General features: G+C 65.0%; 51 protein-coding genes (2 of these 51 only partly in view). 19 read left to right on the forward strand and 32 right to left on the reverse strand.

Features of this window, described 5'->3' with window-relative positions; translation table 11 throughout:
- Window positions 1-420, forward strand: the 3' portion of a protein-coding gene (locus CXY77_RS16315; RefSeq protein ID WP_092340377.1) for a flavodoxin domain-containing protein. 141 nt of this gene lie to the left of the window's left edge; 420 of the gene's 561 nt are visible here — the last part of the coding sequence; its start codon lies off the left edge, out of view; it ends in the stop codon at window positions 418-420.
- 126 nt (window positions 421-546) lie between these two features.
- A complete protein-coding gene (locus CXY77_RS16320; RefSeq protein WP_092340378.1) occupies window positions 547-1,410 on the forward strand; it encodes a universal stress protein in 864 nt (287 codons plus the stop codon).
- A gap of 164 nt (window positions 1,411-1,574) precedes the next feature.
- On the opposite strand, the gene CXY77_RS16325 is transcribed toward CXY77_RS16320, so the two are convergent.
- The gene (locus CXY77_RS16325) at window positions 1,575-1,931 is read right to left on the reverse strand and encodes a VOC family protein (RefSeq protein ID WP_104130500.1); all 357 of its coding nucleotides are present in this window, start codon (window positions 1,929-1,931) and stop codon (window positions 1,575-1,577) included.
- A gap of 563 nt (window positions 1,932-2,494) precedes the next feature.
- Between CXY77_RS16325 and CXY77_RS16330 the strand changes: the two genes are divergently transcribed.
- Both CXY77_RS16330 and CXY77_RS20745 read left to right on the forward strand, forming a co-directional pair.
- Entirely contained in the window at window positions 2,495-3,142 is a 648-nt protein-coding gene (locus tag CXY77_RS16330) for a hypothetical protein (RefSeq protein WP_199181934.1), read from the forward strand.
- A gap of 41 nt (window positions 3,143-3,183) precedes the next feature.
- Window positions 3,184-4,353 (forward strand): hypothetical protein, encoded by a 1,170-nt coding sequence (locus CXY77_RS20745; RefSeq protein ID WP_233197481.1) that lies wholly within the window; start codon window positions 3,184-3,186, stop codon window positions 4,351-4,353.
- Between the two features lie 5 nt (window positions 4,354-4,358).
- Here CXY77_RS20745 and CXY77_RS16340 read toward each other — a convergent pair whose 3' ends face one another.
- Window positions 4,359-5,117: an NUDIX hydrolase gene (locus tag CXY77_RS16340; RefSeq protein ID WP_092340380.1), complete on the reverse strand. Its 759-nt coding sequence runs from the start codon at window positions 5,115-5,117 to the stop codon at window positions 4,359-4,361.
- Window positions 5,118-5,269: 152 nt separating this feature from the next.
- Between CXY77_RS16340 and CXY77_RS16345 the strand changes: the two genes are divergently transcribed.
- From CXY77_RS16345 to CXY77_RS16370, 6 genes are all read left to right on the forward strand, one after another.
- Window positions 5,270-6,325, forward strand: coding sequence for a 2,3-butanediol dehydrogenase (locus CXY77_RS16345; RefSeq protein WP_092340381.1), 1,056 nt, complete (start codon window positions 5,270-5,272; stop codon window positions 6,323-6,325).
- 64 nt (window positions 6,326-6,389) lie between these two features.
- Window positions 6,390-7,154 carry an MBL fold metallo-hydrolase gene (locus CXY77_RS16350; RefSeq protein WP_092340382.1) on the forward strand — a complete coding sequence of 255 codons (765 nt, stop codon included), beginning with the start codon at window positions 6,390-6,392 and terminating at the stop codon, window positions 7,152-7,154.
- Window positions 7,155-7,764: 610 nt separating this feature from the next.
- A complete protein-coding gene (locus tag CXY77_RS16355; RefSeq protein ID WP_104088982.1) occupies window positions 7,765-8,718 on the forward strand; it encodes a hypothetical protein in 954 nt (317 codons plus the stop codon).
- Window positions 8,719-10,293: a hypothetical protein gene (locus tag CXY77_RS16360; RefSeq protein WP_233197462.1), complete on the forward strand. Its 1,575-nt coding sequence runs from the start codon at window positions 8,719-8,721 to the stop codon at window positions 10,291-10,293.
- Complete coding sequence (locus CXY77_RS16365) at window positions 10,250-10,981, forward strand: ABC transporter ATP-binding protein (protein WP_092340384.1); 732 nt, start codon at window positions 10,250-10,252, stop codon at window positions 10,979-10,981. The genes CXY77_RS16360 and CXY77_RS16365 overlap by 44 nt, the downstream gene beginning before the upstream one ends.
- A complete protein-coding gene (locus CXY77_RS16370; RefSeq protein WP_233197464.1) occupies window positions 10,978-12,333 on the forward strand; it encodes an ABC transporter permease in 1,356 nt (451 codons plus the stop codon). Before CXY77_RS16365 ends, CXY77_RS16370 begins: the two co-directional genes overlap by 4 nt.
- A 52-nt stretch (window positions 12,334-12,385) precedes the next feature.
- On the opposite strand, the gene CXY77_RS16375 is transcribed toward CXY77_RS16370, so the two are convergent.
- The 15 genes from CXY77_RS16375 to galT all read right to left on the reverse strand — a co-directional run bounded on the left by CXY77_RS16375 (window position 12,386) and on the right by galT (window position 31,168).
- Window positions 12,386-13,708 carry a class I SAM-dependent methyltransferase gene (locus tag CXY77_RS16375; RefSeq protein WP_104130501.1) on the reverse strand — a complete coding sequence of 441 codons (1,323 nt, stop codon included), beginning with the start codon at window positions 13,706-13,708 and terminating at the stop codon, window positions 12,386-12,388.
- Window positions 13,705-15,084 (reverse strand): FAD-binding oxidoreductase, encoded by a 1,380-nt coding sequence (locus CXY77_RS16380; RefSeq protein ID WP_104088979.1) that lies wholly within the window; start codon window positions 15,082-15,084, stop codon window positions 13,705-13,707. Before CXY77_RS16380 ends, CXY77_RS16375 begins: the two co-directional genes overlap by 4 nt.
- Before the next feature lie 105 nt (window positions 15,085-15,189).
- Window positions 15,190-16,167, reverse strand: coding sequence for a class 1b ribonucleoside-diphosphate reductase subunit beta (gene nrdF / locus CXY77_RS16385; protein WP_092340387.1), 978 nt, complete (start codon window positions 16,165-16,167; stop codon window positions 15,190-15,192).
- Between the two features lie 37 nt (window positions 16,168-16,204).
- Entirely contained in the window at window positions 16,205-18,310 is a 2,106-nt protein-coding gene (gene nrdE, locus CXY77_RS16390; protein ID WP_104089188.1) for a class 1b ribonucleoside-diphosphate reductase subunit alpha, read from the reverse strand.
- A gap of 29 nt (window positions 18,311-18,339) precedes the next feature.
- Window positions 18,340-18,744 carry a class Ib ribonucleoside-diphosphate reductase assembly flavoprotein NrdI gene (gene nrdI, locus CXY77_RS16395; RefSeq protein ID WP_092340388.1) on the reverse strand — a complete coding sequence of 135 codons (405 nt, stop codon included), beginning with the start codon at window positions 18,742-18,744 and terminating at the stop codon, window positions 18,340-18,342.
- Window positions 18,745-18,800: 56 nt separating this feature from the next.
- Entirely contained in the window at window positions 18,801-19,034 is a 234-nt protein-coding gene (gene nrdH / locus CXY77_RS16400) for a glutaredoxin-like protein NrdH (protein WP_035880942.1), read from the reverse strand.
- A gap of 432 nt (window positions 19,035-19,466) precedes the next feature.
- On the reverse strand, window positions 19,467-20,648 hold the full coding sequence (gene mmsB, locus CXY77_RS16405) for a multiple monosaccharide ABC transporter permease (RefSeq protein ID WP_092340389.1): 1,182 nt from the start codon (window positions 20,646-20,648) through the stop codon (window positions 19,467-19,469).
- Entirely contained in the window at window positions 20,648-22,204 is a 1,557-nt protein-coding gene (gene mmsA / locus CXY77_RS16410) for a multiple monosaccharide ABC transporter ATP-binding protein (RefSeq protein ID WP_369831309.1), read from the reverse strand. Before mmsA ends, mmsB begins: the two co-directional genes overlap by 1 nt.
- A 59-nt stretch (window positions 22,205-22,263) precedes the next feature.
- Window positions 22,264-23,388 carry a multiple monosaccharide ABC transporter substrate-binding protein gene (chvE, locus tag CXY77_RS16415; protein WP_092340391.1) on the reverse strand — a complete coding sequence of 375 codons (1,125 nt, stop codon included), beginning with the start codon at window positions 23,386-23,388 and terminating at the stop codon, window positions 22,264-22,266.
- A gap of 80 nt (window positions 23,389-23,468) precedes the next feature.
- Window positions 23,469-24,986: an L-arabinose isomerase gene (gene araA / locus CXY77_RS16420; protein WP_092340392.1), complete on the reverse strand. Its 1,518-nt coding sequence runs from the start codon at window positions 24,984-24,986 to the stop codon at window positions 23,469-23,471.
- Complete coding sequence (locus tag CXY77_RS16425; protein ID WP_092340393.1) at window positions 24,986-25,696, reverse strand: L-ribulose-5-phosphate 4-epimerase; 711 nt, start codon at window positions 25,694-25,696, stop codon at window positions 24,986-24,988. The genes araA and CXY77_RS16425 overlap by 1 nt, the downstream gene beginning before the upstream one ends.
- Window positions 25,693-27,381, reverse strand: coding sequence for a ribulokinase (gene araB / locus CXY77_RS16430; protein WP_092340394.1), 1,689 nt, complete (start codon window positions 27,379-27,381; stop codon window positions 25,693-25,695). Before araB ends, CXY77_RS16425 begins: the two co-directional genes overlap by 4 nt.
- A 269-nt stretch (window positions 27,382-27,650) precedes the next feature.
- Window positions 27,651-28,676, reverse strand: coding sequence for a LacI family DNA-binding transcriptional regulator (locus tag CXY77_RS16435; protein WP_104088976.1), 1,026 nt, complete (start codon window positions 28,674-28,676; stop codon window positions 27,651-27,653).
- Window positions 28,677-28,809: 133 nt separating this feature from the next.
- Entirely contained in the window at window positions 28,810-29,970 is a 1,161-nt protein-coding gene (gene galK / locus CXY77_RS16440; protein ID WP_092340396.1) for a galactokinase, read from the reverse strand.
- Window positions 29,963-31,168 carry a galactose-1-phosphate uridylyltransferase gene (galT, locus tag CXY77_RS16445; RefSeq protein ID WP_092340397.1) on the reverse strand — a complete coding sequence of 402 codons (1,206 nt, stop codon included), beginning with the start codon at window positions 31,166-31,168 and terminating at the stop codon, window positions 29,963-29,965. The genes galK and galT overlap by 8 nt, the downstream gene beginning before the upstream one ends.
- 86 nt (window positions 31,169-31,254) lie before the next feature.
- Here galT and CXY77_RS16450 point away from each other — a divergent pair, with 86 nt between their 5' ends.
- On the forward strand, window positions 31,255-32,121 hold the full coding sequence (locus CXY77_RS16450; protein ID WP_092340398.1) for a DeoR/GlpR family DNA-binding transcription regulator: 867 nt from the start codon (window positions 31,255-31,257) through the stop codon (window positions 32,119-32,121).
- Between the two features lie 158 nt (window positions 32,122-32,279).
- Window positions 32,280-33,098, forward strand: coding sequence for a shikimate 5-dehydrogenase (locus CXY77_RS16455; RefSeq protein ID WP_104088974.1), 819 nt, complete (start codon window positions 32,280-32,282; stop codon window positions 33,096-33,098).
- A 48-nt stretch (window positions 33,099-33,146) separates the two neighbouring features.
- Here CXY77_RS16455 and CXY77_RS16460 read toward each other — a convergent pair whose 3' ends face one another.
- Together CXY77_RS16460 and CXY77_RS16465 are read right to left on the reverse strand one after the other, a co-directional pair.
- Window positions 33,147-34,286: a cystathionine gamma-synthase gene (locus CXY77_RS16460; RefSeq protein ID WP_104088973.1), complete on the reverse strand. Its 1,140-nt coding sequence runs from the start codon at window positions 34,284-34,286 to the stop codon at window positions 33,147-33,149.
- 20 nt (window positions 34,287-34,306) lie between these two features.
- Window positions 34,307-35,671 carry a cystathionine beta-synthase gene (locus tag CXY77_RS16465; protein WP_104088971.1) on the reverse strand — a complete coding sequence of 455 codons (1,365 nt, stop codon included), beginning with the start codon at window positions 35,669-35,671 and terminating at the stop codon, window positions 34,307-34,309.
- Window positions 35,672-35,941: 270 nt separating this feature from the next.
- Here CXY77_RS16465 and CXY77_RS16470 point away from each other — a divergent pair, with 270 nt between their 5' ends.
- Window positions 35,942-36,622 (forward strand): DUF3105 domain-containing protein, encoded by a 681-nt coding sequence (locus CXY77_RS16470; RefSeq protein WP_092340402.1) that lies wholly within the window; start codon window positions 35,942-35,944, stop codon window positions 36,620-36,622.
- A 13-nt stretch (window positions 36,623-36,635) separates the two neighbouring features.
- Entirely contained in the window at window positions 36,636-37,340 is a 705-nt protein-coding gene (locus CXY77_RS16475; RefSeq protein ID WP_233197465.1) for a DUF305 domain-containing protein, read from the forward strand.
- Between the two features lie 94 nt (window positions 37,341-37,434).
- Here the strand turns inward: CXY77_RS16475 and CXY77_RS16480 are convergent, their stop codons facing one another.
- The 4 genes from CXY77_RS16480 to CXY77_RS16495 all read right to left on the reverse strand — a co-directional run bounded on the left by CXY77_RS16480 (window position 37,435) and on the right by CXY77_RS16495 (window position 43,009).
- Entirely contained in the window at window positions 37,435-39,342 is a 1,908-nt protein-coding gene (locus CXY77_RS16480) for an ABC transporter ATP-binding protein (protein WP_369827285.1), read from the reverse strand.
- A 91-nt stretch (window positions 39,343-39,433) separates the two neighbouring features.
- Window positions 39,434-40,408: a carbohydrate ABC transporter permease gene (locus CXY77_RS16485; protein ID WP_092340405.1), complete on the reverse strand. Its 975-nt coding sequence runs from the start codon at window positions 40,406-40,408 to the stop codon at window positions 39,434-39,436.
- Window positions 40,405-41,538 (reverse strand): carbohydrate ABC transporter permease, encoded by a 1,134-nt coding sequence (locus tag CXY77_RS16490; RefSeq protein WP_104088966.1) that lies wholly within the window; start codon window positions 41,536-41,538, stop codon window positions 40,405-40,407. The genes CXY77_RS16485 and CXY77_RS16490 overlap by 4 nt, the downstream gene beginning before the upstream one ends.
- A 151-nt stretch (window positions 41,539-41,689) precedes the next feature.
- A complete protein-coding gene (locus CXY77_RS16495; RefSeq protein ID WP_104130503.1) occupies window positions 41,690-43,009 on the reverse strand; it encodes an ABC transporter substrate-binding protein in 1,320 nt (439 codons plus the stop codon).
- Window positions 43,010-43,318: 309 nt separating this feature from the next.
- Between CXY77_RS16495 and CXY77_RS16500 the strand changes: the two genes are divergently transcribed.
- On the forward strand, window positions 43,319-44,401 hold the full coding sequence (locus tag CXY77_RS16500) for a LacI family DNA-binding transcriptional regulator (RefSeq protein WP_092340407.1): 1,083 nt from the start codon (window positions 43,319-43,321) through the stop codon (window positions 44,399-44,401).
- A 33-nt stretch (window positions 44,402-44,434) separates the two neighbouring features.
- Here CXY77_RS16500 and CXY77_RS16505 read toward each other — a convergent pair whose 3' ends face one another.
- The 5 genes from CXY77_RS16505 to rplJ form a co-directional block, all read right to left on the reverse strand.
- A complete protein-coding gene (locus tag CXY77_RS16505) occupies window positions 44,435-45,295 on the reverse strand; it encodes a carbohydrate ABC transporter permease (RefSeq protein WP_276326798.1) in 861 nt (286 codons plus the stop codon).
- 17 nt (window positions 45,296-45,312) lie between these two features.
- Window positions 45,313-46,686, reverse strand: a complete 1,374-nt coding sequence (locus CXY77_RS16510; RefSeq protein WP_233197467.1) for an ABC transporter permease subunit — start codon at window positions 46,684-46,686, stop codon at window positions 45,313-45,315.
- 29 nt (window positions 46,687-46,715) lie between these two features.
- On the reverse strand, window positions 46,716-48,023 hold the full coding sequence (locus tag CXY77_RS16515) for an ABC transporter substrate-binding protein (protein WP_104130504.1): 1,308 nt from the start codon (window positions 48,021-48,023) through the stop codon (window positions 46,716-46,718).
- Between the two features lie 276 nt (window positions 48,024-48,299).
- Window positions 48,300-48,683, reverse strand: coding sequence for a 50S ribosomal protein L7/L12 (rplL, locus tag CXY77_RS16520; RefSeq protein WP_092340409.1), 384 nt, complete (start codon window positions 48,681-48,683; stop codon window positions 48,300-48,302).
- 52 nt (window positions 48,684-48,735) lie between these two features.
- Window positions 48,736-49,251, reverse strand: a complete 516-nt coding sequence (gene rplJ / locus CXY77_RS16525; RefSeq protein ID WP_092340410.1) for a 50S ribosomal protein L10 — start codon at window positions 49,249-49,251, stop codon at window positions 48,736-48,738.
- Between the two features lie 330 nt (window positions 49,252-49,581).
- Here rplJ and CXY77_RS16530 point away from each other — a divergent pair, with 330 nt between their 5' ends.
- On the forward strand, window positions 49,582-51,318 hold the full coding sequence (locus CXY77_RS16530) for an MDR family MFS transporter (RefSeq protein ID WP_233197468.1): 1,737 nt from the start codon (window positions 49,582-49,584) through the stop codon (window positions 51,316-51,318).
- Complete coding sequence (locus tag CXY77_RS16535) at window positions 51,311-51,772, forward strand: MarR family winged helix-turn-helix transcriptional regulator (protein ID WP_104088964.1); 462 nt, start codon at window positions 51,311-51,313, stop codon at window positions 51,770-51,772. The genes CXY77_RS16530 and CXY77_RS16535 overlap by 8 nt, the downstream gene beginning before the upstream one ends.
- A gap of 181 nt (window positions 51,773-51,953) precedes the next feature.
- Here the strand turns inward: CXY77_RS16535 and CXY77_RS16540 are convergent, their stop codons facing one another.
- The 3 genes from CXY77_RS16540 to CXY77_RS16550 all read right to left on the reverse strand — a co-directional run bounded on the left by CXY77_RS16540 (window position 51,954) and on the right by CXY77_RS16550 (window position 55,413).
- Window positions 51,954-53,486 (reverse strand): HAMP domain-containing sensor histidine kinase, encoded by a 1,533-nt coding sequence (locus tag CXY77_RS16540; protein WP_233197469.1) that lies wholly within the window; start codon window positions 53,484-53,486, stop codon window positions 51,954-51,956.
- On the reverse strand, window positions 53,486-54,232 hold the full coding sequence (locus tag CXY77_RS16545; protein WP_092340412.1) for a response regulator transcription factor: 747 nt from the start codon (window positions 54,230-54,232) through the stop codon (window positions 53,486-53,488). The genes CXY77_RS16540 and CXY77_RS16545 overlap by 1 nt, the downstream gene beginning before the upstream one ends.
- A gap of 68 nt (window positions 54,233-54,300) precedes the next feature.
- Complete coding sequence (locus CXY77_RS16550; protein ID WP_104130505.1) at window positions 54,301-55,413, reverse strand: hypothetical protein; 1,113 nt, start codon at window positions 55,411-55,413, stop codon at window positions 54,301-54,303.
- 178 nt (window positions 55,414-55,591) lie between these two features.
- Here CXY77_RS16550 and CXY77_RS16555 point away from each other — a divergent pair, with 178 nt between their 5' ends.
- Both CXY77_RS16555 and CXY77_RS16560 read left to right on the forward strand, forming a co-directional pair.
- A complete protein-coding gene (locus CXY77_RS16555; protein WP_369831310.1) occupies window positions 55,592-56,248 on the forward strand; it encodes a YqaJ viral recombinase family protein in 657 nt (218 codons plus the stop codon).
- A gap of 124 nt (window positions 56,249-56,372) precedes the next feature.
- Complete coding sequence (locus CXY77_RS16560; RefSeq protein WP_233197470.1) at window positions 56,373-57,350, forward strand: NADP-dependent oxidoreductase; 978 nt, start codon at window positions 56,373-56,375, stop codon at window positions 57,348-57,350.
- 42 nt (window positions 57,351-57,392) lie between these two features.
- On the opposite strand, the gene CXY77_RS16565 is transcribed toward CXY77_RS16560, so the two are convergent.
- Window positions 57,393-57,671 carry the end of an LPXTG cell wall anchor domain-containing protein gene (locus CXY77_RS16565; protein WP_104130506.1) on the reverse strand. Its footprint extends 531 nt past the window's final position, so only the last 279 of its 810 coding nucleotides appear in the window; its start codon lies beyond the right edge, outside the window — the gene reads right to left on this strand; its stop codon occupies window positions 57,393-57,395.

Consider the following 57,671-nt stretch of genomic DNA (forward strand, 5'->3'; position numbering starts at 1 on the left):
CTGCTCGTGGTCGGCGGCCCCACCCACGTGCACGGCATGAGCCGACCGAGCACCCGTCAGGGCGCGATCGACGCCGCCATCACGCCCCAGCACACCCTGCACCTCGAAGCGGATGCCGCCGGCTCCGGCGTGCGCGAATGGCTCGCGTCCCTGAACGGGCTGGCCTGCCGCGCTGCGGCGTTCGACACCCGGCAGGAGGGCCCGATCCTGCTGACCGGGCACGCCGCCAAGAGCATCAGCAAGAACCTGCTCGCCGCCGGCGCCGACGTCATCGCCGACGCGACGAGTTTTCTGGTGAACAAGAGCATTGCGCTGGTGCCGGGCGAGGTGCGGCGCGCCGAGGCGTGGGGCACCATGTTGCGGGAGCGGTCGGCGCCGGGCCCCCAGCATCCGTTTACGGGCGCAATCACCACCGCCTGAATCACTCGGGATGTGACTTAAGGCCCTACTCGGGGGTGCCGCCGATGGCTAACGTGAAGAACACTCGTTGGTGACGCTCACACGACATTCCCGCTCGTGGCCCGCCCCCGAAGAAGGGATTTTCTCATGACACACACGCTCACACGGAGCCAGACGGTCGTCGCCTGGGACGGGTCGGAACCCGCCAGGGCAGCCCTCGATTGGTCGCTCGCCCGCAACAACGACGGCGAACTCAACCTGGTGCGCATCCTCGATCGCACCGTGTCATCGGCTGATTACTTCACCGAGGAATCCGCCACGGTGCGCGCCCGGGAGGTGCTCAAGGACGACGCCGACCGGGTGAGCGCAAAATTCCCGGATCTCACCGTGCATGCCGATCTGCGCTCCGGCGACCCGATCACCGAACTGCGTGCCCTGAGCGGAGCCGATACCCTTGTCGTGGTCGGAACGCACCGCCGCCGCGGGTCGACCCTGCGCTACGAATGGTCGATGGGGGCCAGGCTGGCCGGTTCGGCCAACGGACCGATCGCGATCATCCCGGAGGGTGACAACAAACCTCACTCGGGCATCGTTGTCGGCGTCGACGGTTCGGCCGCGTCGAATGCCGCCGTGGACTTCGCCGCCGAGGAGGCCGACCGCACCGGTCAAGAACTGTACGCGATCCACGCCTGGCAGGAACCGCTGGTCTGGCGCGACACGACCGAACCCGACGCCTGGTTCCTCCAGACGCTCGAGACCTCCCATCGGCGCATCCTCGACGAATCGCTGCTGGCCGTGGCTCGCCGCTTTCCGTCGCTCGTTATTCGGGCCTCACTGGTGCGGGGAGCCCCGCAATCGGCGCTGCTCGATGCGGCCCGTGGGGCTGCGCTGCTCGTCGTCGGTGATCACGGGCAGAAGGGCATCTCGAAACTGCTGCTCGGGTCGGTGAGCCACTCGATCGTGCTCAACATCCAGTCGCCCATGGTGGTCATCCCCGCGCCGTCCGCGTGAGCGGTCGCCGGGTTCTCCGGCTCGCTGCGCTGGACTTGCGCCGGTGCGCGGGAGTTGTGGCCTGGCCGGTACTCCCGCGCGTCGCGCCGCGCTGGACTTGCGCCAGTGCGCCCCAGTTGCGCCTCGCGCGCAGCGGCGCAGCTCCCGCGTAGGCAGAAACAGGGCTAATAGACCTCGCGAAAGTGCCCGATGAAGGTGATCGTGTTGCCCTCCGGGTCGACGATGGTGGAGAGCTGCACGCCCTTGTTCGCCTGCACGATCTCGCCCGGTTCCAGCCCGCGACCGTGCAGTTCGGCGAGGTGCGCCGGCAGGTCATCGACGGCGAAATTGAGCAGACCGGTGCCGGCGCGGGTCTCATCGTGAGTGAGCTGCAGCCATCCGTTGTCGGTCATCCGCCATTCCACGAGCAGACCGGCCATGGGAGCATTGTCGGCCCGGCGGCCGAGGAGTCGTTCGTACCAGCGGTGTGCGGCCTCAAAATCGGCCACCGGAACGACGGCGAGAAGATGATTGATGGTCATGGGGCCTCCTCGGTTCACGCTTGGTGTCGCCACCGTACCCCGACCGGCCGCGCATGGCCCGGGTCGCGTCGGTCGGAGCCGCCGGGCGAGCTCGCGGCACTCGTTGGAGATGGCGGCACCCGTAGGAGTGAGTGCCCGGTTCTCTGAGGAGTGCCACGACGAGCGGATGCCCGGCTCCCGCAGGTGCCACAAGCTTGCCGAGCCCGGTTAGGGTTTTGATATGAGCTCCTTAGCGCTGCCCCGCCGTTCCCTGCGCATTCTGGCGACCGGAGTGGCCCTCGTCGGGCTCGCGGCGACGCTCATCGCCAGCCCGGCCCCGCCAGCCACAGCCGCCGCTCCCGCTTCCACAGTCGCCCCAGCCGCCGCGGCCACCGCCCCGGACGCCTCCGACNCCAGCCGCCGCGGCCACCGCCCCGGACGCCTCCGACCCCACACCGATCGACCCCGCCACCTTCGACCCCGGCCTCATCATCAGCGACTACAACTTCTTCAACCCGGACGCCCTCCCCGAGAGCGGCATCCAGGATTTTCTCGAGGCTCGCTCCTGCCGGCCGAGCGACGGCGTGCCGTGCCTCTGGGAGTACCGCGAGACGACGACCAGCCAGCCAGCCAAGGGCGACGGGCACTGCCTGCCGTACACCGGCGCTGAGAACGAATCGGCCGCCCGCATCATCGCGAAGATCGCGGCGGCCTGCACGATCAGCCCAGAGGTCTTGCTGGTGCTGCTGCAGAAGGAGCAGTCGCTGCTGACCCGGCCCAGCGCATCCGGTTATCTGCGCGCCACCGGCTACGGCTGCCCGGACACCGCGGACTGCGACGCCCAGTACTTCGGCTTCTTCAACCAGGTCTACAACGCGGCCTGGCAGTTTCGGCAGTACACCCAGGAGCCCGACCGGGCGTTCCAGATCGGCAGCGTCGACGTGGGCTTCAACCCCAACGCCGAGTGCGGCGCCTCCACCGTCGCCATCAAAAATCAGGCCACCGCCAATCTCTACAACTACACGCCGTACCAGCCCAACCCGGTCGCCCTCGCGAAGGCCGGCGACGAGGGCGACGGATGCTCGACCTACGGCAACCTCAATTTCTGGCTGTTCTACAACGCCTGGTTCGGAGTCTCCACCCTCGAACCGTTCTCAGTGCTGTTCGACGACTGCCTCAACTATGTCGGCGGCCAGGGCTGCCGTGTTCCGACGCTGATCCCCACACCGTGAGTCAGTTCGCGCGCGGTCCAAGCCTGCGGCGATTGGCGCAAGTGACCTGCCTCGCCGTTGTCCTCGCGTCGATCGTTGCAGCAGCGCCCTCGGCGTCGGCAGCCGACGATTACCCCACCTGGGCCGAGGTTGACGCCGCCCGGTCGAGCGAGACCGCCACGGCCGCCGAGGTGAAACGGATCGAGTCCGCGCTCGATGGCCTGCAGGCGCGCGCGGCCGCTCTCGGCGATACGGCCGTGACCGAGACCGCGCTCGCTGCGGTGGCTCAGGCTGAGCTCGAGAAGGCGACCACCCAGCAAACGGTGCTGACGGCCCGAGCGGATGCGGCATCCGCTCGGGCTGATGCGAGCGGTGAGCGCCTCGGCGTGCTCGGCGCCCAGCTCTACCGTTCCGGCGGCAGCAGCCTCGCCGTGGGCGCCCTCTTCGATGGCGGGAAGGCCAACGACCTGCTCTTTCAGCTCGGCGCCATGTCCCGGCTCACGGAGCAGGCGGGCCTGATCACCGAGCAGGCCGATACCGAGCGCAACGCGGCGGCAGCCCTCACCGCTCAGGCCGACATGAAGACACGGGAGCGCGATCGCCTGCACGACGAGACCCTGTCAGCTCTGGCGGCTACCGAGACGGCGCAGCAGTCAGCGGATGCCGAAGTTGCCCGCAAGCAGGCGTCCAGCGATGTTCTCTATGCCCAGCTGGCCTCCCTCAAGAACACGTCCGCGGAGGTGGAACGGCAGTACCGCACCGGCGTGACCGCGCAGCACGACTACGAAGAGCAACAGCGGCAGGCCGCAGAAAACGCCGGAGCCGGGGATGCGGGCGAGCAACCGACCGTTCCCAGTGTCCCGACCAGCCCGGTCGTTCCGGTCGTTCCGGTCGTTCCGGTCGTTCCCCCGACCGGCGGTACCGTCGACCGCCCCGGCGCCCAGCGCATTGCTGCGGCCCAGGTGGCAGCCAGGGGCTGGGGCGACGCCGAGCTGACCTGCCTGGTCTCCCTGTGGCAGCGCGAGTCCGGCTGGCGAGTGAACGCCTACAACGCCAGCAGCGGCGCGTACGGAATTCCGCAGTCCCTGCCCGGAAGCAAGATGGCTTCGGCCGGCGATGACTGGCAGACCAACCCGGCCACTCAGATCAGCTGGGGCCTCGGCTACATCGCCTCACGCTACGGCACGCCCTGCGGCGCCTGGGAGCACTCCGAGACCAACAACTGGTACTGAGAAGGTCACTCCCGAACGCTGTACACCCACGGTACCTGGCCGATTTCGAGACGGTGCCGCCCGCCATCCCGCTCAGCGAGCGCGTCATCGGCGTACGCGACGTCCCCCGCCCAGAACAGCGCCGGCCCGCGCTCGCTCGCACCAAGCCGGGTTTCGTAGTGCGCCAGTCCGCGCCGCCCGGCACTGGCCACGATTTCGGCCACCGTCCCGTACCCCTGCAGCCCGTGCAGGGTCACCCAGGTCGGCGCGACCAGGGTCATCACAGCGGATGCGTGCCGCTGAAGCGCCGCTTCCGGCCGCAGCCAGGCGTAGTCGATGACTTCGTCTTCGGCGAGCGCGATGGAACCGGGCGGTGCCGTCGTGACGTAGAACCAGGTGCGCAGCCGCTTCGGGGCGCTCGACGGCGGAACCCACAGCGCCGTCGCCACGAGAGAGTCTGGCTCGACCTCGAGCCCGGTCTCCTCTCGCACCTCGCGCACGGCCGCCCGACGGGCGGCGAGTTGCTCGACGGTCTCGGCCCAAGCCGCCGAGCGGCGGTCGGGAGCCTGCACGGCGCGGCTGGCGCTGCCGGCCGGCGCTGCGGCATCCGCTTGCCGTCGATCGCCCGGGTCGACGCCGCCGCCCGGAAACACCCACGCCCCAGCGAAAGACCCGCGGTGACGGGGGCGTTCGAGCAGCAGCACTTCCGGCCCGGCGGAGCTGTCACGCAACAGAACGACGGTCGCCGCGACCCCCAGGGGCACTGGTTCGGTATCGTGCGTCATCGCCGGTCCTTTGGTGTCAGGTCGTGCAGTGTGATCCACCCTAACGCCCGGTATCGGAACGACCCGGCCAGTAGGCTGAAAGTGAGCCGAAGCGTATCGCCGGTGCCACGAGGGTACCGTCGCTGTTTCGGTGCAAGGAGTAGTGAAGCATCATGAAGGCAGCTCGTTTTCACGGCCCGGCAGACATTCGCATCGAGGACATTCCCGCACCCGAACTTCGACCGGGAGCCGTCGCCATCGACGTCGCCTGGTGCGGAATCTGCGGAACCGACCTGCACGAGTACCTCGAAGGGCCGATCTTCATTCCGGCCGAGGGACACCCCCACCCGCTCTCGCACGAAGAAGAACCGGTCACGCTCGGGCACGAGTTCTCCGGCACCGTCACCGCGCTCGGCGAGGGTGTGACCGACCTCGCCGTCGGCGACAACGTCGTGGTCGAACCCTATTTCGTCTGCAACGAGTGTGCTCCCTGCCTGGCTGGCAACTACCACCTCTGCACGAAGATGGGCTTCATCGGCCTGGCCGGCGGAGGCGGCGGACTCAGCGAGAAGGTCGTCGTCGACCGCCGCTGGGTGCACGCGATCGGCGATATCCCGCTCGACGAAGCCGCGCTCATCGAACCGCTGTCCGTTGCCCACCACGCTTTCGTGCGCAGTGGAGCCAAGGCCGGCGATGTCGCCCTCATCGGCGGGGCCGGCCCGATCGGCCTGCTCGTCGCCGCAGTGCTCAAGGCCGAGGGCCTGACCGTGATCATGTCCGAGCTCAGCGAGGCTCGCAAGGAGAAGGCGCGGGTCACCGGGGTGGCCGACCACGTGCTCGATCCCAGCAAGGAAGACGTCGTCGCCCGGGTGCGCGAACTCACCGGCGGCAACGGAGCTGACGTCTGCTTCGAGTGCACCAGCGTGAACGTTGTGCTGGGCCAGTTGTTCGACGCGGTTCGGCCCGCCGGCGTCATCGTGAACGTGTCGATCTGGGGCAAGCCGGCCAGCATCGACATGCAGAAGCTCGTGCTCAAGGAGATCGACCTGCGCGGAACGATCGCGTACGTGCGCGATCACCCGGCCACGATCAAGCTCGTGCAGGACGGCCGGGTCAAGCTGGCTCCCTTCATCACCGGGCGCATAGCCCTCGATGACCTGATCACACAGGGCTTCGACACGCTGATCAACCACAACGAGACCGCGGTCAAGATCATCGTGCACCCGTAATCCGGGTTAACCGGCGGCGCCTCCAGTCGGGGACGCCGCCGATCGCGGCAGTAGGCTGCTTTCTATGCCCGCCATCCTGCGCACGAGCCCGCTCACCCGCAGTCTGCTCGCGCCGAACGCCGGGCCGATGACGCTCGACGGCACCAACAGTTATCTCATCGGAGCACCCGACTCGAGCGGCATCGTCGTAGTCGACCCGGGGCCGCTCGACGAGGGCCACCTCGCGGTCCTCGCCGCGGCCGGCCGGGTGGAACTCGTGCTGATCACGCACCGGCACGCCGACCACACCGCGGCGAGCGTTCGTTTCGCCGAGCTCACCGGAGCCCCGGTGCGGGCGTTCGATGCGGCCTTCTGCGTGAATGGTGACCCACTCAGCGACGGGGAGCTGCTCGCGGTCGCCAGCACCAGCATCCGCGTTCTCGCCACCCCCGGCCACACCGACGACTCGGTCTGCCTATACCTGCCGGGCGACGGCGAAGCCGGCTCTATACTCACCGGCGACACCATTCTCGGCCGCGGTACGTCCATCATCGACGACAGCCTCGCCGACTACCTGGCCTCGCTCGAGACCCTGCGCGCGCTCGGGTCTGCCACCGTTCTGCCCGCGCACGGCCCCGTATTGCCCGACCTAGCGGCCATCTGCACGGTCTACCTGGCGCACCGCCACGAGCGTCTCGATCAGGTGCGGGCCGCGCTTGGCGAACTCGGTTCCACAGCGACGGTGGCACAGGTCACCGATCTCGTTTACGTCCAAACGGATGCCGCGGTGCGGTTCGCAGCCGAGGCCTCCGTCACAGCGCAGCTGGCCTACCTGCGCGCCGAGCGCTGACTGAGCTCGCGAGCCTACTGGTCGGGCTTTTTGTTGTCAGTAGTCCGAGCCGCACGTGCCCGGGCCTCGAGGGTCCGGGCCGTCAGGGCGCGCGCCCGCGCAGCGGCAGTGTCCGCTGCAGCGCTAAATCGGGCATTTCTGCCCCCTGAGCTGGCTGCGCGGGCAACCTTGTTGCTCTGTTTGGGGTTTTGGGCCATGGTGCATTCTCCAATCACGTGAAAACGGGAGATGACTCCTGGTTGAACCCTATCCGCCCGACGCCGACGGCGCCTATGTGACGTTCGTCGGCGCCTCGCTCATCCCTCCACGTCATAACTCCTGCAATCTGTCTCGTTGGTTTTCAGTTCTCCCGTCATTACGCGGGTCTAATCGTCAAGGTCCAGAAATTGCAGGAGTTATGCGGGAAGCCTCAGACGTCCCCCGCAATCTGCCGCTTCGAGGCGTTAGCCAGGGCCGCCTTGCATCCGAAACAGACCGAACGGTATGGTTACTGTAGCGCTGCAACTTGGCGTTCACCCCTATTCGCCGTCGCGATGCGCTAGCTTATGGGGAGATCGGGGGCGGCGATCGATACCCGGCGCAGCCCAGACCATGCTCAAAGGGGAACTTCATGCGCCATCGCTCACTACTCACGACCATCGCCGCCGCCGCTCTGCTGTCGTTGACGCTCGCGGGCTGCAGCGCCGAGAAGGCCGCCGAGAAGCTCGACCCGGCCGAAGGCCCTCTGCAGAAGTACATGTCGGGAATCTACGAAGGCTTCGACGAAGACTCGGCGATCGCGGGGCAGAACGAGCAGGAAGAACTCGTAGCTGCCTGCATGTCCGACGAGGGCTTCGACTACTCTCCCGTCGACGCCTCGCAGTACAGCGGCATGATGACCGACACCGACGAATACGGAACCGAGAAATGGGTAGCCGAAAACGGCTACGGCATGAGCCAGTCCCCGGAGCAGATCGCCGAGCAGGAGGCGCAGAGCGCGGAATTCGTCGACCCGAACCAGGACTACCTGGCGTCGCTGTCCGAGAGCGAGCAAACCGCGTACAGCGAAGCACTCTACGGTCCGCAGCCCACCGAAGAGGAGCTCGCCGACGGCTCCTACGTCGACAGCTACGAGATGGCGGGCTGCTACGGCTCCGCCAGTCAGGAAGTCAACGGCGACCAGCCATCGCAGGAAGAACACGCGGCGGTCTACGACGCGATGAGCCTCATGTATGAAGACCTGCAGGCGTCCCCCGCGATCGTGAAGCTCGACGCCGAATGGGCGGCCTGCATGGCCGATGCCGGGTATGCGACCTTCGCGAAGAAGGCGGACGCCCAGGAGTCGATCATGAATGAGCAAAACGCGCTCTACGAAGACCAGACGGGCGCTGCCCCCGACGAGACGATCCTCGCTGATCTGCGAGAGAAGGAACTCGCACTGGCCATGGCCGACTTCACCTGCGCGGAAGACCTTGGCTACACCGAAGCGACGACCAAGGTACAGTTCGAGTTGGAAGAGCAGTTCATCACCGATCACAAGTCCGAGCTCGACGCGCTCATCGCGGACTACGAGCAAGGCAAGTAGGTGTCGCGCCTGTTCTGGCGACGAGCAGCTACAGAGCAAGACGCGACCGAGGTGATCGACGCGATCGACCCCGGCACCTCGCCGGCCCGGTCGCGCAGCCAGGGCTGGCGACGCCTGTTCGCCGGTAACCGGGTGATCTGGGTCATGGCCACGGTGGCCATCATCGCGCTCGTGGCCGGCCTCGGGCTCGGCCAGTTGATCGTCTCACCCGGGCAGGCGGCAGCGGATGCCGATGCTCCCGCCGGCGGTCTCATCACCGTGCCCATCGAAAACCGCACACTGGCCAACGACGTCACCATGCGCGGCGACGCGACCTATGCCGATTCGGTGGAGGTCAGCATTGAAACCGGCGAACTCGCCGGCGCGCCGATCGTCACCGGGCAGGTTCCGGAGGTCGCCGCCATATTCGATACCGCGTCGATCGCGCTCGAGGTCACCGGGCGCCCAGTGATCGTCTTGCCGGGCGACCTGCCGGTCTATCGCACCCTGCGGGTCGGCGTTTCCGGCCCCGACGTTCTGCAGTTCAAGCAGGGTTTGAACGCGGCCGGAATCGATGCCGGCGCGCTCGACTCCGACATGTTCGACGCGAAGACGGCGAGCGCGGTCACTGCCCTCTACGCCAAGGTCGGCTATCCGGCACCTACCGGCGGCGCCGACGTCGCGAGCGCGGTGAGCAGTGCCGAAGCCGGGGTGACGAGCGCGCAGGCATCCGTTGACAGTGCCAACGGCGCGCTGACCATCGTGCAGGGCACGAGCGCGAACGTTGACGTGGTCGAACAGGGCAACCTGGTGCGCAGCGCTCAGCGCGCCCTCGCCGACCTGCAGGCCGCGGGCACTCCGACCCAGATAGCGGATGCCGAGGACGCCGTCACCCTCGCCCTCGCACGGCAGGCCCAGGCCCTCGCTCCCCGCGACGCGAGCGCCGAGAAGGCCGCCGTCACCGCGGCCAAGGCCGAGTTGACCCGCGCCGGCGAAACCCTGAGCGACGCCCGTGACGGCGCGCTCGCCTACCTGCCGGCCGGCGAAGTGCTCTACCTGCCCGGCCTGCCCCGCCGCGTCGACGAGATTAGCGTGAAACGCGGATCGAGCATCACCGGACCGGTCATGCGCGTCTCCGGCGCGACCTTGGTCATCTCCGGCTCGGCCACGGCGAGCGACGCCGCACTGCTCGAAGTCGGCGCCCCGGCCATGCTCGCCATGCCCGACGGCGACCAGCCCGCCACGATCAGCTCGATCCTGCCGGCCGAACCGGCCAGCGGCGAGACGGCTAGCGGCCGGTTCACCGTGCTGTTCGCGCCCGACGCGCTCACCGACGAACAGATCCAGGCCGTGCAGGGCAGCAACGTGCGCGTGCGCATCCCGGTCAGCTCGACCGAGGGCGAAGTGCTCGCCGTTCCGCTCGCCGCGCTGACCGCCGGGCCTGGCGGTGAATCCCGGGTCGAGTTCGACCCCGGCGACAACGCCGAGACCGTGCTGGTCGAGGTGACGACCGGGCTCGCCGCCGAAGGGTTCGTCGAGATCACCGCCGTCGATGGCTCACTCACGGCCGGCGACCTCGTCGTGGTGGGCCGGTGATGGGCCGGTGCTGACAGCCCCGGTCGTCGAACTGGTCAACGTCACGCGGTCGTTCCCCGGTCCGCCCGAGGTGCAGGCGCTCAAATCGGTCAACCTGCGGGTGGAGCGCGGCGACTACCTGTCGATCGTCGGCCCCAGCGGCTCGGGTAAGTCGACCATGCTCAACCTGCTCGGCCTGCTCGACCGGCCGAGCGTGGGCGAATACCACCTCGACGGCCGGGACACGAGCCTGCTCGACGAGAAGCAGCGCGCCATCGTGCGCGGCGGCACCATCGGCTTCGTCTTTCAGGCCTTTCACCTGCTGCCGCACCGCACCGTGCTCGACAACGTGCTGCTCGCCACCCTGTACAGCGGCGTGCCGCGCGCCGAACGCGAGGACCGCGCCCGCGCCGCCCTTGACCGGGTGAAGCTCAACCACCGCCTCGACTTTCTGCCCGGCCCCCTCTCCGGCGGTGAACGCCAGCGCGTGGCGGTGGCCCGCGCCGTCGTCGCCTCGCCCGAGCTATTGCTCGCCGACGAACCCACCGGAAACCTCGACGAGACCACCGGCGGCGAGGTCATGGATCTCTTCGAGGAACTGCACGCCGACGGCCTCACCCTCATCGTCATCACCCACGACCAGGCGGTGAGCGATCGGGCCGAGCGGCGCGTGCGCATCACCGACGGTCGCCTGAGCGAGTTGTCGTGACGTTTTCCTTCAAGCGGATGCTGCGCCGCCGTTCCCGCGCCGCCGCCGTCCCCGAGACTGTCTCGGGGGACGATCTGACGGCATCCACTGAACTGGCACCTGGCGCCGCCAGCATCGTTCCGGTCATTCGCCGTGCCGACCGGTTCTCGGTTCAGGACCTGCTGGTGGAGGCGAGCTACGGCGTCGGGGCACGTCCCAGCCGACTCATCATGACAACCCTCGGAACCGTGCTCGGCATCGCCTCGCTCGTCGTCACGATCGGGTTCGCGCAGACCGGCGCCGGGCAGATTTCCAGCCAGTTCGACGCCGTTTCGGCGACCCAGGTCATGATCGAACCGGCCACGACCCGCAACTCGAGCGGCGCCGAGCAGGCCACCAGTCGGCTGCCGTGGGATGCCCCGGAGCGGCTCGATCGCCTGGCGGGGGTGGAACGCGCGGGTCTCGTGGCCGATATCGACGTGGCCGGCCAGCTCATCACATCTGTTCCGGTGAACGATCCCTCGGCCGCGCAGACTCTGAGTCCCGCCGTCATCGCCACCTCGCCGGGCCTGCTCGCGGCAGTGCGCGGCAACATCGTCACCGGGCGCTACTTCGATGCCGGCCATGACGAGCGTGCCGATCGGGTGGTCGTGCTCGGCGCGCGGGCGGCCGAGACGCTCGGCATAAACCGGGTCGACTCGCAGCCGTCGATCTTCATCGGCGACGTTCCGTACACCGTCATCGGCATCATCGACGGCGTCGAACGCCGCGCCAACCTGCTCGACGCTGTGATTCTGCCGATGGGCACCGCCCGCGCCGACTTCGCCCTGACCGCTCCGGCCGAACTGCACGTGCAGATCGCTGTCGGCGCCGGCACACTCGTAGCGCGGCAGGCACCGATCGCGCTCGACCCTAATGCTCCCGAGAACTTCACGGTGCAGGCACCAGCCACCGCCTCGTCACTGCAAGACAACATTCAGGCCGACATCAACGTTGTCTTTCTCACGCTCGGCATTCTCGCCCTGCTCGCTGGCGGTCTCGGCATCGCCAACGTCACCCTGCTCTCGGTGATGGAACGGGTCGGTGAGATCGGTCTGCGCCGGGCCCTCGGTGCTACCAAACGCGACATCGCCCGGCAGTTCATCGTGGAGTCGGCGGTGATCGGGCTGCTCGGCGGCCTGATCGGCTCGGCTCTCGGGGTGTTCGCGGTGGTCGTCGTGTCGCTGCTGCAGGGTTGGACGCCCATCCTCGATCCCGTAGTCGCCATCGGCGCGGCCCTGCTCGGAACCGTCGTCGGCCTCGCCGCCGGCGCTTACCCGGCGGTGCGCGCCTCCAACATCGAGCCGATCACGGCCCTGCGCGGCGGAACCTGAGGGGTTCCGGCCGCCGCGCGTTGAACCGTTTTCTCACCGAGCCGGGCTACGGTTACGGCGTCCACCACGACCGCAACGGCAGTTCGCCGACACCGCCACGTTCGTCGGGCCTGGTCATCAGCACCTGGTGCAGTTGGATCCCATTGCTCTCGAACCCGAGCCTCGAGCCCGCCATGTACAGCCCCCACACCTTTGCCGTGGGCAGCCCGACCTCCTCGACCGCCTCGTCCCAATGCTCGACCAGGTTGGCGCACCAATCGCGCAGCGTCAGCGCGTAGTGCTGGCGCAGGTTCTCCTCGTGCAGCACCTCCAGACCCACATCCTGCGCCTCGCTGATGATCCGGCCCAAGCCGGTGAGCTCTCCGTCGGGAAAGACATAGCGATCGATGAAGCCTCGGGTCGCCGGCTCGGTGCGGTTCTCTGGCCGGGTGATGCAGTGGTTGAGCAACAAGCCTCCGGGGCGCAGTCTGTCCTGCAGAAAACGAAAGTACGACGAATAGTTGCGCACGCCGATGTGCTCGAGCAGCCCAATGGATGACACGGCGTCAAAGCCGGTTTCGGTGATGTCGCGGTAGTCACCGAATCGAACCTCCGCCAGATCGCTCAGGCCCTCGTCGGCGATGGCCCGCTGCGCCCACTCAGCCTGCTCTCTCGACAACGTCACACCGGTGGAGCGGATGCCGCGGCGGGCGGCGTAGCGCACCATACTGCCCCAGCCGCAGCCGACATCGAGCAACCGGTCGCCGGGGTTCAACCGCAACTTCTCGAACACGAGCCGGTACTTGTTCTCCTGCGCCTGGTCGAGGGGGGCGTCGCTGTCTGGGTAGCAGGCGCAGGTGTACGTCATCGATGGCCCGAGCACCCACTCGTAAAACCGGTTCGACACGTCGTAGTGGTGGTGGATCGCTTCGGCGTCACGTGTCTTGCTGTGCCGCAGCCCGCTGGCGACGCGGCGCCATCGAGCCTGCGCTTCTTCCGGCGGCGGACTGATCGGGCGCAACTGCCTCACACCGATAGAGCGGATGATGTCCACCATCATCCGCGCGCGTGGCCGGGTGAACTCGAGGCTGTTGGCGAGCGCCTTGAGCAGCTCATAGGGGTCACCGGGGTGCACACCGTGGATGTCGAGGTCGCCGGCGATATAGGCGCGGGCCAGTCCGAGGTCACCGCGGCCGGTAGCGAGGTAGGTCGTGCCGCGCGGGGCCAGAAGGTCCAGCCCGAACGGCGCATCCGGTGGTCCCGCCGTGCTCCCGTCGTAAGCGGTGAAGCTCACCGGGAGGCGACCGCCGGCCAGAATCTCCAGAACCTGCGCGAGGGTGAACTTGCCCGCCGGGGCATCCGTCGTCTGTATCGCCTGATCCTTGAACGTGGTCACTGTCGTTGCACCGCCTTCGCATAGAGGTCGAGGAGGCGGGAATCGGGGTCGTACCGCTTCTTCGCGGCCCGATAGACGTCCCCGCCGTAGAGTTCGTCGAACTCCTCCCGTGAGTAGTAGGAGTCGGAGTAGAGCGATTTGTGCCCGTGAAGGTCGCCGATCTTGCGTTCGATCAGCCGGTTCGTCTCGCCCTCGACCTGCCCAACCGGCACCGTCGACCAGAACCCGACGTTCACGTAACTCTGTCGCGGTCGAATCGGGTAGAGCGGCCAGCGATCGTCGGCTCTCAAGCGCAGCGGGCACAGCCAAATCGGAGCGATCGGTACGGTCTCGAGGAACCAATCCAGAAATTCCGTGCACCGCTCCAGGGGCAGCTCGACGTCTTGCACCACCCGCTCACGGGGCGGCTTGCCGTGCAGTTTCTCAAGGCGATCGCCAAGGTGGAACCGCTGTTCGATCCGCATCAGCGTGGCGTAGAAGCTGCTGCGGCGGTAGCGCGCGGGCCAGAACCGACGAATAAGCGGATGCTGCGCGCCAAACGCCTCAGAGCACCAGAACCAGTCCGTGTCCCAGCGCCACAGGTAGTCGTAGATCGTGAGGCGGTCGGTTGTCACGCCGCGCTCGTGCCGCATGGAGCGATAGTAGATCTGTTGGCCGGTGTAGTCGCTGACCGGGCCGGGCGCGCCAGTCTGTCTACCCACGCAGAGGTAGCTTTCGTCGGCGCTGAACACCACGCCGTCGAGATAGTCAACCGCGACGCCGTCGAGGCTGCCGGTGGCCATGATGCCGTCTATAGCGGCGACCAAATCGACGGGCGAGTGGAACCGCACGTGCGCGAGAGCGACGAAGGGTTTGACGGGTTCGAGTTCGATGCGCAGGCGCACCGCGTAGCCCAGAGTTCCGTAGGAGTTGGGGAAGGCGCGGTACAGCGCGGTGTTCTCGCTCGATGATACGGTCAGCACTTCTCCGGCGCCGGTCAGGACGTCCAGTTCGAGCACCGACTCGTGGGGCAGGCCGTTGCGGAACGACGTCGACTCGATTCCGAGGCCGGTGACCGCGCCGCCAAGGGTGATGGTCTTGAGCTGTGGCACGACCAACGGCACCAGCCCGTAGCGCAGCGTCTCGGCGACGAGGTCGTCGTAGGTGCACATGCCGGCCACGTCCGCCGTTTGCGCCGCAGCATCCACTGAGATGACGCCGGTCAGGCCGGACGTGTCGAGGCCTGTCGCCCCGGTCTTCGATCGGGTTCGGAACAGATTCGAGGTGCGCTTGGCCAGTCGAATCGGGGCCGTTGCCGGGACGGCCCGATATCGCTGCAGAAGGCGCTGCACGCCTGCGGCGTGAGCGCTCTGGGCGTTGACCACAGCAGCGGGCACACCATCACGTTAGTCCCATGCGGCATCCGCCGCGACCGGTAATTCACATGGCGAGCAATAAGAGCGGTGGCCCAAGCCTCCGCCCTTCCCGCACCAGACGCTCCTCTAGAAGTCCCAGTCGTCGTCCTCGGTCACAACAGCCTTGCCGATGACATACGACGAACCCGAACCCGAGAAGAAGTCGTGGTTCTCGTCGCCGTTGGGTGAGAGCGCCGAGAGAATCGCCGGGTTCACGTCGCAGACGTCCTTCGGGAAGATCGCCTCGTAGCCGAGGTTCATCAGCGCCTTGTTGGCGTTATAGTGCAGAAACATCTTCACGTCTTCGGTCAAGCCGACCTCGTCGTACAGGTCCTGCGTGTACTGCACCTCGTTCTCGTACAGCTCGAACACGAGGTTGAAGGCGTAGTCCTTGATCTCGTCGCGACGTTCCTGAGTGGCCTTCTCAAGGCCCTTCTGGAACTTGTAGCCGATGTAGTATCCGTGCACCGCTTCGTCACGAATGATCAAGCGGATGAGGTCGGCCGTGTTGGTGAGGCGGGCCCGGCTGGAGAAATACATGGGCAGGTAAAAGCCCGAGTAGAACAGGAAGGACTCGAGCAGAACCGAGGCCACCTTGCGCTTCAGCGGGTCGTCGCCCTGGTAGTAGTCCATCACGATCGAGGCCTTGCGCTGCAGGTTCTCGTTCTCGGTCGACCAGCGGAACGCCTCGTCGATGTCCTTGGTGTTGCTCAGGGTCGAGAAGATCGACGAGTAGCTTTTGGCATGCACGGATTCCATGAACGCGATGTTCGTGTACACGGCTTCCTCGTGCGGCGTGATCGCATCAGGGATGAGCGAGACGGCGCCGACGGTGCCCTGGATCGTGTCGAGCAGGGTCAGCCCGGTGAACACGCGCAGGGTGAGCTGCTGCTCCACCGGGGTGAGCTGGTTCCACGACTGGATGTCGTTGCTCAGCGGGATCTTCTCGGGCAGCCAGAAGTTGTTGGTGAGGCGGTTCCACACCTCGACATCTTTCTCATCTTCGATCTTGTTCCAGTTGATCGCATCAACATGCGACACCAACTTGACCTTGGGGCTACTCATGATTCGTCCTTCATAGACATTCCGGTGTTCAGAAAAGTTACAGCGCGCACGAGACGCAACCCTCAACCTCAGTGCCCTCAAGGGCCATCTGACGCAGACGGATGTAGTAGATGGTCTTGATGCCCTTTTTCCACGCGTAGATCTGGGCGCGGTTGATGTCGCGGGTGGTGGCGGTGTCCTTGAAGAACAGCGTCAGCGAGAGGCCCTGGTCCACGTGCTGCGTCGCCGCCGCGTACACGTCGATGACCTTCTCGTAGCCGATCTCGTAGGCGTCCTGGTAGTAGTCCAGGTTGTCGTTCGTCATGAACGGCGCCGGGTAGTACACGCGGCCCAGCTTGCCTTCCTTGCGGATCTCGATCTTCGCTGCGATCGGGTGGATCGACGCGGTGGAGTTGTTGATGTACGAGATCGACCCGGTGGGCGGCACGGCCTGCAGGTTCTGGTTGTAGATACCGTGCTTCACAACGGATGCCTTGAGCTCGGCCCAATCCGCCTGCGTGGGAATCGACACCCCGGCCTGGCTGAACAGCTCGGCGCCGCGGGCGGTGGTCGGCTCCCAGACCTGGTCGGTGTACTTGTCGAAGAACGCACCGGAGGCGTAGGTGGAGTTCTCGAAGCCCTCGAAGGTGCCACCGCGCTCGATGGCGATGGCGTTGGAGGCCGTCAACGCGTGGAACAACACCGTGTAGAAGTAGATGTTGGTGAAGTCGATGCTCTCTTCGCTGCCATAGTAGATGCGCTCGCGGGCCAGGTAGCCGTGCAGGTTCATCTGGCCAAGGCCGATGGCGTGCGAACGGTCGTTACCGTCTTCGATGGAGCGAACCGAGCTGATGTGGCTCTGCTCGGACACCGCGTTCAGGCCACGGATGGCCGCGTTCACGGTGCGACCGAGGTTGCCGGAGTCCATCGCCAGGGCGATGTTCATCGAGCCGAGGTTGCAGGAGATGTCCTTGCCGATCTCGTTGTACGAGAGGTCCTCGTTGTACGTGGTCGGGGTGTTCACCTGCAGAATCTCGGAGCAGAGGTTCGACATGTTGATACGACCCTCGATCGGGTTCGCCTTGTTGACGGTGTCCTCGAACATGATGTACGGGTAGCCGGACTCGAACTGGATCTCCGCGAGGGTCTGGAAGAACTCGCGCGCCTTCATCTTGGACTTCTTGATGCGGGGGTTGTCGACCATCTCGTGATATTTCTCGGTCACGGAGATGTCGGCGAAGGGCACGCCATAGACCTTTTCCACGTCGTACGGCGAGAAGAGGTACATCCACTCGTCGTTCTTGGCGAGCTCGAAGGTGATGTCGGGAATGACGACGCCGAGCGAGAGGGTCTTGATGCGAATCTTCTCGTCGGCGTTCTCACGCTTGGTGTCGAGAAAACGCATGATGTCTGGGTGGTGCGCCTGCAGGTAGACCGCTCCCGCGCCCTGGCGGGCACCGAGCTGGTTGGCGTAGCTGAAGGAGTCTTCGAGCAGCTTCATCACGGGAATGATGCCGCTGGACTGGTTCTCGATCTGCTTGATCGGCGCGCCGGCCTCACGAATGTTGCTCAGCAGCAGCGCCACGCCGCCGCCACGCTTGGAGAGCTGCAACGAGGAGTTGATGCCACGGGAGATCGACTCCATGTTGTCTTCGATGCGCAGCAGGAAGCACGAGACGAGCTCGCCGCGCTGAGCCTTGCCAGAGTTCAAAAACGTGGGGGTCGCGGGCTGGAAGCGTCCGGCGATGATCTCTTCGACCAGGGCGACGGCGAGCTTCTCATCACCGGAGGCGAGACCCAGCGCGGTCATGACGACGCGGTCTTCGAAACGCTCGAGGTAACGCTTGCCGTCGAAGGTCTTCAGCGTGTACGAGGTGTAGTACTTGAAGGCACCGAGGAAGCTCTGAAAACGGAACTTCTTCGAGTACGCGAGGTCGTTCAGGCTCGTGATGAACTCGAACGAGTACTGGTCGAGTACGGCCTGTTCGTAGTATTCCTTCTCGACCAGGTAGTCGAGGCGCTCGCGCAGCGAGTGAAAGAACACGGTGTTCTGGTTGACGTGCTGCAGGAAGAACTCGCGGGCAGCCTCGCGGTCCTTGTCGAACTGGATCTCCCCGTTCGGGCCGTACAGGTTGAGCATCGCGTTGAGCGAGTGGTAGTCCATGCCCGACGGTGCATCGATGGGCGTGATCTTCACGGCTGTTGTTTCCAAAATTCTTCCAATCCGTCGTGAACGATGCGCACATCATCCGGTGTTCCAAATACTTCGAAGCGATAGAGGTGGGGCACCTTGCACTTGGCGGCGATGATGTCGCCAGCCAGGCAGTATGCCGTACCGAAATTCATGTTGCCGGCGCCGATGACGCCGCGAATCAACGACCGATTGGTCTCGTTGTTCAAAAACTTGATGACCTGCTTGGGCACCGCCCCGCCCACACTGCCACCACCATAGGTGGGCACGCAGAGCACGAACGGCTCTTGGGCGACGAGCGGCTCCTCACGCGCATGAAGCGGGATTCGCGCTGCCGTTCGACCAAGTTTCTCGACAAACCGGGCAGTGTTGCCCGAGGTGCTCGAGAAGTACACGATGTCAGTCATCTAGTCTGGCGATTCTGATCGGGCGGCGCGTTGAGGCGGGGGTGTGCTGGTGGTGGCTACGCGAGGCGAGCAGCGAGTGCGTTGATCTTGTCTGGACGAAAGCCCGACCAGTGCTCTTCGTCGGTGATCACGACGGGCGCCTGCAGGTAGCCCAATGCCTTGACAGCTTCGAGGGCGTTTTCGTCGACCGAGAGGTCGAGCACCTCATACTCGATGCCCTTGTTGTCGAGGGCACGGTAGGTGGCCGTGCACTGCACGCAGGAGGGCTTCGTGTAAACGGTGATTGCCATGATTATGGCCTTTCTTCTTGGCAGGTCAAGTCTAAAACTGTTCGATATACTTCGCAAGTATGTTCGATGAAACTCTTCGATTTCCGGCGAGTATTCGTCAGAAATCGTCGTTCAAAGTGAGCAAGCGTACTGTCGGGCTGTAGTGCCTGACTAGAGTTTCAATACTACATCTAGTGATCGCTACGCTCAATAGCCACTACATGCAGTAATTACATTTGTGTAGTTATCCACCGACATTCCACACGTTGCCCACAGTCCCCCGGCGCAAAACCGCCGACATTCCGCGGAACTGCACCGGGTTATCCACAGGTACCGCCCGGAACATTATTTTGCCTGTGGAATCTCGGGCGGCGTGTCGTATCGGCTGGCCCCAGGCACACGAAAGCCCCGACGTCCGAAGACAGTCGGGACTCTATCGTGAGTCGAATTCGGTCAGTGACTGCCGGAACGACGCTTGTTGTAGACGTCGAAAGCCACGGCGCCCAACAGCACGAGCCCCTTGATGAGCTGTTGGAACTCTGTTCCCACACCGAGAATCGACATACCGTTGTTCAGGATCCCAATGATCAGGCCACCGATGATGGCACCGGTCACCGTGCCGATACCGCCCGTAACCGCCGCGCCACCGATGAATACGGCCGCAATTGCATCAAGTTCGAAGCCATCACCGGCCTTGGGATTGGCGAGGTTCAGCTGTGCGGTGAAGACCAGGCCGGCGAGGGCCGCGATAACGCCCATGTTAACGAAGAGCAAGAACGTGACCCGCTTGGTCTTTACACCCGAGAGGGCCGCCGCGAGCCTGTTCCCGCCAAGCGCGTACACATGTCGCCCGAAGACGCTTCGAGACATCACTGCGGAATATCCCACGGTGAGAATGCCGAGCACGACGAGCACGATCGGAGTGCCACGGTAGCTGGCGAGCAGGAACGTTATCAATAGGATCAGTCCAGCGGTGAACACGAGCTTGACCAGGAACCACGCTAGCGGTTCATCTTCCACGTCGTACTTCCTGCGCGCCATGCGAGATCTCACGCCCTGAGCCACCAGCAGGACGGTTGCGAGTAATCCCAGCCCCACTGTCAGCGGTTCCAGCAGACTCGTTCCGCCCCCGAGGTCCGGCAGGAACCCACTGCCAAGCGCACGGAACTCGTCGGGGAACGGCGAGATTTGCTGGTTTTGCAGAGCAATCTGAGTGAGACCACGGAATGTGAGCATGCCGGCCAAGGTGACGATGAAGGCCGGTATGCCAAAGTAGGCGATCCAGAACCCCTGCCACATTCCCACGAGCGCACCCAGGATCAGGCAGAGAATGATGGCCCCCCACCACGGAATATGCCATTGGGTGATCATGACCCCCGACATCGCGCCAACGAAGGCCACAACCGAGCCCACCGACAAATCGATATGGCCCGCGATGATCACCATGACCATACCGACCGCGAGGATAAGGATGTAGCTGTTCTGCACGATCAGGTTCGACACGTTGATCGGCTTCAGCGTAATTCCTGAAGTCGCCACTTGGAAGAAAATGATGATGGCAATCAGAGCGATGAACAGGCCGATCTGGCGGAGCTGTCCGGCGAGATAGTCGAGTGAGGATCTGAAGACAGTCATCAGCTTTCCTTGTCCCTTTCCTGGGTCATTCGTTGCATGAGATATTCGGCTGTGGCCTGGCTGCGTGGCACATCCGCGGTGATACGCCCCTCCGCCAGAGTGTAAATACGATCGCAGATACCGAGTAGCTCCGGCAGCTCGGAAGAAATGACGATGACCCCCTTCCCCTCATCGGCGAGCCGATTGATGATTCCATAGATTTCGTACTTAGCACCCACGTCGATACCACGGGTGGGCTCGTCCAGGATGAGCACGTCGGGGTCTGAGAACATCCACTTCGAGAGCACGACCTTTTGCTGATTCCCGCCAGAGAGCTTGCCGGTAATTGCTTCCACGCTCGGTGCCTTGATGTTCATACTTTTGAGAAAGCCTTCCGCGACGGTGGACTCGCGGTTCGCATCGACCCAGCCGCTCCGTGCCAGCTTCTGCAGCGCGGCCAGCGAGATATTGCGCTGGATGTTTTCGATCAGGTTGAGACCGAAGTGTTTGCGGTCCTCAGTGGCATAGGCAAGGCCGTGGCCGATGGCCGCCGAGACCGTGTTGGTCTTGATCAGCACCCCATTCTTGAACACTCGCCCCGAGATTTTGGCCCCGTAACTGTGGCCGAAGACGCTCATCGCCAGCTCGGTGCGCCCGGCCCCCATGAGGCCAGCGATGCCTACAATCTCGCCCGCTTTCACCTGGATATTGGCGTCCTTGACGACCATACGATCATGGTGCAGTGGATGGTAGACAGTCCAGTCCTCTACGCGCAGGATCTCTTCGCCGATGTGCGGCGTGTGGTCCGGATACCGACTCCCCAGGTCTCGGCCAACCATCCCCTTGATGATGCGCTCCTCCGAAATCTCATCCTTGTGCATGTCGAGGGTCTCAATGGTCTTGCCATCTCGGATGATCGTGACCTTGTCGGCGATTGCCTTAATCTCATTCAGCTTGTGGCTGATCATGATCGAGGTGATCCCTTGGCCTTTCAGGTGCTTGATCAGATCAAGCAGGTGCGCTGAGTCCTCGTCATTGAGAGCGGCGGTCGGCTCATCCAGGATGAGCAGCTTCACCTCCTTGGAGAGCGCCTTCGCGATCTCCACGAGTTGCTGCTTGCCGACGCCGATGTCGGTTACTTTCGTGATGGGGTTGTCTTTCAGCCCCACTCTGGCGAGGAGTTTGGCCGCCTCGCGGTTGGTCTTATTCCAGTCGATCCAGCCATTCGTCTGCTGCTCGTTGCCGAGGTAGATGTTCTCGGCGATCGACAGGTAGGGACTCAGCGCGAGCTCCTGGTGGATGATAACGATGCCCGTGGCCTCGGACTCGTTGATGGTCTTGAACTCGACGGTCTCGTTCTCGAAAACGATCTCGCCGTCGTAACTGCCGTGCGCGTAAACGCCACTCAGCACCTTCATCAAGGTGGACTTTCCCGCACCGTTCTCACCACAAATAGCATGAATCTGGCCGCGTTCGACCGCGAGGGAGACATCCTGGAGTGCCTTGACACCTGGGAAGGTCTTCGTGATGCCGCGCATCTCGAGAATGTTGGTTGTCACCGTTGCTCCTTCTTTCATGCCTGAGGGGTAGTCGTGGCGGCGGTTCCCCACCGCCACGACCTGTTGAGGAGGGGGACTTACTTCAGGTCGGCTTCGGTGTAGTACCCGCTATCGACGAGAACCTCCTTGTAGTTGTCGATGGTGACCACGGTGGGCTGGAACAGGAAGGTCGGGACGTCCTTGACCTTGTTGTTATAACTCTTCGTGTCGTTGACCTCCGGGATCTTGCCGTTCAGGATGTCATCGGCCATCTTCACGGCTTCCTTGCCCAGTTGGCGAGTGTCCTTGTAGATCGTTGAATACTGCTGGCCCGAGATGATCGACTTGACCGACGCAGCTTCAGCGTCCTGGCCGGTGATGACCGGCAGGGCGTCCGCGGAGTAACCCGAGCTTGTCAGCGCCGAGATGATGCCGATGGAGAGGCCGTCATACGGGGACAGCACACCGTCAACCTTGCTGCCGTCCGAGTATGTGCTGGCGATGAGGTTCTGCATCCGTTTCTGTGCTGTCGAGGGGTCCCAACGCAACGTGGCGACCTGCGTGAAACCAGTCTGGCCACTCTTGACGTTGAGAACGCCCTTGTCGATGTAAGGCTGCAGGGTCTCCATCGCGCCGTTGAAGAAGAACGTCGCGTTGTTGTCGTCGGGGCTTCCGGCGAACAGCTCAACATTGAACGGGCCGGCCTCGCTGGTGTCCTTACCGGAAGCATCGAGGATACCCAGGCCGGTGAGCAGGCTGGATGCCTGGTCGACACCAACCTTGAAGTTGTCGAACGTGGTGTAGTAGTCGACGTTTTTGTTGCCGTTAATCAGGCGGTCGTATGCGATGACCTTGACGCCCGACTTGCCGGCCTGGTCAAGCTGGTCGCTCAGCGCTGTTCCATCGATTGAGGCGATAATGAGGATCTTCGCGCCCTTAGTGAGCATGTTGCTGATCTGCTGCACCTGCGTGGGGATCTTGTCATCCGCGTACTCAAGGTCGACCTTGTAACCGAGCGCCTCCAGGTCGGCTTTGACGGCGTCGCCGTCTTTGATCCACCGCTCGGAGGTCTTGGTTGGCATGGCCACCCCGATGAGCGCACCCTTGTTGGCTCCCGCAGCGTCAGTCGTGGTGGTCGAACCACCACGGGTTCCCGAGCAGGCCGCGAGCGTGAGTGCGAGTCCAATGGCAGCAATGCCGATAAGGACCTTTCGTGTCTTCACTGTGTTTCCCTTCGAATTTCTATATTTTCGACGATGATGTCAAGGCGGTGATTGAGATATTGCTGGTAGTGCTGGTCCCGCTACAGGCCTTGCGCCAGTCGGTAGTAGGCTTGGTTCCAACGCACCTCACGCGTGAAATCCCGCTGGGTGGTGGTCTTATCGATCACAAGAAGCTCGGTTCGAGCTATCTCGGCGAAATCGTGGAAAACCTCGATGCCGACGGCGGTCGACATCACGGTGTGGTGGGCGGCGCCGGCGGTGAGCCAGGCAGCGGCCGAGGTTGCGAAGTCGGGTTCGGGGCGCCAGACGGCGCGTCCCACCGGCAGGTTCGGCAGCGCGGCTGTCGGCTCGACAACCTCGACCACATTCGCCACCAGGCGGAACCGATCGCGCATGTCGCTCATCGCCACAACCACGGCGGGGCCGGGGTCGGTGTTGAAGACCAGGCGCACGGGGTCTTCGCGGCCGCCGATACCGAGCGGATGGATCTCGAGCGTCGGCCGTTCGCTGGTGAGCGAGGGGCTCACCTCGAGCATGTGAGCACCGAGAATCAACTCGGCGCCGGGGGTGAGGTCGTAGGTGTAGTCCTCCATCAGGCTCGCGCCGCCCGGAAGGCCGGAACCCATCACATTGGCAACACGCACCAAAACGGATGTCTTCCAGTCGCCCTCTGCGCCGAAGCCGTAGCCCTGGGCCATCAGGCGCTGAACGGCAAGGCCGGGCAGTTGGCGCAGGGCGCCTAAGTCTTCGAAACTCGTGGTGAACGCGGCGAAGTCGCCAGCCTCGAGGAAGCTCTTCAGCCCCAGCTCGATCGCGGCGCCGTAGCGCAGCGACTCGTGCCGTTCGCCGCCCTTGCGCAGTTCGGGAACCACGTCGTACAGGTCGTCATATTCGGCGACCAAGACGTCGATGGCGGCATCCGTTGCGGAGTGCACGGCCTCGGCCAACTCGTTCACAGGCCAGGTGTTGACCTGCACGCCGAAGCGCAGTTCGGCCTCGGTTTTGTCGCCCTCGGTCACGGCCACGTAGCGCATGTTGTCTCCGAAGCGGGCGAGCTTCATGCTGCGGCTGGCTGCCCAGCCAGCCGCGGCGCGGGTCCAAGAGCCGATGCTGCCGGACACGGCCGGGTTGGACACGTGGCCGACCACGGTCTTGCGGGTCACGCCGAGACGAGTCTGGATGTAGCCGAACTCACGGTCGCCGTGCGCGGCCTGGTTGAGGTTCATGAAATCAAAATCGATCTCGGCCCAGGGCAACTCGACATTCGCCTGCGTGTGCAGGTGCAGCAGGGGCTTGGTGAGCGCGTCGAGGCCGGCGATCCACATCTTGGCCGGGGAAAACGTATGCATCCAGGCGATCAGGCCGATAACGCGGTCGTCGGCATTGGCATCAAGGGCGGCACGGCGGATGGACTCGGAGTCTTTTAGCACCGGCTTCCAGACCACATTGACCGGGACGGCGGTCGATGAGTGGAGCGCCCGAGCGATTTGCTGGGATTGCTCGGCCACCTGGCGTAGGGTCTCTTCGCCGTACAGGTTCTGGCTTCCGGTGAGGAACCAAACCTCGTATTGGTCGAGGGTCGTGGTGAGAGATGCCATTACTTCAGTGCTCCCTGCGGTGCTTGTCCGTAGACGTTCTGGTATCGGGCAAATAGGGAATCGATGGAATCCTGCGAAATGGGAACGAGGTCGCCGCCCGCTCGGGCGAGCTGCACCGTGCGGGCCACGTCTTCCACCATCACGGCGGCCTTCACTGCGTCCCGGGCGTCCTTACCAATCGTGAACGGCCCGTGGTTAGCCATCAACACGGCCCGCGAACGGTGGCCGGCGAGGGTCTCCACGATGCCGCGGCCGATCGAATCATCACCGATAATCGCGAACGGTCCCACCGGAATCGGGCCACCGAATTCATCGGCCATGGCCGTGATCACACACGGGATGGCTTCGTTACGGGCGGCCCAGGCCGTGGCGTAAGTGGAATGCGTGTGCACGACGCCCCCAACGTCAGGCATGTTCCGATAGACGTACGCGTGCGCCGCGGTGTCACTCGACGGCGAACGGTCGGCGCCGGGCGTGCCCGGTATGACATTTCCCTGGAGGTCGCAGAGAATCATGTTCTCGGGAGCCAGGTCGGCATAGTCGACTCCGCTGGGCTTGATCACGAAGAGCTCCGCGCCCGGCACACGGCCGGAAACGTTGCCACCGGTCCAGACCACGAGTCCATTGCGGAACAGCTCGGCGTGCAGGCGGGTGATCTCGGCGCGAACGCGGGCGATCGCTACTTCGATCTGGGGTCCGTAGGTACTCATACCGACACCAGCGCTTCCCGTGCGGTGACCGCAGCCCGACGTTTGAGGGCCTTGAGGCGGTGCATAACGTCGTTTTCGCCGCGACCAAAATAATCGTGCAGCCGCGTGTATTCCGCGAATAGCTCGTCATACGCCGCCGAAGACGCCTCGTTGGGCACATAGACGTTTTTGTTGAGCTTGCCCATCTTCTCGCCGGCCGCGCGCACGTCGGGGTAAGCGCCGGCAGCAACGGCGGCGTGAATAGCCGCGCCAAGCGCGGGGCCCTGATCGCTCGCGATAGTGCTGATGGGCATGCGAAGGATATCGCTGTAAATCTGCATTAGGAACGCGTTTTTCAACAGGCCGCCGGCCACGATGAACTCGGTCACCGGCACGTGGCTGTCGTTGAATGTTTCCACGATGGCGCGGGTGCCAAAGGCCGTTGCTTCCAGCAGTGCACGATAGATCTCTTCGGGCCGGGTAGTGAGGGTCATGCCGATGACTAGCCCGGAGAGTTCGTGGTCGACGAGTACTGAGCGGTTGCCGCTGTGCCAGTCGAGCGCCACGAGCCCGTGCCCGCCAACGGGTTGGTCTTTGATGAGCTCGGTGAGGTACTCATGCACGCTGCGGCCGAGCGCGCGGGCCTCTTCCACGTATGCCGCCGGTACCTGGTTATTGACGTACCATGCGAAAATGTCGCCAACGCCGGATTGGCCGGCCTCGTAGCCGTAAAGCCCGGAGATGATGCCGCCGTCGACGACGCCGCACATCCCCGGCACCTCGGCGAGACGGTCGGAGTTCATCACTTGACAGGTGCTGGTACCCATGATGGCCACCATTTGGCCGGGATTCACAGCCTGCGCGGCCGGGGCTGTCACGTGGGCGTCCACGTTGCCGACTGCCACGTGAATGCCTTCGGGGAGCCCCGTCCAGGCTGCGGCCTCGGCCGACAGCGAGCCAGCGGATGCGCCGAGCTGACCGATCTCGTGCGCCACTTTGTCGAGGGCAAAGCGGGAAAAGGCCGGATTGAGCGTGCCGAGGAAGGCCTCGCTCGGGTACTCGCCGTCCTGCAGGATGCCTTTGTAGCCAGCAGTGCAGGCATTGCGCAGGTAACGCCCGGTCAGCTGCCAGACGATCCAGTCGGCGGCCTCGACCCAGTGGTCCATACGGTTGTAGAGCTCGGGGTCTTCCTCGAGAAGCTGGAGTCCCTTGGCGAATTCCCATTCGCTCGAGATCAGCCCGCCGTAACGCGGCAGCCAGCTCTCACCGCGCGAGGTCGCGAGGTCATTGATGCGGTCGGCCTGGCCCTGTGCCGCGTGGTGGCGCCAGAGCTTCACATACGCGTGCGGGCGGCCCGCGTATTCGGCGAGCTCGTTGAGCGGCGTACCGTCGGCGAGTACGGGAACCATCGTGCATGCAGTGAAGTCGGTCCCGATTCCGATGACGCGAGATGGGTCAATGCCAGCGCTTGCGACGGCGGCCGGAACGGCACTCTGCAACACGGCCACGTAGTCCGCGGGTACTTGAAGTGCCCACTCGGGAGGAAGCGCCTCACCAGTCGCGGCGAGGGTCGTGTCCATGACCGCGTGGGGATAATCCAGGACGGCGGAGCCAATCTCGACGCCATCGGAGACGCGTACGACCACGGCCCGGCCGGAGAGAGTTCCGAAGTCGACGCCGATGACGTAAGACTCGGCGTCAGCCACCGCCGCAGCGCTTGCTGCAGGGTTGACCGATTCTCCGGCAGATGGGCGGGGCGCGGTGGTCACGAAATTGACTCCTTTGTCGATTCTGGTGCGAACGCAAGGCGACGTCCCGTCGCGATGGATTGCCACAGGTCATCATCAAAATGTGAACGGTCACATTGATGAGTTCACTTTGGCCCAGACTCGATTCGCCTGTCAATGCCCTTTTATCTCGTTTGGATAACGACGCCGAAACGAGGCTGGTTAGCGCAGGGAAGTCCGACTGGCCGCTACCACGCGGGCGGGGCCGTAGACGACCGCACCACGAGCTCGGGGATGAGCGGGCTCGACGAAGCTTCGTTCGCGCCACCGGTGATGTTGGCCAGGAGCAGGGCGATGCAGCGACGTCCGAGCTCGGCGAAGTCCTGGCGCACGGTGGTCAGTGGCGGCCAGAAGTGTGCGGCCTCAGGAATGTCGTCGAATCCGACGATGCTGACGTCGCGCGGAATATCGAGCCCGGCGTCGCGGATGGCGTGCATGAGCCCGAGCGCCATCTGGTCGTTGGACGAGAAAATGGCAGTGAAATCGCGCACCCGGAGCAGCTCGCGCCCGGCATGGTATCCGAAGCCGGCGGTCCAGTCGCCCAGGATTGGCGCGGTGGTTGGGACGTCATTCGCCCCCATTTCCTCGAGGAATCCGCGCATGCGCGCCTCCGCCTCGATCCAGTCCTGCGGTCCAGCGAGGTGATAGATGTTGCGGTGTCCGAGGTTGATGAGATGTCGAGTGGCGAGGCGGGCGCCAGCTATCTGGTCAACAGAGAGGGCGTGCTTGTCTGCAACACCGGTGGACTGCAGCGTCACATACGGCACGGCGATGGACAGCTTTTCGATGGCTTCAATGACCCGTACCTGGGGTGCGATGACGACGATGCCCTCCACCGACTGGTCCATCAGGTGGTCAACGGCAGCCTGGATCGACGAGGGTTCCCCTCGAGAGATATTGGCTGTGTTCACGAAATATCCAGCTTCCCTGGCAGCATCCTGGATCGCCGCAATACTGCTCGCCGGACCGTATTCCGCGCTCATTGCCGACAGCACGCCGATCGTGCGGGACTGCCCCTTGACCAGAGCCCGTGCGGCGCTGTTCGGTCGGTATTGCAGGTCGTCGATGACCTGCTGAACGCGCAGTTTGGTCGATTCCCGGATGCTGGGGTGGGCGTTGAGTACGCGTGACACAGTCTGGTGCGAGACCCCGGCTAGGCGTGCCACGTCGCGAATGCTCGGGGCGCGTCCCGTGGGCGGGTTCTCGGACACCATCACCCCCGTTGGAATGTGCACGGTCACAATTGCGACCCACCCTATTATGCCCCGGCGCACGACAGATGTGACAGTCACATGCTGGCCAGCTGGCGGCCGACGTCTCTATCCAGAAGGTGGCTCGATCCGCCAGCTACTCCACTTTGTGCGCTCCATCCGCTGCCCGAACCACGAACATGACCGGGGCGACGTAGCCCCGCGCGGTGAACGCGGCGCCGACCGCGGCTTCGATGACGGGGCGCAGTCCGCTGGGAATGAGCGCGATCGCGGCCCCGCCAAACCCGCCGCCGGTCATTCGGGCGCCGATCGCACCGGCCGCGCGCGCGGTCTCCACGGCGAGGTCGAGTTCGGGAACCGAGATTTCAAAGTCGTCCCGCATCGACAAGTGCGAGGCATCCAGCAACGCACCGATCGCGGTCGGCCCCTGCTCACGGAGCGTCTGCACTGTTTCCAGAACGCGCTGATTCTCGGTCACGATGTGACGCACCCGGCGAAAGGTCTCGTCATCGAGCAACTCGGCCGCCCTGGCGAGGTCACTGACCCCCAAATCACGAAGGGCCGGCACGCCCATCAGTCGCGCGCCCAGCTCGCAGGATGCTCGGCGTGAGGCATAGCCGCCGGTTGAGTGGGCGTGGCTCACCTGGCTGTCGATGATCAGCAGGTCGAGACCGGCCGGGTCACAACCCAACGGAATGACCTCGGCGTGCAGACTCCGACAGTCCAAAAACACGACGGCGTCGACGCGGCCGAGCAGCGACGCAGACTGGTCCATGATGCCCGTGGGTGCGCCAACTACCTGGTTTTCGGCGAGCTGCCCGGCCAGTGCGAGGGTGCGCAGCTCGAGACCGAGCTGCCAGAGGTCATTCAGGGCAACCGCCACGGCACACTCGATCGCGGCGGACGATGACAGGCCGGCACCGACCGGTACGTCGGAGACGATGTACGCGTCGAAGCCGGTCACCGCGCCGAGATCGGCGCCGAATTGCCCGAGCGCCCAGGCGATGCCGAGCGGGTACGCCGACCAGTCGGCCAGATTCTCCGGGATGAGGTCGTCCAGTCCAAGCTCGACGGTCCGTTCAGCGAAGGAACTTGCGACTCGCATCAGCCGGTCGTCGCGCGGAGCGAGAGCAACAATCGTGCGCCGGTCGATCGCAAGAGGCAGCACGAATCCCTCGTTGTAGTCGGTGTGCTCGCCGATCAGGTTGACCCGACCGGGGGCCGACCAGAGTCCATCAGGCGCACGCCCGAACCGGGCTGCAAATCCTGCTCTCGCACTGCTGCACAGGTTAGTCATGGTGGGGCTTCTCCGGGGTCGCTGTGCGGGCGGGCGGAGTAGCGGCAGCGGATGCCGCGGCATCCGCTGCGTCGGCCCGCTCGATCGCCTCGCGAATCGTGGTCGCGGCCTGTTCGGGGGTGACGTCGCCGATCCAGGCCCCCATCGCGGCTTCCGACCCGGCGAGGTACTTGAGCTTGTCCTCGGCTCGACGCGGGCTCGTCACCTGCAGCATCAATCGAATCTCCGAGCGTCGGACGTGCACGGGTGCCTGGTGCCAGGCCCCGATGTACGGGGTCGGCGTCGAGTAGATGGCGTCGATTCCACGCAGGAGGCGCCGGTAGAGCACCGCCAGTTCGTCGCGCTCTGCGAGGGTGGTGGCGGCGAAGTCAGGCACGTGCCGGTTCGGGAGCATATGCACTTCGATCGGCCAACGAGCCGCGAAGGGAACAAAAGCAGTCCAATACGCCCCCTGCAGAACGACACGGTCACCGGCCTGCTCAAGAGTCAGGATATCCGCAAACAACGTCGGCCCATAGACGTCGAGCGACTCGATCAGCTGCCGCGTGCGCGGGGTCACGTAGGGATATGCATAGATCTGGCCGTGCGGATGCCGTAGCGTCACGCCGATCGCCTCGCCGCGATTCTCGAACGGAAAGACCTGCTCGATGCCGGGCAGGCTCGACAGTGCATACGTGCGCTCAGCCCACGCCTCAATCACCGTGCGAGCACGAGTGGCCGAGAGGCTCGCGAACGATCCCTCGTTTTCCGGGCTGAAGCAGACGACCTCACAACGTCCAACGGACGTGCGGGTGCGCCCCAGACCGATCGTGGCGAGATCCGCGAGACCGGCCGGGGCGTCGGCATCCGTTAGTAGCGGGCCGAAAGACGGGGTCTTGTTCTCGAAGACTGCCACGTCATAGTTGCTCGGCACCTCGGACGGATTGTCCGGGGTTGACGGTGCCAGCGGATCAAGGTGCGCCGGCGGCAGGAACACCCGGTTTTGCCGGGCGGCAGCGATCGACACCCATTCCGCGCTCAGTGGGTCCTGCCGCATGTTGGCAGTGGCGGGGCGCTGATCAAGTTCGCGCACATCGGCGGCCCGATCCGGCGACAGCGTGGTGTCAGGATCGTCGAAGTAGAAGAGGTCTCGACCGTCGGCCAGGGTGTGCTGCTGTCGAGCGATGCCGGCGTCGGCGATGAAGTCTGCGTGTCTCATAGCAGTTTCTACAGTATCTGATTTTACTTTCCGAAACCAGAGACTTTCGAATTGAAAGAAATGACGAAGTAAGTAAAGATGGAGGCATGGCTTCCCTCGACCCCTTGCAGAGCCCGACGACCGCACCGTCGACGTCACCCGACCGCGACGGGCTACCGGGGCCCGTCAGGCGCGAGCAGATCCACAGGCTCATCGACGAACGCGGTTTCGTGCAGGTTCGCGAATTGCGGGAGACCTTTGGCGTGTCCGGTGTCACGGCCAGAGCGGATCTCGATGCGCTCGAAACTGCAGGAGCGGTCCAACGCGTACACGGCGGGGCAGTGCTCGCCCGAGGCTCTTCCGGGCAGCCAATGATCGAGTCCTCCTTCGAACAGGCGCTCGCTTCGTCCGTCATACCCAAACAACAAATTGGCTCGCTCGCGGCCGGCCTCGTCTCAACCGGGCAGAGCGTCATCCTCGACGTTGGCTCGACCACCCTCGCGATCGCCCGTGCCCTCGTGGCCCGCCAAGAATTGACCGACGTAGTGATTATCACGAACGGGCTGAGCATCGCACTCGAGCTGGAGCCAGCCATCCCCCGCTTCACCGTGATCGTGACCGGCGGTTCCTTGCGCCCGCGTCAGCACTCGCTCGTGGAACCACTCGCCTCCTCCGTGCTCAGCCAGGTACACGCCGACCTAGCCTTCATCGGCTGCAACGGTGTAGATGCCGAGCACGGCGTCACGAACATCAACCTGCCCGAGGCGGGCACCAAGAAGCTCATGCTCGCGGCGACGACCCGCTCCATCATCGTGGCCGACGCCTCCAAGCTCGGCCAGGTACACCTCGGCCAGGTCGGGCCACTTCGTTCCTTTGACACCCTGATCACGGATACCGCGGCGGACAGCGCTGCGCTCGCGCCTTTTCGTGAGGCCGGCCTCGCCGTGTTGCAACCGCAACACACACTTTCCTGACGTGGTTGCGCCCAGCGGGGAGTTTTCTCACGGGGCCGGCTTCTGCTGACGCCCGCCCTTTAAGTAGCCCCTGAAGCCTGGCTGCCAGGCCGTTGGATTGTTGCGACCGGGCAAGGACACCGATCCGGCGCGGTCCGCAAACAGGTCACACTGGAGTCATGCCAATTCTGAACAAGGACACGACCCTGTGCATCTCGCTGTCGGCCCGGCCGAGCAACCTGGGCACCCGGTTTCACAACTACCTCTATGAGGAGCTGGGCCTGAACTTCATCTACAAGGCCTTCGCTCCAACCAACCTGGCCGATGCTATCGCTGGTGTGCGGGGGCTCGGCATTCGGGGCTGTGCGGTGTCGATGCCCTACAAGGAAGATGTCATCGCCCTCGTCGACGACATGGATGCCTCGGCGTCAGCCATCAACTCGGTCAACACCATCGTGAACGATGGCGGCCACCTGACCGCATACAACACCGACTATTCCGCCGTGCAGCGGCTGCTGGCCGAGCACGAGGTGCCGCGCGAATACTCCGTCATTCTGCGCGGAAGCGGCGGCATGGCGAAGGCCGTCGCAGCGGCATTGCACGATGCCGGCTTCGACCGGGGAACCATCGTGGCGCGCAACGAGGTCACCGGCCGCGCCCTAGCCGCGCTGTACAGCTATGAGTGGGCATCCGAGGTGGGCGCGCTCACCGCCGACCTGATCGTCAATGTGACGCCGGTCGGTATGGCCGGCGGCGCCGACGCCGACCACACGTCCTTCCCAGCCGCGGCGATCGACGCGGCGAGCGTGGTCTTCGACGTGGTGGCCTCCCCCGCTGAAACGCCACTCATCGTGGGGGCGCGAAAGCTCGGCAAACCGGTCATCACCGGCGCCGAGGTGGTGGCGTTGCAGGCCGAGGAGCAGTTTTACCTGTACACCGGCATCCGCCCCACCCCCGACCAGGTGCGTCGAGCCTCCGCCTTCTCCCGCCAACCCTGACCCCCGTTTTCGGGACGGGCCCGGGCCCCGTCCCAAGAGCAGGCGGGGTCAGGCGCGCGGCAGGGCGGCCTCGAGGTCGGCTATGAGGTCGGCGACGTCCTCGATGCCGACGGACAGGCGCACGATGTTGTCGGGCACCTCCAGCTCGGTGCCGCGCACCGAGGCGTGCGTCATTTCCGAGGGATAGTTCACGAGCGACTCGACGCCGCCGAGCGATTCGGCCAGCTGGAACAGGTGCATCGACTCGGCGAACAGGCGCGCGGCGGCCGCGCCACCGACGAACGCGACGGAGATCATACCGCCGAAGCCGGACATCTGCTTCTTGGCGAGGTCGTGGCCGGGGTGGCCGGGCAGTCCCGGGTAATAGACGGCAGCGATCGCGGGGTGGCCGTCGAGGTATTCGGCGATGGTCTGGGCGTTCTTGCAGTGCCGTTCCATGCGCACCGAGAGCGTCTTGATGCCGCGCACGGTGAGCCAGGAGTCGAGCGGTGCTGAGACGGGACCGGCCGCGAACTGCAGAAACTGGGCTTTCGCGTAGAGCTCGTCGTCGTTGATGATGAGGGCGCCGCCGAGCACGTCGGAGTGACCGCCGAGATATTTCGTGGTCGAGTGCACCACCACGTCAGCGCCGAATTCAAGCGGATGCTGCAGCGCCGGTGACGCAAAGGTGTTGTCGACGATCGCGACCACGCCGTGTCGGTGCGCGATCTCGGCGAGCGCCGCAATGTCGCTGATCTTCATGAGCGGGTTGCTCGGCGTCTCCACCCAGAGGATCTTTGTTTCGGGGCGGATGGCCGCCTCGACCGCCGCGAGGTCGCTCATCTCGACGGTGGTGTTGAGCACCCCCCAGGCACCGTGCACCTTGCTGATGAGGCGGTGGGTTCCGCCGTAGACATCATTGCCGAGCACGACGTGGTCGCCAGGTGCCAGGATGGCGCGCAGGATGGTGTCTTCGGCGGCGAGTCCGCTGGCAAAGGATAGTCCGTGCTTGCCGCCTTCCAGCGCTGCGAGGAGCGATTCGAGCACGGTGCGCGTGGGGTTGCCGCCGCGGCTGTACTCGTAGCCGCCGCGCAGGTTGCCGATGCCGTCCTGCACGTAGGTGGAGGTCTGGTAGATCGGCGGAATGACGGCGCCGGTGGTCGGGTCGAATTCCTGACCGGCGTGGATGGCGATCGTGTCGAAGTTCATGATTACTCCCTCTGTAGAAATTAGACGCTCAGGTAGCTGAGCAGGTCGTGCCGGGTGATGACGCCGAGCGGCTTGCCGCCGTCGGTGACGAGCAGCGCATCGTGCTCGGCGAAGGCGGCGCGCGCGGCGGCGACCGGCTCGTTGACGCCGATCAGCGGCAGCGCGTCGCCGACGATGGAGCCAACCCGATCGGTGAGTTTCGCGTCGCCGGAGAAGACCAGGCCCATCAGGGCGCGTTCGTCGACCGCTCCGAGTACCTCGCCCATCACGACGGGCGGCTTGGCGCTCAGCACGAGCAGCTGCGACACACCCTGACTGGTCATGGTTTCGATCGCGTCGTGCACGGTGTCGCTCGGGTGCACATAGACCAGGTCCGGCAGGCTCCCGGTCTTCGATTCGAGCAAATTGGCGACGGTGTGACCGGCGGGGGCGTTGCTGAAACCGTAGCTGCGCATCCACCCGTCGTTGAAGATTTTGCCGAGGTAGCCGCGACCGCCGTCGGGCAGCAGCACCACGATCGTGTCGCCTTGGCCGAGCTTCTCGGCGGCGCGTAGGGCGGCCACGACGGCCATGCCGCTTGAACCGCCGACGAGGATTCCCTCTTCGAGGGCGAGCCTGCGGGTCATGGCGAAGGAGTCGGCGTCGGAGACGGCGATCACCTCATGCACGACCGTGGGGTCGTAGGCGCCCGGCCAGAAGTCTTCACCGACACCCTCGACCAGGTAGGGGCGGCCGGTGCCGCCGGAGTAAACCGAGCCCTCAGGGTCGGCGCCGATGATGCGTACGGCGTCATTCGACACCTCGCGCAGGTAGCGACCGGTTCCGGTGATGGTGCCGCCGGTGCCGACGCCGGCAACGAAGTGGGTGACCGTGCCGTCGGTGTCACGCCAGATCTCAGGGCCGGTCGTCTCGTAGTGACTGAGCGGGCCGTTCGGGTTGAAGTACTGATTGGGCTTGAACGCGCCCGGAATATCCCGGGCCAGCCGGTCGGAGACGCTGTAGTACGACTCGGGGTCTTCGGGGGCAACGGATGTCGGCGTCACCACGATCTCGGCGCCGTACGCCGTGAGCACGTTGCGTTTGTCCTCGCCGACCTTGTCGGGCAGCACGAACACGCACTTGTAGCCGCGCTGCTGAGCCACCAGGGCCAGGCCCACTCCGGTGTTGCCCGACGTGGGTTCGACGATCGTGCCGCCGGGTTTCAGAAGGCCCTCGCGCTCGGCGGCGTCGATGATGCGCACGGCGATGCGGTCTTTGGCCGAGCCGCCCGGGTTCAGGTATTCGAGTTTCACGAGCACCGTCGCGGTCAGTCCGGCGGTGACCTTGTGGAGTTTAACCAACGGGGTGTCACCGATGAGGTCAAGGACGGTGTCTGCGATTTTCATGGGGAATTCCTTTGGTCAAGCAGCAGGGTCGAGCCGCGCGCGTTCAAACAGGCGCGGCCTCGGGGATGCACACCGAACGGCGGCCGAACGGGTTCGTGGAGGGTCGGCTAGCGACAGCAGCAACACGGCGAATGAACGGGCACCCTCCCAGTCTATCGGGCGCCGAGAGCCGCCGACCAGCCTGACAAAGAACTGTGAGAGCGGCATCGGGGGAAGCCACAGGGGCGACTGTTACGTTCGAATGGAAGTAGCTCCAACAGAGAGGCCCTCGTGACCCCCCAGCCCGGTTCCCCCGTAAACCAAGCGTCGCTCAAGCAGGAACGCGCCGCAAAGCGCACGAAAAAGCTGGAGGAGTATCACCGCCAGCAAAAGCGCGGCAAGCGTAACCGTCTGATTGGCATCGTCGGCGGCGCGGTGGCCGTGGTCGCGATCATCGCACTCATCGTCACGGCCTTCGTGCTCACCCCGAAAGCGGCCAACTATGCGGGCGGCGGCGCCGGCGATGCGTCGACGATCGAGGGCGTTGAAACCTTCACCAACACGGCCGGTCACGTGGAAACTGCCGTCACCTACGAGCAGACACCCCCCGCCGGCGGCGAGCACGCCTCGGCCTGGCTCAACTGCGGAGTCTACGATCAGGTCGTTCCCAACGAGAACGCCGTGCACTCGCTCGAGCACGGCGCCATTTGGGTCACCTACGACCCGTCGATCTCCGATGCCGAGCTCGCCACGCTGAAGGCCGAACTGCCCTCGACCTACGTCGTGCTCTCTCCCTTCGAAGGAATTCCGGCACCGATCGTGCTCAGCGGCTGGAACGCGCAGCTTCAGGTGGACAGCGCCGGCGATGCCCGTATTGCCGACTTCTTCAGCGAATTCTGGAAGAGCGTCAACGTGCCCGAAGACGGCGCTCCGTGCTCGGGCGCGATCGACGCCCCCGGCAAGGTCTCCTAGAACGCACGACCCCGTGACCGCTGACAATCCGCCGTCCGCCAGCGCAGCGGATGTTCATCCCTCACGCCGGCGTCGCACACTTTTCATGGTCGTCACGGTGGTCGTCACAGCGCTCGTCGTGGGCGCCGCAGCCTTCTCGGCGGGGCGGCTCAGCACAATCGCGGACGCCACGCCGGACACGACGAGCGCCGAGGCGGGCTTCGCCCGGGACATGCAGGTGCATCACGACCAGGGCGTCGAACTCGCCCTGATCATTCGCGATCGCACCGAGGATGCACCGGTGCGGCTGCTCGCCTACGACATCGCCACGACGCAGGCCAAGCAGAGCGGGCAGATGGCCGGGTGGCTCGCTGTCTGGGGCCTGCCGCAGTTCTCCCCCGAACCCTCGATGACCTGGATGACACGGCCGACCCTGGCTGGGGAGTCGCACGACGGATCCCATACTGCTGGATCCGACGCCGCGCACGTGGCGGGAGAACCGATGCCGGGGCTGGCGACGCCGGCGCAGATTGCGGCGCTCACCGCGGCATCCGGTGTGGAAGCGGAACGACAGTTTCTGGTCATCATGATCGCTCACCACCGTGGTGCCATCGAGATGGCCGACGCGGTGCTCGACCGAAGCACCAACGCGACCGTGCGGGCCTTCGCGACCGCCGTCGTGCTGAGCCAGAAGTCCGAGATCGACCTCATGACCAGCATGCTCGCCGCCCGCTCGTAGCCTGTCCGCTGGGCATTTTCGCGCCGGGCCCACCCTATGGCCACGGGCCCAGTTTATAAACTGGGCCCGCGGACGGGGCCTGGGCCCCGTCCGGTTAGAGGACGGGGCTCGACGTGATTTGGCGGGCGTAGAGGGAGGCGTAGACCGCGCCTTGGGCGAGGAGTTCGGCGTGGGTGCCGCGCTCCACGATTCGGCCGGCATCGACGACGAAGATCACGTCGGCATCGACGATGGTCGACAGGCGGTGGGCGATCGCGATGGTCGTGCGGCCGTGGCTGGCCGTGTCGAGGGCGGCCTGCACCACGCTCTCGGAGATGGAGTCGAGCGCGCTCGTGGCCTCGTCGAGGATGAGCACGGGCGGGTCCTTCAGCAGCACCCGGGCAATAGCGATGCGCTGTTTCTCACCGCCGGAGAGTCGGTAGCCGCGCTCCCCCACCATGGTGTCGTACTTCTCGGGGAACGAGTCGATCGTGTCGTGGATGTTCGCGGCGCGCGCGGCCGCGACCAGCTCGGCATCCGTCGCCTCCGGCTTGGCGTAGCGCAGGTTCTCGGCGATCGTCGCGTGGAACAGGTAGGTCTCCTGGCTCACGATGCCAATGTGCGAGACGAGCGATTGCTGCTGCAGGTCACGCACGTCGAGGCCGGAGAACAGCACTCGGCCGGCCGACACCTCATAGAAGCGCGGAATTAGGTAGGACACCGTGGTCTTGCCGGCGCCGGACGGTCCGACGAAGGCGGCGAACTGCCCCGGCTCGATCGTGAGGGACACGTCGTCGAGGGTCGGGCGGGCGTCACGACCGGCATCCGGATAGTTGAAGCGCACCCGGTCGAACTCGACCCGCCCGCGCTCAGAACCGACAGACGGCACCAGTGCTGCATCCGGCTTGTCGCTGATCGCCGGCTTCAGGTCGAGGTATTCAAAGATGCGCGCGAACAGCGCCGACGAGGTCTGCAGGTCGAGCGCAACGCGCATCAGGCCGAGTAGCGGAAAAATGAGCCGAGCCTGCACGGTGGTGAACGCCACGATCGTGCCCGGCGTGACGTCCGTGGTGCCGTTGAACATGAGGGCACCGGCCACAAGGTACACGATCGCCGGAATAGCCGACAGGAACACGCTCACCGTGGCGAAGAACCACTGGCCGCTCATCTGCTGGCTCACCTGCAGCCGCACCTGGTTGCGGTTCTCTACGGCATACCGATCGATCTCGTTCTGCTGCCGGGTGAAACTTTTCGACAGCAAAATGCCCGACACGCTCAGGGTCTCCTGCGTGATGGCGGTCATGTCCGACAGCGATTCCTGCGTCTTGCCGGCGATGCGCGCGCGCACCTGGCCGACGCGGCGCTGGGCGAATACCAGAATCGGCATGAGCACGACGGCCACGATGGTCAGCTGCCAGTTGAGCAGCAGCATCGCCACGAAGGCCGCGATAACCGTGACTGTGTTACCCAGGATGCTGGAAATTGTGTTGGTCAGTACCGTCGCGACACCGCCGACATCGTTCTGCAGCCGAGACTGAATCACGCCGGTCTTGGTCTTCGTGAAGAAGCTCAGCTCCATCGCCTGCAGGTGCGTGAACAGCCGCACGCGCAGGGCGCCCATGACCTTGTTGCCGACGCTCGCGGTGAGCCAGGTCTGCCAGACGCCAAGCAGCGCATTGACCAGAAAAACACCGAGCATGAGGGCCACGAGAACCCCGAGCACCGATAGGTTGGGGGGGCCGGCGGGCGGAAACAGCCCGTCGTCGAAGGCGCGCTGCGTGAGCAGCGGCGGCACGACCGACAGCGCGGCACTGACCAGAACCAGCACGACGGTGACGATGAGCGTGCTGCGGTGCGGGGCGAACAGTGCGCCGATTCGAGCGAGCAGGTGCGGGATGCGCGGGGCGAGCGCGTTCTCTGCGCGCTGCGCCGCAGCATCCGCTCCGCTGACCCGTTTGCGCGGGCGTTCGACGCCCGCCTGCTGCCGCGGGCCGTGGCCAGGGGCGCCGTGCATTCCACTCATGCATTCACTCTAAACGTCGCCGCTGACCCGGCAGAACGGATGCCCGTGGTCGGGCCGGCCACGAGCATCCGTTCTCTCGAAAATCCGCCTGCTAACCCTTGGTAGAACCGGCAAGCAGGCCGCGCACGAAGAAGCGTTGCAGCGAGAAGAACACGATCAGCGGCACCAGAATCGAGAGGAACGCGCCGGCCGTGAGCAGATGCCAGTCCTGCCCGCGGGCACCGGAGAGTTCGGCGAGCAGCTTGGTCATGGGAGCGACCGCGCCGTCGGCGAAGATCAGCGCCACCAGGAGGTCGTTCCAGACCCAGAGAAACTGGAAGATGGCGATCGACGCGATGGCGGGCATGGTCAGCGGCAACACGATGCGAAAGAAGATCTGCCCGTGGCCGGCGCCGTCAACCCTGGCCGCTTCAATGACCTCGCTCGGTATCTCCGAGACGAAGTTGTGCAGCAGGTAGATGGCCAGGGGAAGAGCGAACATGGTGTGCGCGATCCATACCTGCGAATAGCCGCTGCCGGGGTTGAGTGCCGCGACGACCGGGAAGCCAAAAACAGTGCCGCCGGAGAAGAATTGCAGCAGCGGCACGAGGGCCATCTGAATCGGCACGATCTGCAACGCAAAAACACCAATGAACATGGCATTCTTGCCCCGAAAGTCAATCCAGGCGAAGGCGTAGGCGGCGAGGCTGGCAATCATCAACGGGATGAGCGTGGCCGGCAGGGTGATCGCGATCGAGTTAATGAATGCCCCGGCCAGGTTCAGCTGGCTGTTGCCCGCGGCCAGAGCCGTCGTGTAGTTGTCGAAGGTGACCCCGGTGTTGGTGAAAATGGTCCACCAACCGGTGGTGCGCACCTGCTGCGCCGGCCGGAAGGACGACACCAGCAGGCCCAGGGTGGGGATCGACCACAGCACCGCGATGATGAGCGCCCCAATGGTCGCTCCGCGGCTGGTCAGCCGTTTCTTGGTGTTGCGGGCGATGGGCGACTCCATCCGGCGAACGCCGCGTCGGAGTCGCCGTGTGGTCTGGGCGTCTACGGGAAGTCTTACGGGCATGACGGAGCTCATCGGATTTCCCTCTGCTTCTTGATCTGGCGGGCGTTGTAGACGACGATCGGCAGTACCAGCAGGAACAGCACCAGGGCGAAGGCGGCTGAGCGGCCCTGCTCGAAATTCTTGAACTGGGTGTACATTTCGTTGGCGACGACGCTGGTCTCGTTGGACCCGGCGGTGGTGGTGCGCACAATGTCGAAGACCTTGAGCGACACGATGGAGATAGTCGTCAGAACGACCACGAGGGCGCTGCGGATGCCGGGGACGGTCACGTTCACGAACTGCTCCCAGGCGTTGGTGCCGTCGAGTTCGGCCGCCTCCATCTGCTCGGTCGGCACGCCTTTGATGGCGGCAGACAGCACCACCATGGCGAACCCGGTCTGCACCCAGATCAGAATCACGATGAGAAACAGGGTATTGAACGGGGATACCGAGAGAAAGTCGACCGGCTGCCCGCCGAACATGACCACGAGCTGGTTCAGCAGGCCGATCTGCTCCTGGTCGGCCGGGCGGGCCGTGTAGACGAAACGCCAAATAATGGATGCTCCCACCAGGGAGATGGCCATCGGCATGAAGACCAGAATCTTGAAGTACTTCTCACCGCGGCTCTTGTCGATGAACACCGCGTACGCGAGGCCGGCGATGGTCGAGATGGTCGGAACGATCAACACCCAGACAATGGTGTTGAGCACGATGCGCACGTTCTCGGGCTGGGTGAAGATCCAGGCGAAGTTGTCGAGGCCAACAAACCGGTCACCGCGAGCGCTCATGAAGGCCTGCACCGTGGTCTGAATGGTCGGAATGACCAGGCCGATGCCGAGCAGGATAACGGCCGGGGCGAGAAAACCGACCAGCTGAAACAGGTAGCCAGCACCCTTGCGCGCGCGGTAGTCGATGTAGAAGAAGCCGAGGCCGAGCACACCGGCGCCGATGATCGCCCAGGTATACGAGTTGGCAATGAGCAGGATCAGCAATGGTGCGAGCACGCAGACGGCGAGGCGGATGATCGTGTACAGGCGGCCGGAGCGTGGGGCAATCTCGACGAAGAAGAGGATGGCGCCGACCACGACGCCGAAAGCCAGGATGACGATGGGGACTTGCGCCAGTGCGGGTAACTGCGCCAGCCAGGAGAAGAAAGCGGACATCTGAAACCTTTCGAGTACGACAGTAAACCCTGGTATTCGCTGGCAACCGATGAAAACGTATCGATAACGCACACCTGCCACGCACGATGTGCCGCCCGGTATTCGAAGCGGACGGCACACCGTTTTCATGCCTGAGTGATGGCTGCCTCAGTTATTTAGACGGCCAGCCCGCTTCGATGCTCGTGAGCACCTCGTCGGTCGGTGTGCCGTTGATCCAACTGACTATGCCCTTCCAGAAGGTTCCCGATCCCACAGCGCCCGGCATCAGGTCGGAACCGTCGAAGCGGAAGGTGGTTTTCGGGTCCTGCAGGATAGTGATGGCTTCTTGCAGAATGGGGCTCGTTGCCTTGGAAGCGTCGAGGCCCTTGTTCGCGCTGATCACGCCGCCGAGACCGACCCGGCTGTTAGCCCAGTCAGCGCTCGAGAGGTATTCCAGCACCTTCTGAGTGTCAGCGTCATCCGAGAAAGCGCCGACAATCTCGCCGCCACCGGTGACTGCCTGGCCACCGGCCTTGACCGAGGGAGTGATGAAGGCCCAGACGTCGGCGTCCGGTCCGACTGTTCCGCCGGCATCCTTGATGAATCCATCGAAGAAAGAGGCCTGGTGGGTCAGTGCACAGGTGCCGTTGGAGATGGGGGTGGCCACATCTCCGAACGGGGTGCTGTTGATCGACTTGACGTCGCCAAAGGCGGCGTTGACGTACTTGGGGTTGAGCAGAATTTCACCGACGGAGTCAAAGGCCTTTTTGATGGCCGGGTCGGTGAAGGGGATCTTGTTGGCGACCCATTTGTCGTAGGTCTCGGCGCCGGCCTGGCGCAGCACGAGGTCTTCGACCCAGTCGGTGCCGGGCCAGCCGGTGGCGTCACCGGAGCCGAAGCCGGCGCACCAGGGAGTCGTACCGGTCTTTTCCTGGATGGTCTTGGTGAGAGCGAGCAGTTCGTCCCAGGTGGTGGGAACTTCAACGCCCCACTCCTTGAATTTCGCCGGTGAATACCAGATGAAGCCCTTGACGCTCGCCATGAGCGGAGCCCCATAGAGGGTGCCGTCCGACGTGCCGTAGGCCTTCCAGTCAGCGGACCAGTTCTTGTCAACGTTGGCCGCAACCGCGTCGGGTGCCGCCTTGAGGAATTTGCGCGAGGCGAGGTCCTTCATAAGCCCGGGCTGCGGGAAGATTGCGATGTCGGGAGCGTTACCACCCTGCGCGCGAATGGAGATCTGGGATTCAAATTCCTTCGACGATTCGTATTGAATGTCGATGTTATTGTCTTTCTCCCACCCGGCCCAGGACTTTTCCAGGAGCTGGGCTTCGGTGTCGGCGATCGTGCCGTAGACGGTGACGACGCCGTCGCCCTTGGCGCCCGAATCGGCGGTCGTGGTACCGGGACCGCCGGAACAACCGGCCAGGGCTATACCAGCAATCGCCGCTATGGCGATCGGTGCTGTAAATCGACGGTGCAGGGAAGGCCGCATCTTGTTTCTCCTCATTGAGTGGTGCCGGGTCGTGTGGTGCTAAACGGTGGTGAACTCGGTGGATCAGCTGCCCGTAACGTTCCCGTAGCCACAGATCGGGAACCGGTTCCAGACCATAAAGTACGTCACCCGTTTGGGGATAGCAAGCCCGCAAATGTAACGGAATGGCAAAGATATCGAAGCCTCCGTCACCGGGTACGAGATTCTAATGACGAATTGACCACAAAATCAAGAGGCTTCATGGAACCGGTTCCATGTTGCTCCAGAGCAGGCTAGTCTGAACGCATAGTCCCCAAGGATGGAGGCCCCATGAGTGCAATCGGCGATGTCGCGCGCCTCGCCGGCGTGGCCAAAGCCACGGCCAGCCGAGCGCTCAGCGGCCGGGGTTACGTGTCGACCGAGACCCGCGCCAAGGTCGTTGCGGCCGCGCAGGAGATTGGTTACGTCGCTTCACCCAACGCGGCCAGCCTGGTAACCGGCCGCACTCAAAGCGTCGGCGTGATCATCCCCTTCATCAGCCGGTGGTTCTTCGGCGAGGTGCTCGAAAGCGTGGAGCAGGCTCTGCTCGACCAGGGCTACGACATGACGTTGTACAACCTGCCGCCCGAGTCCCTCGAGCGCGACCGAGTATTCGACTTCTTTCTGGCCCGCAAGCGCTTCGATGGCATCATCTCGGTCGGCGTCGCCCTCAGCGAGCGCGAGGTTGAGCACCTGCACCGGCTCGGCCGGCCGCTGGTCGGCATCGGCGGGCCGATCCGCGGCACCACCACGATCGAGATCGACGACGTTGCGGCTGCCCGTCTGGCCACCGAACACCTGCTCAGCCTGGGCCACCGTGACATCGTGCACGTGGGCGGCAGCCAGGTCGATGAGATGGACTTTCACGTGCACAGCAATCGCCTGCGCGGATTCCAGGCGGCGATGATGGCCGCCGGGCTATCGGTGAGCGGATGCTTCTACTCGGCCGAGTTCACCATGCCGGGCGGCTACGAGCGCGGCCTGGCCATTCTCGGCGATCCGCGCCGTCGCCCCACCGCGATCTTCGCGGCGAGTGACGAGATTGCGTTCGGGCTCATTCTGGCGGCGCGCGAGTTGGGCATCCGGGTGCCCACCGAGCTCAGCGTCATCGGGATCGACGGCCACCCGTATGCCGAGATGTTCCGCCTGACCACCCTCGCGCAGCATCCGCGCGCCCAGGGTGGACTCGCCGTGCGCACCCTCCTCGCCGAACTCGCCACCAAGGACGGCACGAAACTCCATACCCGCCGAGAGAGCACAGCCCCCGACCAGACTGACACCGACGGTACGAGCGACTCCATCGTTCTGGCGACCAACCTGGTGATTCGATCCAGCACGAGCGCGCCGCGGGCCAGGGTGACGCACGGGTCCTAGGCCGGGCGGCGGCATCCACCCGGCGGTGGAGTATTACTTTTGCGAGCCGGCCAGAAGGGCCTGCACGAAGAAGCGCTGGAACGCGAAGAACACAATGAGCGGCACGATCATCGATAGAAAGGCTCCGGCCGACAGCACGTCGATGTTCGATCCGAACTGGCGCAATTGACTCTGAATCGCCACGGTCAGAGGTTGCGATCCGGAGTCAGTGAAAATGAGGGCTACGAGCATGTCGTTCCAGGTCCACAGAAACTGGAAGATGGCCAGCGAGGCGATAGCCGGGCCGCCGAGCGGCAGAATGACCTGCACGAAGATTCGCCAGTCACTCGCACCGTCGATGCGAGCGGCTTCGAGCAGTTCGGCCGGAATCTGGGTGAAGAAGTTGCGCAACAGAAAAATGGCGAACGGCAGCCCGAAGGCCACGTGGAACAGGATCACGCCAAAGATAGAACCGAAAATTCCCAGGGTTCCGAACATGCGGGCCAACGGAATCAGCGCGACCTGCAGGGGCACGGCGAGCAGCACGATCACCACGATGAGCAGCCAGTCCCGGCCCGGAAACGTGAGCCAGGCGAAAGCGTAGCCGGCCAGGGCACCGAAGATGACCACGAAGATCGTCGTGGGAACGGCGATCAAAATGGTGTTCCAGAACGACCCGGTGATGGTCGGGTTGGCGAGCAGGTTCGCGTAGTTCTCAATGGTCAGCTGCGCCGGGGTGGTGAATATTGTCCACCAGCCGCTCGACGCGCTGTCGCCGACCGTGCGCAGGCTCGACAGGAACAGGCCGAGGGTCGGCACCAGCCAGAAAATCGCGACGATCACGAGAACAGCGTTGACCACGCCCTTGTCGACAAAGCCGAGGATGGTGCGGGCGAGGGTTTTCTTGCCGCGCACGTGCGTTGCGGCGCCGCTCACGATTTTCTCTCCTGACGGAACTTGCGCACGTTGATGATCATCGAGGGCAGCACGAGGATCAGCAGCAGAATGGCCAGAGCGCTGCCGAGGCCCTGATTGCTGCCGCCGCCAAACGACACGGTCCACATCTCCACCGCGATCACGTTCGCCGCGGGCTTCGAGGCGCCGGGCGGAATCACGTAGACCAGGTCGAAGATCTTCAGCACGTTGATGATGAGGGTGACGAACACGACGATCAGCACCGGAGACAACAGGGGCGCCGTGATGCGGGAGAACACCTTCCACTCGTTGGCGCCGTCCATCCGGGCGGCTTCCTGCAGGGAGCGGTCGATCGCGCTCAGACCGGAGGCGATCATGACCATGGCGAAGCCGGCCCAGATCCAGATATAGGAGAGGATGATCACGGCGGTGATCAGGCCCGAGCTCAGCCACGACACCCCCTGGTAGCCCTCGTCGAAGTTCGACGCCGGCAGGGCTATGCGGTAGGTCTCGGTGCCGAGGCCGGCGAGAACGTAGCGGCCGGCGGCATCCGTTTCGGTCGTGGCGGCGATCGTGCCGGAGGCGTCGACCGCGTCGACACGGATGCCGGGGAGCCCCGTTTTGCCGTCGTCTATCTGCCCGTTCGTACCACCGCCGCCGATGACCACGTCGAGCCAGACCGTGCCGGTGATCTGGTCGGCAGACGCGGTGTCGGCGCTCTCGGCCTGCGCGGCACTGGCCGGAACGTTGTCGGCGCGCACGCCGACGAGGGGCAAGTTCACCTCGGTGCCGGCCCCAACGGCGGCTTCGCTCGCGATGACACCGCCGTCGTTGATCAGCCCGACGTCGGTGCGCGGATTCGCTCCCGGATAGGCCGCGTCACCGCCGCCGAACGCGCTGTTCACAGCCACAACGGCCGCGTTCACAACCCCGAGGTTCGGGCTCTCCTGGAACATGCCGCGAAAGATGACGCCCGCGGCGAGCATCGAGATGGCCATGGGCATGAAGATGATGAGCTTGAACGCCGTTGACCACTTGATTTTTTCGAGCAGTACCGCGAACAACAGGCCGAGCACGGTGCAGGCGACCGGGGCCACGAGTACCCAGATGACGTTGTTGCGAATCGCCGTGAAGGTTGAGTCGTTCGTGAACATGGTGACGTAGTTGTCCCAGCCCACGAACGCCCCGCCGTCGGCGCTGAAGAACGAGCGCACCACCGTGTACAGAATGGGGTAGAGCACCAGCCCGGCCAGCAGCACGAGCGCCGGCGCGAGAAAACCGAGGGCGATCAGGAACATGCGTCGGCGGCTCGCACCCATCCGGGGACGGCGACTCCCGGATGGTGCGTTACGGCGTGCGGGTACGGCCTTGGAACTCATGGTGCTGGTCACGGTGACGGTGGTGATTCGACTTATTGGGGTTAGTCGACGTAGGCCGCGGCGGCGGCGTCCTCGAGGGCCTGCTGGGTACCGGCGACGTCGCTCGGGTCCTGCAGGAATTGGATCATGATCTGCCAGAAGCCCTGGCCGGGAGTGCCGCCGAATGCACTCGGGGTGAGGTCGGACATGTCGAAGCGGAACGTTTCAGCACCGGTGAGGGCTTCGGCGATCTGACGGCTGGTCTCGTCGGGATAGAGCGCGGTGTCGACGTTGTTGTTCGGCGATGTGAGGCCGCCCTCTGGCACCCAAACCTCGGCCGCTTCGGGCGAGGCGAGGAACTGCATGAGAGCGTCGGTGGCGGCGTCATCGGTGAAGGAGACGGCCACGTCGCCGCCGCCGACGACGGCGGGTGCCGAGCCGTTCACGGAGGGGAAGTCGAAGAACAGGGCGTTCTCGCCGACGACCGAGTTGCCGTCATCGGTGATGTTGCCGGCCACGAAGTCACCCTCGTAGATGGTGGCGGCCTGCGGGGCGGCACCGAAGACCTCGGTGACCGACTCCGGGAAGGTGCGCTGCGCGGCTCCGGACTGCACGAGTGCGTCGTTGCCCCACAGGGTCGCGAGGGCGTCCAGCGCCACTGTGACGGAGGGGTCGGTCCAGGGAATTTCGTGGTAGGTGAGCTGGTCGTACATCTCGCCGCCGGCGGTCTGCAGGTAGACGTTCTCGAACCAGTCGGTCAACGGCCAGCCGACATCCGCTCCGATGGAGATTCCGGCATAGCCGGAGTCGGCCACGAGCTGCAGTTGCACCAGAAAGTCGTCCCAGTCTGCGGGAGCGGCCGCTCCGGCGGAGTCATAGAGATCGGCGTTGTACCACATGGTCGATTTGTTCGAGGCCTTGAACCAGACGCCGTACTGGGTGCCGTCGCTCGTGCCGAGGTCGACCCAGCTCTGGGAGTAGTTCTCGGCGACGGCGGCACTGGCCGCCTCGGACAGCGGCTGCAGGTTGCCATCGGCGGCGAGCTGGTCCATCAGGGCGGGCTGCGCGAGCATCGCGACGTTGGGCGGGCTGCCACCCTCGATCTGGGTGCCGAGCGTGGTCGCGGCATTGTCGCCGAAGCTGGTGTAGTTCACCGTGGCACCGGACTGCTCCTCGAAGGCGGCCAGGACGGCCTCGAAGTTGGCCTGCTCGGCGCCGGACCAGGCAGCGGAGACCTCAAGGGTGTCGCCGGTGAATTCGCCGGAACCGGCGGCATCCGTTGTGCCTGACGAGCACCCGGCGAGGGTCAGAGCCAGGATTCCGGCGCCGGCCAGCGGCGTGAACAGTCTGTGGTGTGTGGTGGAGCGCAAGAGAGCCTCTTCGTCGAGTCAGGGGTCGCGCTCCCGAAAAATCGGCCGGTTAAGTGGTCTGGGTCAGCACTTCCTCTTTCAAACCTAGAGTCGCTCTTCGTTCACACCAAATTCACGACAAAGCTTCAGCTTTGCGAAGGCCCCAGTACTGGGGTTGTACACGTGCGGGCACGACAATAGGGGCGCCGTCTCCTTACGGAAACGACGCCCCTTGCGCAGGATGAGTTTGAAAACCGCATCGGCTACGCCTCAATCAGATCCCCTTGCGGGGAGAGACTACTTGAGGGTAACGGTTGCGCCGGCCTCTTCGAGGGAAGCCTTGGCCTTCTCGGCAGCGTCCTTGGCAACGCCCTCGAGGACGGCCTTCGGCGCGCCATCGACAACGGCCTTGGCCTCGCCGAGGCCCAGGCTGGTGAGCTCGCGCACGACCTTGATGACCTGGATCTTCTTGTCGCCAACGGCGTCAAGGATGACGTCGAACGCGGTCTGCTCTTCGACCTCTTCAGCAGCAGCGGCGGGGCCAGCGGCTCCGGCAGCGGCGACGGGAGCGGCTGCGGTGACCTCGAAGGTCTCCTCGAACGCCTTGACGAACTCGGAGAGCTCGATGAGGGTCAGGCCCTTGAACTGCTCAAGCAGGTCTTCAGTGGAAAGCTTTGCCATGATGTACTCCTATAGTTTCTAAAAAATCGTGAACCGTGAATCAGGCAGGTGCCTAGTTCGCGGACTCCTGCTTCTCACGCAGCGCGTCGATGGTGCGAACAGCCTTCGACAGCGGTGCCTGGAAGAGATAAGCGGCTCCGAACAGCGATGCCTTGAAGGCGCCGGCCAGCTTGGCCAGCAGCACCTCGCGGGACTCGAGGTCGGCAAGCTTGCCAACCTCCGCTGCGGTGAGCGGGTTACCGTCAAAGTAACCGCCCTTTACCACCAGGAGAGGGTTTGCCTTGGTAAAGGCACGCAGGGTCTTCGCGACGGCGACGGGGTCTCCGTGCACGAAGGCGATAGCGGACGGACCGACAAGTTCCTCGTCGAACGAGGTGATGCCGGCCTTGTTGGCCGCAATCTTGGTGAGCGTGTTCTTTACCACGGCGTACGTGGCGTCCTCACTGATGGACTTACGCAGGCTCTTGAGCTGCGCAACAGTGAGACCGCGGTACTCGGTGAGCAGAACGGCGGTCGAGCTTTCGAATTTCTCCGTAAGCTCGGCGACCGTTGCTTCCTTGTTCGCCATGGTGCTCCTCATTAATAATCATGTGCCGGGTAGCCCGGGGCGCAGACATGAAAAAAGCTCCAGCGCAGGGCGCCGGAGCTTGGGGAACAATCCAAAAGACTGTAACAAAACTTCGAACACCTGCGCGGGCCGTTCACGTGAATGAACCTTCGTCTGCACTTCTGTCTTTCGACATAGCGCAGCAACCGGCGGTCTGTGGCTGAGATTTACTGTACGGCACGATTCGGGCGCGTGCAAATCGACGGCGGAGCGACATCCGCTGATCGAGATGGTTGACATCCGTCAACTACCCACCTATCGTTGATAGCTGTCAATCACTTAGGGAGTCGCATGGGCCGCGCCAGCCGCACCGTTTCCGAACCGGTCACCGAGGGTTCAATGAGCCACCGCCAGGTACTCGAAGCGCTGTCGGGACTACTGCTGGGCATGTTCGTGTCGATCCTGGCCAACACCGTGGTGAGCACGTCGCTGCCACTCATTCTCAGCGACCTCAAGGGCTCGCAATCGGCCTACACCTGGGTGGTCACGGCCACACTGCTGGCGACCACGGTGAGTACGCCGATCTGGGGCAAATTCGCCGACCTGTTCAATCGCAAACTGCTCATTCAGCTCGCCCTGGCCGTGTTCGTGATCGGCAGCGCGCTCGCCGGGTTCTCGCAGGACGCGGGAACGCTCATCGCCTTCCGGGTGCTGCAGGGCCTCGGCGCCGGCGGCCTGGTCGCCCTCAGCCAGATCATCATGGCCGACATCATCAGCCCGCGTGAGCGCGGCCGCTACGCCGGCCTGTTCGGCGCGGTCATGGCCCTCGGCACGATCGGCGGCCCGCTGCTCGGCGGTGTCGTGACGGATGCCTTCGGCTGGCGCTGGAATTTCTTCATCGCGCTTCCGGTGGCAATCGTGGCCATCGTGCTGCTGCAGCGCACCCTGCACCTGCCGGCACGGGTGAAGCGGGTCGTGCGCATCGACTACCTCGGGGCCGCGCTGATCACGTGCGGCGTCTCGCTGCTGCTGATCTGGGTAACCCTGGCTGGCACCCAGTTCGAGTGGCTGTCACTGACCTCGTGGGCCATGGTGATAGGTGCCGTCGTTTTGCTGGCTCTGGCGATCATCGTGGAATTTCGCGCCGCCGAACCGATAATTCCGCTCAGCCTGTTTCGCAACCGCACCTTCGGCCTCGGGGCGATTGCGAGCCTCGCGGTGGGTGTCTCCCTGTTTGGCACCTCGGTCTTTCTCAGCCAGTACATGCAGCTCGCCCGCGGCGCCACGCCCACCCAGTCGGGCCTGCTGACCATCCCGATGATGGGCGGCCTGCTCATCTCGTCGACCCTGTTCGGAACAGTAATCAGCCGGCGCGGCACGTGGAAGTCCATCATGGTCTCCGGCTCCGTGCTCATGCTCGTCGGCACCACACTGCTCGGTACCCTCGATGTGCACACGAGCCTCGTCTTCGTCGGCGTCTACATGTTCATCCTCGGCGCCGGCGTGGGCATGGTCATGCAGAACCTCGTTCTGGTCGTGCAGAACACCGTTGAGGTGCGGCACCTCGGCGTCGCCACGAGCTCGGTGACCTTCTTCCGCAGCCTCGGCGGCGCGGTCGGGGTCTCGGTGATGGGGTCCATCCTGGGCAGTGTTGTCGCGGCCCAAATCACCACCGGCGTGGGCGGGCTCAGCCCGACCAATCAAGCGGATGCCGGCCGCCTGCTCGGTGACGGCGTCATTCCGCAGGTCAACCAACTGCCCGACGTGCTGCGCATCATCGTCGAAGCCGCCTACGGTTCCGGTGTCGGCACGATCTTTCTGATCAGCGCGCCGCTGGCCCTTGTGACCCTGCTCACGGTGTCGCTGCTGCCGAATCATCCGCTCGGCACGGAGACCGGAATCGACCGGGCCCGCGATACGGCCCTGGTGCCGGCAGCTGTGCCGGCTATCGTTGCGGCAGACTTGGCCTTTCACCGGGAGGGGGACGACGTGCAGGAGATTCTCGTGGAGGTGAGTGCGGCATCCGCTGGCCTGCCGCCGGCCGGGCTGGCCCAAACACCCGCAACCCGCGGACCTCGTGATGAATGAGCTGGTCGAACGACCCAGCGTGGATGGCGACACCCTCGAGCTCGCCCGCGTCGAGGCGCAGATGGCCATGCTGGCCGCCAATATTCGAGCCAGCACACGGTCGACCGCGGCCGTGATCGATCCGACCCTCGAACCGTTCGGACTCGCGCTCTTGCGCGTACTCGCGCGGCGGGGCGAATCCCATGCCAGCGTTGTCGCGGATGTGCTCGCGGTGGACCGCAGCATGATCAGCCGCCAGGCCAAGCTGCTCTGCTCGCTTGGGCTCGTGGAGACCCGGGTTGACCCGCTCGATGGGAGGGCACGATTTCTGGCCCTGACGCCTCTCGCCACGGAGAAACTGGCCGAGGTGCGCCGCAACCGCACGGCCCTGGTGCATCGGCGACTCAGCCGGTGGACTCCCGCCGAACTCGACCAGTTCGCCACCCTGCTGGAACGGCTGAACGAGCCCGACTAGGTCTACCGCTTCTGACCCCGCGCCGAGCCGCGAGTTTCGTCCCCGGCTCATCGTCGTGCCGTGAGTTTCACCCCCATTTTCACCCTGGTACGAGTCGAGACTCACAGCTCGGCGAACAGAAATCACGGCTCGATGGATGAGGGGGCGCGAGGTCGATCCGGCGCCGCCCTGGCCGATACGTCTAGTCCGTGGCGAGGGGCAGTTCGACCCGAAACTGGGTGCGGCCGGGGACGCTCTCGACCGACACAGCGCCGTGGTGCGCGGCGACGACCGCGGCCACGATCGCCAGCCCCAGGCCGGTGCTGCCGGTTCCGCGAAAGCGTGAGCTGTCGCCGCGGGCGAACCGTTCGAACAGGGTGCTGGTGAGGTCTTCCGGGACGCCCGGACCGTTGTCGGTGACGGTGATGACGGCCCGGTCGCCGACGGCGGCGAGGGCGACGACCACCGTGGTGCCGGCATCCGTGTGCAGTCGCGCGTTGGCGAGCAGGTTGGTGATGACCTGGCGCAGACGCGGTTCGTCGCCGATCGCCTCGATCGGTTCCTCGGGCAGGTCGAGGTCCCAAATATGATCACGGCCAGCCGCGTGGGCGTCGCTCACGGCGTCGACGAGCAGCATGGTGAGGTCGACCGGTTCCATTTCGAGTTCGCGGCCCTCGTCGAGACGGGCGAGCAGCAGCAGGTCTTCCACCAGCCCGGTCATGCGCACGGACTCGCTTTCAATGCGGCCAAGCGCGTGGATGGCGTCGGGCGGCAGCTGCTGGCCGCTGCGCCGGGTGAGTTCGGAGTAGCCCCGGATGGACGCGAGCGGCGTGCGCAGTTCGTGGCTCGCGTCGGCGACGAACTGGCGCACCTTGCGTTCGCTTTGCTGTCGCGCTTCGAGGGCGAGGTCGACGTGGTCGAGCATGCGGTTAAGCGCCGCACCGACCCGGCCTACCTCGGTGCGCGGGTCGGCATCCCCGGTCGGAACCCGATCGTCGAGGGAGACTTCGCCCTGGTCGAGGGGAAGTTGCGCAACCCGGGTGGCGGTCGCGGTCACGCGTTGCAGCGGGCGCAGGGCGAGGCGAACTACCCAGGCCGCGATAATGGCCACCACAATGAGCCCGGCGAGTGAGACGAACGTGATGATCAGGGCCAGCTGAGCCGCCGTGGCCTCGACGCTCGACAGCGGCAATCCGACCAGATACAGGGTGCCGCTGCCAGACGTTTCGGCTTGCACTCGGTATTCGCCGAGTTCGCCACCGAGGTTTACCGTGACGGCGGCCGACTGGTTGACGTGGTCGGCGAGCTGCTGCACCTGCTGCGCGGAGAGTTCTTCGATGGCGCCGCTCTGGTCGTCGGTGTAGCCGGTGGTGATGCTCGATCCGTCATAGACCAGGGCGAGCAGCCCGGGTGGTTGGGCAGGGCCGCTGAGAATGCTGTTGGCGGTGGGGGTGCCGAAATAGGTGCTGCCGGGGGTATCGCCGAGGCGGTCCCCGTCGTTGTCTCCGCCGCCGCCGAGCACGGCGCCGGAGCGGTCGGCGGCGGATGCGAGTTGCACGTCCAGGCGATCGAGCAGCGAGGCGCGTAGGATGACCACGCTCACCACGCCGATCGTGATGCTGACGAGGGCGAGAAGCCCGACCACGGTGAGCACGAGGCGCCGCTGCAGGGTCCAGGGCGAGCGGGGTCGGCCGCGGCGGCGCGGCATCCGTTCGCGCTTCTTGAGATGCGCCATCAGGCAGTTTTCAGCATGTAGCCGGCGCCGCGCACCGTGTGAATCATAGGCTCCCGGCCAGCGTCGATCTTCTTGCGCAGGTAGGAGATGTAGATCTCGACAACGCTCGACTTGCCGCCGAAGTCGTAGCTCCAGACCCGGTCGAGGATCTGCGCTTTGCTGAGCACGCGGCGCGGGTTGCGCATGAGAAAGCGCAGCAGCTCGAACTCGGTGGCGGTCAGTTCGATGGCCGTTCCGTCGCGGAAGACCTCGTAGCTGTCTTCGTCGAGGGTGAGGTCTCCCACTGTGATGCGCGGGTCGATCGAGTCGGCCACGGCGAGGGTGGAGCGGCGGATAAGGCCGCGGAGGCGCGCGACGACCTCCTCGAGGCTGAACGGCTTGGTGACGTAGTCGTCGCCGCCCGCGGTGAGCCCGGCGATGCGGTCGTCCAGCGAGTCCTTGGCGGTGAGAAAGAGCACGGGTGTCTCGTAGCCGTCGGCGCGCACCCGCTGCAACACCTGCAGGCCGTCGATGTCGGGCAGCATGATGTCGAGCACGATGGCGTCCGGCCGAAATTCGCGGGCGATGGTGAGCGCCTGGCGGCCTTCACCGGCGGTGCGCACCTCCCAGCCCTCGTAGCGCAGGGCCATGGAGAGCAGATCGGTGAGGGTGGGTTCGTCGTCGACGACCAGAACCCTAATGGCGCTGCCGTCGGCCTTGGTCAGGCGCGGGCCATGGCCGGTGCGGGTGCTCTCACGTGTGCTCATTCTGATGAGTATCCGGCAGTTGTCTATGAACGCCCTATGAGTGCGCCCTCGAATGCCTGTGGCCGGCCTTAGCCGATCAGGGCCGCCAGTAGGGCCGGCGCGGGCACGAGCGGGTTGCTGGCCGGAACGAAGAGTCGCTGGCAGCCGTTCAGTTCGACCTGGATCGGGGTGTCGAGCTCGGTGCCAGCCCGCTCGGGCCAGAGCACCGCGAACCGGGTGGGCTCAATCGCGCACGCGGGCGCTTGCAGAGCGGATGCTGCGGAGGGCAGCAGCGCTGCGGCATCCGCTTCAAGGGTGGTCGCGCTGGTGAAGGTGCCCGACCTGAGGGTCAGCATCGAGCCGAGCATGCCGTCGTCGAAACCCTCGATGGATTCGAGTTCGCTGAGGTCGGGTTCGGTAACCGGGTCAACCGTGTAGATACAGACGCTCGCGCCGTCGACGCCGGCGTAGGAGGGGATTTCGGCGGGCGGCACCGGAATCGGTTCAGGGTCCTGCCCGATCTGGGTGGTGTAGGTCTGCAGGCCGGTCGTGCCGAACAGCAGCGACTGTTCGGGGGTTCCGGTGCTCATGGCGCAGCCGGCGTCGAGAGCGGGTCGGGCGATCTGCAGCACGAGCGGCAGTTTCACCGTGTCGGTCAGCTCGAGTTTCTCGAGCGCTTTGCTCGTGGCCGGCTTGGTTTTGCCGCAGGAGGTGCGCGGCCAGGCTGCCCGCATGGCTTCGCCTGCGGCGTTTTCGAGCCAGAGTTCGGGCACGATCTCCATGTCGGCGGTGCAGGCCTGGTTGAGCCCGGGTTGGTCGTTGGGTTGGGCGAGCGCAGCGAGCAGGGCGCTGAAGTCGCCCTTGCGGGTCTCGATCGTCACGGCCGACCAGCGGCCCTCGTCGTCGTCGATGCTGCCGGAGAAGGTACAGAGGGAGGCGACGACGGGTTCGAAGCCGTCGGGGACCATGCCAGGCGCCGGGGCGTCCGGGTGGGTTGCAGTCAGATCCGTTTGGGCTGGGACGCCGTCCTGAACGGGGATCCAGTTGTTGAGGTTGGGCGCCTGGCAGTCGACACCGGCGACCAACTGTGCCATCGGCGTGTCGGTGGCGGCCGGGTAGCCGGGTAGGCCGGCGCATCCGCTGAGCAGCAGGGCCAGCGTGGCGGCCCCGGCGAGCGCGAATCGAGCTGGGTACTGCTTCATGCGTTCCCCCGATTGGTTGACGTTCCTTCAGGCTAGCGAAGCCAGGTCTCTTCGCGATAACGATTCTCACAGCGAGCGGATGCGCGACCTCGGCCCGGCAGGCGAGTGGCGGCCTCCAATCCCGCGGCTCCCCGTGGCGGTGGCGCGCCGACCGGGCGCGCGGGCACACAATAGAGGAGTGCCGAATTCCACGCTGTCCCTCTTCGATCTGGACCAGCCTTCGGCGCACCCCGCGGCATCCGCTCTGGTACCGCCGCCCGCACCGCACACGCTGCGCATCGTCGCCGACTCGAACGACCGCGTCGCGTGGCTGCGGGCCCGCAACCAGGGCATCACCGCAACGGATGTCGCCAAACTGTCGACCCCCAAGTCGATCCTGAACGCGGCGCACGACAAAATGCACGGCACGAGCTTCTCCGGCAACAGCTACACCGACCATGGACGGGCCCGGGAACCGGTCATTGCCGCGTGGGTGCTGGAGAACTACGGCATCGAACCGAGTACGAACCTGTTTCGGTCGCTCGGGCATCCGCGGCATCTGGCCACGCCTGACGGGGTCGGCGTGATCGGTGCAGATTTACACCTGGCCGAGATCAAGACCACGAGCAAGCCGTGGCGCAGCGTTCCGCGCAGCTATCTGCGGCAGGTGTGGTGGCAGCAGTACGTGCTCGGCGCGGATCGCACGCTGCTGGTCTGGGAAGAGCACCTCGATTTCGTGCCGGTCGCCGCAGTGCCCGAATGTCGCTGGATCGAACGTGACGAAGACCAGATCGCGATTCTGGTGGGCCTGGCCAATGCCCTGATCGACAATCTCGACCAGCAGGCCCGCCGCTAGCCTGCTCTCGCTTCGTGGACGGGGCCCAGGCCCCGTCCACGGGCCCAGTTTATAAACTGGGCCCACGGCTCGGGCCCGGGCCCCGTCCGCAATGCACCGAGGCGGGATGCATCAGAATGAGGACATGGCTCCTGACTTCGAACTTCCGCTGACCATGCGCGCCCTCGTCATCGACCAGACCGGCGACCCCGACGTCTTGCACCTGGCCGAGAGGCCACTACCACGCCAGATTTCCGACGAGGTTCTCGTGAAGGTCGTCGCCGCCGGGCTGAACCCGATCGACGCCAAGACGCGCTCCGGCAAGGGCGTCGCCGCCGCGATCGAAAGCTACCCGGCCATCCTCGGCAACGATTTCAGCGGCATGGTTGTGCGCGCGGCGTTCGAGGCCTCTCCGCTGCAGCCCGGGGATGCTGTCTACGGCATGGGCCGCGTGCCGCGCACCGGCGGCAGCTTCGCCGAGTACGTCTCGGTGTCGAGCATGAGCGTCGCGCACAAGCCGGCCAGGCTCAGCCATGCCGAGGCTGCCGCAGTGCCGGTCGCCGCCCTCACCGCGTGGGGAATGGTCAAGCTCGCCGGGGCGGCCCCCGGGCAGCGGATGCTCGTGCACGCCGCCAGCGGCGGCGTCGGTCACTTCGCGGTACAGTTCGCCCGCGTTCTGGGCGCCCACGTCATCGCCACCGGATCCACCCGCAACCTCGACTTTCTGCGCGAGCTTGGTGCCGACGAGGTCATCGACTACACGACCACGCGCTTCGAAGACGAGGCCCACGACCTCGACTCGGTCATCGACCTCATCGGCAATGTGCACGATGACACCGGCACCCGTTCCCTCGCCGCGCTGCGCCCAGGCGGCCTGCTCGTGAACGCGCCGACCGGCAGCTGGCCCTCCATGGCAGCGGATGCCGCTGCCGCCGGCCGCCGCGCGACCGGTTTCAAGGTGTCCCCCGACGCCCGAGCCCTCGACGAGATTTCGAAGCTCCTCGACGCGGGTACCGTGCGCGTGCACGTCGACGCCGTGTTCGAACTCGCCGACGGTGCTGCGGCACACCGAGCGATCGAAGAGGGTCACACTCGCGGCAAGATCGTGCTGCGCGTCTCGTAGCGGGCATCGGCATCCGCTGCCCGCCGGCAGTGCCGGTGGGTTCTAGTTCTCGTTCCGTTCGCGGCGACGGCGGAACGTCAACAGCACGCCGAGGCCCAGCAGAAGAACGCCCCCGACGATGGCGGGAACGGGCAGGTCAACCCCGGTGCGGGATAGGGCGGCCGGCCGCGCCGCCGCTGACGAAGCCCCCAGAACTGCGACGAACACACCCGTGTCGGCGCAGGCCGATGACGAAAACGGCCCAGCGACCGCGTCGCGCAGGGACACCACGAGGCCCAGATTCGCCGTCTCGTTCTGCCCGGTCAGCCCGGTCACGTTCGT

Origin of the sequence: Cryobacterium sp. N21, from assembly GCF_002929575.1 — a bacterium.
In the GTDB taxonomy this organism is placed as follows: Bacteria; Actinomycetota; Actinomycetes; order Actinomycetales; family Microbacteriaceae; genus Cryobacterium; species Cryobacterium flavum.

Bases quoted from the DNA above. Each gene is read 5' to 3' on its own strand.
- galT (WP_092340397.1), bottom strand. From the start codon at position 31,168: ATGAGACACGCAGACTTCATCGCCGACGCCGGCATCGCTCGACAGCAG.
- CXY77_RS16490 (WP_104088966.1), bottom strand. From the start codon at position 41,538: ATGTCCGCTTTCTTCTCCTGGCTGGCGCAGTTACCCGCACTGGCGCAA.
- CXY77_RS16460 (WP_104088973.1), bottom strand. From the start codon at position 34,286: ATGAACTTCGACACGATCGCCATCCACGCCGGTCAGGAATTCGACCCG.
- CXY77_RS16345 (WP_092340381.1), top strand. From the start codon at position 5,270: ATGAAGGCAGCTCGTTTTCACGGCCCGGCAGACATTCGCATCGAGGAC.
- CXY77_RS16495 (WP_104130503.1), bottom strand. From the start codon at position 43,009: ATGCGGCCTTCCCTGCACCGTCGATTTACAGCACCGATCGCCATAGCG.
- rplL (WP_092340409.1), bottom strand. From the start codon at position 48,683: ATGGCAAAGCTTTCCACTGAAGACCTGCTTGAGCAGTTCAAGGGCCTG.
- galK (WP_092340396.1), bottom strand. From the start codon at position 29,970: ATGACTAACCTGTGCAGCAGTGCGAGAGCAGGATTTGCAGCCCGGTTC.
- rplJ (WP_092340410.1), bottom strand. From the start codon at position 49,251: ATGGCGAACAAGGAAGCAACGGTCGCCGAGCTTACGGAGAAATTCGAA.
- CXY77_RS16535 (WP_104088964.1), top strand. From the start codon at position 51,311: ATGAATGAGCTGGTCGAACGACCCAGCGTGGATGGCGACACCCTCGAG.
- nrdI (WP_092340388.1), bottom strand. From the start codon at position 18,744: ATGACTGACATCGTGTACTTCTCGAGCACCTCGGGCAACACTGCCCGG.
- CXY77_RS16465 (WP_104088971.1), bottom strand. From the start codon at position 35,671: ATGAAAATCGCAGACACCGTCCTTGACCTCATCGGTGACACCCCGTTG.
- araA (WP_092340392.1), bottom strand. From the start codon at position 24,986: ATGGCATCTCTCACCACGACCCTCGACCAATACGAGGTTTGGTTCCTC.
- CXY77_RS16560 (WP_233197470.1), top strand. From the start codon at position 56,373: ATGGCTCCTGACTTCGAACTTCCGCTGACCATGCGCGCCCTCGTCATC.
- CXY77_RS16340 (WP_092340380.1), bottom strand. From the start codon at position 5,117: ATGACGCACGATACCGAACCAGTGCCCCTGGGGGTCGCGGCGACCGTC.
- nrdF (WP_092340387.1), bottom strand. From the start codon at position 16,167: ATGAGTAGCCCCAAGGTCAAGTTGGTGTCGCATGTTGATGCGATCAAC.
- CXY77_RS16320 (WP_092340378.1), top strand. From the start codon at position 547: ATGACACACACGCTCACACGGAGCCAGACGGTCGTCGCCTGGGACGGG.
- CXY77_RS16550 (WP_104130505.1), bottom strand. From the start codon at position 55,413: ATGAAGCAGTACCCAGCTCGATTCGCGCTCGCCGGGGCCGCCACGCTG.
- CXY77_RS16530 (WP_233197468.1), top strand. From the start codon at position 49,582: ATGGGCCGCGCCAGCCGCACCGTTTCCGAACCGGTCACCGAGGGTTCA.
- CXY77_RS16455 (WP_104088974.1), top strand. From the start codon at position 32,280: ATGCCAATTCTGAACAAGGACACGACCCTGTGCATCTCGCTGTCGGCC.
- CXY77_RS16325 (WP_104130500.1), bottom strand. From the start codon at position 1,931: ATGACCATCAATCATCTTCTCGCCGTCGTTCCGGTGGCCGATTTTGAG.
- CXY77_RS16485 (WP_092340405.1), bottom strand. From the start codon at position 40,408: ATGAGCTCCGTCATGCCCGTAAGACTTCCCGTAGACGCCCAGACCACA.
- mmsA (WP_369831309.1), bottom strand. From the start codon at position 22,204: ATGAAAGAAGGAGCAACGGTGACAACCAACATTCTCGAGATGCGCGGC.
- mmsB (WP_092340389.1), bottom strand. From the start codon at position 20,648: ATGACTGTCTTCAGATCCTCACTCGACTATCTCGCCGGACAGCTCCGC.
- CXY77_RS16435 (WP_104088976.1), bottom strand. From the start codon at position 28,676: ATGGTGTCCGAGAACCCGCCCACGGGACGCGCCCCGAGCATTCGCGAC.
- CXY77_RS16365 (WP_092340384.1), top strand. From the start codon at position 10,250: ATGGCTCACTCACGGCCGGCGACCTCGTCGTGGTGGGCCGGTGATGGG.
- CXY77_RS16545 (WP_092340412.1), bottom strand. From the start codon at position 54,232: ATGAGCACACGTGAGAGCACCCGCACCGGCCATGGCCCGCGCCTGACC.
- CXY77_RS16500 (WP_092340407.1), top strand. From the start codon at position 43,319: ATGAGTGCAATCGGCGATGTCGCGCGCCTCGCCGGCGTGGCCAAAGCC.
- nrdE (WP_104089188.1), bottom strand. From the start codon at position 18,310: ATGGACTACCACTCGCTCAACGCGATGCTCAACCTGTACGGCCCGAAC.
- CXY77_RS16425 (WP_092340393.1), bottom strand. From the start codon at position 25,696: ATGAGTACCTACGGACCCCAGATCGAAGTAGCGATCGCCCGCGTTCGC.
- nrdH (WP_035880942.1), bottom strand. From the start codon at position 19,034: ATGGCAATCACCGTTTACACGAAGCCCTCCTGCGTGCAGTGCACGGCC.
- CXY77_RS16450 (WP_092340398.1), top strand. From the start codon at position 31,255: ATGGCTTCCCTCGACCCCTTGCAGAGCCCGACGACCGCACCGTCGACG.
- CXY77_RS16480 (WP_369827285.1), bottom strand. From the start codon at position 39,342: ATGAGTGGAATGCACGGCGCCCCTGGCCACGGCCCGCGGCAGCAGGCG.
- CXY77_RS16350 (WP_092340382.1), top strand. From the start codon at position 6,390: ATGCCCGCCATCCTGCGCACGAGCCCGCTCACCCGCAGTCTGCTCGCG.
- CXY77_RS16540 (WP_233197469.1), bottom strand. From the start codon at position 53,486: ATGGCGCATCTCAAGAAGCGCGAACGGATGCCGCGCCGCCGCGGCCGA.
- CXY77_RS16355 (WP_104088982.1), top strand. From the start codon at position 7,765: ATGCGCCATCGCTCACTACTCACGACCATCGCCGCCGCCGCTCTGCTG.